The sequence below is a fragment of the Fibrobacter sp. UWH6 genome (assembly GCF_900142465.1).
In the GTDB taxonomy this organism is placed as follows: Bacteria; Fibrobacterota; Fibrobacteria; order Fibrobacterales; family Fibrobacteraceae; genus Fibrobacter.
Window position 1 is genome coordinate 57,268 of sequence record NZ_FRAX01000014.1, and the last position, 53,981, is coordinate 111,248.

The 53,981-nt window shown below is 50.7% G+C and carries 54 protein-coding genes and 1 pseudogene (1 of these 55 running past the window's edge); 27 read left to right on the plus strand and 28 right to left on the minus strand.

Going from position 1 to position 53,981, the window contains the following annotated elements:
• From BUB73_RS11955 to BUB73_RS11990, 9 genes are all read right to left on the minus strand, one after another.
• Positions 1-594 carry the 5' portion of a C40 family peptidase gene (locus BUB73_RS11955; RefSeq protein ID WP_073286148.1) on the minus strand. 57 nt of this gene lie to the left of the window's left edge, so 594 of the gene's 651 nt are visible here — the first part of the coding sequence; the start codon lies at positions 592-594; its stop codon lies off the left edge, out of view.
• A gap of 24 nt (positions 595-618) precedes the next feature.
• Positions 619-1,593 carry a biotin synthase BioB gene (gene bioB / locus BUB73_RS11960; protein WP_073159583.1) on the minus strand — a complete coding sequence of 325 codons (975 nt, stop codon included), beginning with the start codon at positions 1,591-1,593 and terminating at the stop codon, positions 619-621.
• Between the two features lie 185 nt (positions 1,594-1,778).
• Positions 1,779-2,294 (minus strand): PaaI family thioesterase, encoded by a 516-nt coding sequence (locus BUB73_RS11965; protein WP_073286150.1) that lies wholly within the window; start codon positions 2,292-2,294, stop codon positions 1,779-1,781.
• Positions 2,295-2,319: 25 nt separating this feature from the next.
• Positions 2,320-2,997 (minus strand): type 1 glutamine amidotransferase, encoded by a 678-nt coding sequence (locus BUB73_RS11970; RefSeq protein ID WP_073286153.1) that lies wholly within the window; start codon positions 2,995-2,997, stop codon positions 2,320-2,322.
• 393 nt (positions 2,998-3,390) lie between these two features.
• Positions 3,391-3,894, minus strand: a complete 504-nt coding sequence (locus BUB73_RS17710) for a His/Gly/Thr/Pro-type tRNA ligase C-terminal domain-containing protein (RefSeq protein WP_249269416.1) — start codon at positions 3,892-3,894, stop codon at positions 3,391-3,393.
• The gene (locus BUB73_RS17715) at positions 3,891-4,238 is read right to left on the minus strand and encodes a hypothetical protein (protein ID WP_249269415.1); all 348 of its coding nucleotides are present in this window, start codon (positions 4,236-4,238) and stop codon (positions 3,891-3,893) included. The genes BUB73_RS17710 and BUB73_RS17715 overlap by 4 nt, the downstream gene beginning before the upstream one ends.
• A 206-nt stretch (positions 4,239-4,444) precedes the next feature.
• Complete coding sequence (locus BUB73_RS11980; RefSeq protein ID WP_073286156.1) at positions 4,445-5,008, minus strand: hypothetical protein; 564 nt, start codon at positions 5,006-5,008, stop codon at positions 4,445-4,447.
• A 23-nt stretch (positions 5,009-5,031) separates the two neighbouring features.
• A complete protein-coding gene (locus tag BUB73_RS11985; protein ID WP_170932336.1) occupies positions 5,032-6,279 on the minus strand; it encodes a hypothetical protein in 1,248 nt (415 codons plus the stop codon).
• Positions 6,280-6,313: 34 nt separating this feature from the next.
• Positions 6,314-6,775, minus strand: coding sequence for a hypothetical protein (locus tag BUB73_RS11990; RefSeq protein WP_073286162.1), 462 nt, complete (start codon positions 6,773-6,775; stop codon positions 6,314-6,316).
• Positions 6,776-7,190: 415 nt separating this feature from the next.
• Between BUB73_RS11990 and BUB73_RS11995 the strand changes: the two genes are divergently transcribed.
• Complete coding sequence (locus BUB73_RS11995) at positions 7,191-7,445, plus strand: hypothetical protein (RefSeq protein WP_139259205.1); 255 nt, start codon at positions 7,191-7,193, stop codon at positions 7,443-7,445.
• A gap of 42 nt (positions 7,446-7,487) precedes the next feature.
• On the plus strand, positions 7,488-7,895 hold the full coding sequence (locus BUB73_RS12000) for a putative toxin-antitoxin system toxin component, PIN family (RefSeq protein ID WP_073286167.1): 408 nt from the start codon (positions 7,488-7,490) through the stop codon (positions 7,893-7,895).
• 83 nt (positions 7,896-7,978) lie between these two features.
• Here BUB73_RS12000 and thrS read toward each other — a convergent pair whose 3' ends face one another.
• Entirely contained in the window at positions 7,979-9,916 is a 1,938-nt protein-coding gene (thrS, locus tag BUB73_RS12005; RefSeq protein ID WP_073286211.1) for a threonine--tRNA ligase, read from the minus strand.
• Between the two features lie 376 nt (positions 9,917-10,292).
• Here thrS and BUB73_RS12010 point away from each other — a divergent pair, with 376 nt between their 5' ends.
• Positions 10,293-10,493: a type II toxin-antitoxin system RelB/DinJ family antitoxin gene (locus BUB73_RS12010; RefSeq protein ID WP_249269481.1), complete on the plus strand. Its 201-nt coding sequence runs from the start codon at positions 10,293-10,295 to the stop codon at positions 10,491-10,493.
• A gap of 158 nt (positions 10,494-10,651) precedes the next feature.
• Positions 10,652-10,804: a hypothetical protein gene (locus BUB73_RS17365; protein WP_158236685.1), complete on the plus strand. Its 153-nt coding sequence runs from the start codon at positions 10,652-10,654 to the stop codon at positions 10,802-10,804.
• A gap of 50 nt (positions 10,805-10,854) precedes the next feature.
• On the opposite strand, the gene BUB73_RS12015 is transcribed toward BUB73_RS17365, so the two are convergent.
• Positions 10,855-12,174 carry an ATP-binding protein gene (locus tag BUB73_RS12015; protein ID WP_139259206.1) on the minus strand — a complete coding sequence of 440 codons (1,320 nt, stop codon included), beginning with the start codon at positions 12,172-12,174 and terminating at the stop codon, positions 10,855-10,857.
• 72 nt (positions 12,175-12,246) lie between these two features.
• Here BUB73_RS12015 and BUB73_RS12020 point away from each other — a divergent pair, with 72 nt between their 5' ends.
• The 3 genes from BUB73_RS12020 to BUB73_RS17370 are packed head-to-tail and all read left to right on the plus strand — an operon-like array spanning position 12,247 to position 13,135.
• Positions 12,247-12,540, plus strand: a complete 294-nt coding sequence (locus BUB73_RS12020; protein ID WP_073159599.1) for a type II toxin-antitoxin system RelB/DinJ family antitoxin — start codon at positions 12,247-12,249, stop codon at positions 12,538-12,540.
• Between the two features lie 20 nt (positions 12,541-12,560).
• Positions 12,561-12,974, plus strand: coding sequence for a putative toxin-antitoxin system toxin component, PIN family (locus BUB73_RS12025; RefSeq protein ID WP_249269455.1), 414 nt, complete (start codon positions 12,561-12,563; stop codon positions 12,972-12,974).
• Positions 12,971-13,135, plus strand: coding sequence for a hypothetical protein (locus BUB73_RS17370; RefSeq protein WP_158236684.1), 165 nt, complete (start codon positions 12,971-12,973; stop codon positions 13,133-13,135). The genes BUB73_RS12025 and BUB73_RS17370 overlap by 4 nt, the downstream gene beginning before the upstream one ends.
• A gap of 8 nt (positions 13,136-13,143) precedes the next feature.
• On the opposite strand, the gene BUB73_RS12030 is transcribed toward BUB73_RS17370, so the two are convergent.
• The 6 genes from BUB73_RS12030 to BUB73_RS12055 form a co-directional block, all read right to left on the minus strand.
• Complete coding sequence (locus tag BUB73_RS12030) at positions 13,144-14,769, minus strand: pectate lyase family protein (protein WP_088658983.1); 1,626 nt, start codon at positions 14,767-14,769, stop codon at positions 13,144-13,146.
• Positions 14,770-14,910: 141 nt separating this feature from the next.
• Positions 14,911-15,561: an N-formylglutamate amidohydrolase gene (locus BUB73_RS12035; protein WP_073286173.1), complete on the minus strand. Its 651-nt coding sequence runs from the start codon at positions 15,559-15,561 to the stop codon at positions 14,911-14,913.
• 32 nt (positions 15,562-15,593) lie between these two features.
• Positions 15,594-16,844, minus strand: a complete 1,251-nt coding sequence (locus BUB73_RS12040) for a glutamate-cysteine ligase family protein (protein ID WP_073286176.1) — start codon at positions 16,842-16,844, stop codon at positions 15,594-15,596.
• A 116-nt stretch (positions 16,845-16,960) separates the two neighbouring features.
• On the minus strand, positions 16,961-18,463 hold the full coding sequence (locus tag BUB73_RS12045; protein ID WP_073286179.1) for a RimK family protein: 1,503 nt from the start codon (positions 18,461-18,463) through the stop codon (positions 16,961-16,963).
• Between the two features lie 25 nt (positions 18,464-18,488).
• Positions 18,489-19,184: a cysteine peptidase family C39 domain-containing protein gene (locus BUB73_RS12050; RefSeq protein WP_073286182.1), complete on the minus strand. Its 696-nt coding sequence runs from the start codon at positions 19,182-19,184 to the stop codon at positions 18,489-18,491.
• A 137-nt stretch (positions 19,185-19,321) separates the two neighbouring features.
• Complete coding sequence (locus tag BUB73_RS12055; RefSeq protein WP_083539764.1) at positions 19,322-20,428, minus strand: glycoside hydrolase family 16 protein; 1,107 nt, start codon at positions 20,426-20,428, stop codon at positions 19,322-19,324.
• Positions 20,429-20,640: 212 nt separating this feature from the next.
• Here BUB73_RS12055 and BUB73_RS16995 point away from each other — a divergent pair, with 212 nt between their 5' ends.
• The 3 genes from BUB73_RS16995 to BUB73_RS12065 are packed head-to-tail and all read left to right on the plus strand — an operon-like array spanning position 20,641 to position 22,519.
• On the plus strand, positions 20,641-20,874 hold the full coding sequence (locus tag BUB73_RS16995; RefSeq protein WP_139259207.1) for a hypothetical protein: 234 nt from the start codon (positions 20,641-20,643) through the stop codon (positions 20,872-20,874).
• Positions 20,849-21,178, plus strand: a complete 330-nt coding sequence (locus tag BUB73_RS12060) for a hypothetical protein (RefSeq protein ID WP_073159613.1) — start codon at positions 20,849-20,851, stop codon at positions 21,176-21,178. Before BUB73_RS16995 ends, BUB73_RS12060 begins: the two co-directional genes overlap by 26 nt.
• A gap of 9 nt (positions 21,179-21,187) precedes the next feature.
• Positions 21,188-22,519, plus strand: coding sequence for an MATE family efflux transporter (locus BUB73_RS12065; protein ID WP_073238353.1), 1,332 nt, complete (start codon positions 21,188-21,190; stop codon positions 22,517-22,519).
• A 331-nt stretch (positions 22,520-22,850) separates the two neighbouring features.
• Here BUB73_RS12065 and ybaK read toward each other — a convergent pair whose 3' ends face one another.
• Together ybaK and BUB73_RS18025 are read right to left on the minus strand one after the other, a co-directional pair.
• Complete coding sequence (gene ybaK, locus BUB73_RS12070) at positions 22,851-23,357, minus strand: Cys-tRNA(Pro) deacylase (RefSeq protein WP_073286184.1); 507 nt, start codon at positions 23,355-23,357, stop codon at positions 22,851-22,853.
• Between the two features lie 58 nt (positions 23,358-23,415).
• The gene (locus BUB73_RS18025) at positions 23,416-23,784 is read right to left on the minus strand and encodes a DUF3820 family protein (RefSeq protein ID WP_073159619.1); all 369 of its coding nucleotides are present in this window, start codon (positions 23,782-23,784) and stop codon (positions 23,416-23,418) included.
• A 72-nt stretch (positions 23,785-23,856) separates the two neighbouring features.
• Here BUB73_RS18025 and BUB73_RS12080 point away from each other — a divergent pair, with 72 nt between their 5' ends.
• On the plus strand, positions 23,857-24,759 hold the full coding sequence (locus BUB73_RS12080; RefSeq protein ID WP_073159621.1) for a Gfo/Idh/MocA family protein: 903 nt from the start codon (positions 23,857-23,859) through the stop codon (positions 24,757-24,759).
• A gap of 94 nt (positions 24,760-24,853) precedes the next feature.
• On the opposite strand, the gene BUB73_RS12085 is transcribed toward BUB73_RS12080, so the two are convergent.
• Together BUB73_RS12085 and BUB73_RS12090 are read right to left on the minus strand one after the other, a co-directional pair.
• Positions 24,854-25,963, minus strand: a complete 1,110-nt coding sequence (locus BUB73_RS12085) for a GGDEF domain-containing protein (protein WP_073159623.1) — start codon at positions 25,961-25,963, stop codon at positions 24,854-24,856.
• A 277-nt stretch (positions 25,964-26,240) separates the two neighbouring features.
• Complete coding sequence (locus tag BUB73_RS12090; RefSeq protein ID WP_073159625.1) at positions 26,241-28,712, minus strand: glycogen/starch/alpha-glucan phosphorylase; 2,472 nt, start codon at positions 28,710-28,712, stop codon at positions 26,241-26,243.
• Positions 28,713-28,849: 137 nt separating this feature from the next.
• On the opposite strand from BUB73_RS12090, the gene BUB73_RS12095 reads away from it, so the two are divergent.
• The gene (locus tag BUB73_RS12095) at positions 28,850-29,599 is read left to right on the plus strand and encodes a Rossmann-fold NAD(P)-binding domain-containing protein (RefSeq protein ID WP_073238364.1); all 750 of its coding nucleotides are present in this window, start codon (positions 28,850-28,852) and stop codon (positions 29,597-29,599) included.
• 7 nt (positions 29,600-29,606) lie between these two features.
• Here BUB73_RS12095 and BUB73_RS12100 read toward each other — a convergent pair whose 3' ends face one another.
• The 6 genes from BUB73_RS12100 to BUB73_RS12125 form a co-directional block, all read right to left on the minus strand.
• Positions 29,607-30,380: a pilin gene (locus BUB73_RS12100; protein WP_073286187.1), complete on the minus strand. Its 774-nt coding sequence runs from the start codon at positions 30,378-30,380 to the stop codon at positions 29,607-29,609.
• A gap of 97 nt (positions 30,381-30,477) precedes the next feature.
• Complete coding sequence (locus BUB73_RS12105) at positions 30,478-31,692, minus strand: NAD(P)/FAD-dependent oxidoreductase (protein WP_073159630.1); 1,215 nt, start codon at positions 31,690-31,692, stop codon at positions 30,478-30,480.
• The gene (locus BUB73_RS12110; RefSeq protein ID WP_073286190.1) at positions 31,685-31,876 is read right to left on the minus strand and encodes a 4Fe-4S binding protein; all 192 of its coding nucleotides are present in this window, start codon (positions 31,874-31,876) and stop codon (positions 31,685-31,687) included. Before BUB73_RS12110 ends, BUB73_RS12105 begins: the two co-directional genes overlap by 8 nt.
• Positions 31,877-32,004: 128 nt before the next feature.
• Positions 32,005-33,765, minus strand: a complete 1,761-nt coding sequence (locus BUB73_RS12115; protein WP_170932351.1) for a peptidase associated/transthyretin-like domain-containing protein — start codon at positions 33,763-33,765, stop codon at positions 32,005-32,007.
• A complete protein-coding gene (locus BUB73_RS12120) occupies positions 33,765-34,601 on the minus strand; it encodes a TIGR02147 family protein (RefSeq protein WP_073159636.1) in 837 nt (278 codons plus the stop codon). Before BUB73_RS12120 ends, BUB73_RS12115 begins: the two co-directional genes overlap by 1 nt.
• 135 nt (positions 34,602-34,736) lie before the next feature.
• Positions 34,737-36,428: a GGDEF domain-containing phosphodiesterase gene (locus tag BUB73_RS12125; protein WP_073159638.1), complete on the minus strand. Its 1,692-nt coding sequence runs from the start codon at positions 36,426-36,428 to the stop codon at positions 34,737-34,739.
• Between the two features lie 333 nt (positions 36,429-36,761).
• Between BUB73_RS12125 and BUB73_RS12130 the strand changes: the two are divergent.
• From BUB73_RS12130 to BUB73_RS17375, 15 genes and pseudogenes are all read left to right on the plus strand, one after another.
• Positions 36,762-37,262 (plus strand): annotated as a pseudogene (locus tag BUB73_RS12130) (NADH-quinone oxidoreductase subunit B); the annotation flags it as partial.
• A 137-nt stretch (positions 37,263-37,399) separates the two neighbouring features.
• Positions 37,400-38,002, plus strand: coding sequence for an NADH-quinone oxidoreductase subunit C (locus BUB73_RS12135; protein WP_073238377.1), 603 nt, complete (start codon positions 37,400-37,402; stop codon positions 38,000-38,002).
• Complete coding sequence (locus BUB73_RS12140; RefSeq protein WP_073238380.1) at positions 37,999-39,192, plus strand: NADH-quinone oxidoreductase subunit D; 1,194 nt, start codon at positions 37,999-38,001, stop codon at positions 39,190-39,192. Before BUB73_RS12135 ends, BUB73_RS12140 begins: the two co-directional genes overlap by 4 nt.
• Positions 39,189-40,253, plus strand: coding sequence for a complex I 24 kDa subunit family protein (locus BUB73_RS12145; RefSeq protein ID WP_073238383.1), 1,065 nt, complete (start codon positions 39,189-39,191; stop codon positions 40,251-40,253). The genes BUB73_RS12140 and BUB73_RS12145 overlap by 4 nt, the downstream gene beginning before the upstream one ends.
• A gap of 2 nt (positions 40,254-40,255) precedes the next feature.
• Complete coding sequence (gene nuoF / locus BUB73_RS12150) at positions 40,256-41,563, plus strand: NADH-quinone oxidoreductase subunit NuoF (protein WP_073159648.1); 1,308 nt, start codon at positions 40,256-40,258, stop codon at positions 41,561-41,563.
• A 4-nt stretch (positions 41,564-41,567) separates the two neighbouring features.
• Positions 41,568-43,181 (plus strand): NADH-quinone oxidoreductase subunit G, encoded by a 1,614-nt coding sequence (locus BUB73_RS12155; RefSeq protein WP_073286196.1) that lies wholly within the window; start codon positions 41,568-41,570, stop codon positions 43,179-43,181.
• Positions 43,181-44,533: a complex I subunit 1/NuoH family protein gene (locus BUB73_RS12160; protein ID WP_073159652.1), complete on the plus strand. Its 1,353-nt coding sequence runs from the start codon at positions 43,181-43,183 to the stop codon at positions 44,531-44,533. The genes BUB73_RS12155 and BUB73_RS12160 overlap by 1 nt, the downstream gene beginning before the upstream one ends.
• A complete protein-coding gene (locus BUB73_RS12165; protein ID WP_249269454.1) occupies positions 44,533-45,102 on the plus strand; it encodes a NuoI/complex I 23 kDa subunit family protein in 570 nt (189 codons plus the stop codon). The genes BUB73_RS12160 and BUB73_RS12165 overlap by 1 nt, the downstream gene beginning before the upstream one ends.
• Entirely contained in the window at positions 45,102-45,632 is a 531-nt protein-coding gene (locus BUB73_RS12170) for an NADH-quinone oxidoreductase subunit J family protein (RefSeq protein ID WP_073159654.1), read from the plus strand. Before BUB73_RS12165 ends, BUB73_RS12170 begins: the two co-directional genes overlap by 1 nt.
• Positions 45,632-45,946: an NADH-quinone oxidoreductase subunit NuoK gene (nuoK, locus tag BUB73_RS12175; protein WP_073159656.1), complete on the plus strand. Its 315-nt coding sequence runs from the start codon at positions 45,632-45,634 to the stop codon at positions 45,944-45,946. The genes BUB73_RS12170 and nuoK overlap by 1 nt, the downstream gene beginning before the upstream one ends.
• Positions 45,947-45,952: 6 nt before the next feature.
• Positions 45,953-47,896: an NADH-quinone oxidoreductase subunit L gene (nuoL, locus tag BUB73_RS12180; RefSeq protein WP_073286199.1), complete on the plus strand. Its 1,944-nt coding sequence runs from the start codon at positions 45,953-45,955 to the stop codon at positions 47,894-47,896.
• The gene (locus BUB73_RS12185; RefSeq protein WP_073286202.1) at positions 47,896-49,602 is read left to right on the plus strand and encodes a complex I subunit 4 family protein; all 1,707 of its coding nucleotides are present in this window, start codon (positions 47,896-47,898) and stop codon (positions 49,600-49,602) included. Before nuoL ends, BUB73_RS12185 begins: the two co-directional genes overlap by 1 nt.
• Positions 49,602-51,071, plus strand: coding sequence for an NADH-quinone oxidoreductase subunit N (locus BUB73_RS12190; RefSeq protein ID WP_073238391.1), 1,470 nt, complete (start codon positions 49,602-49,604; stop codon positions 51,069-51,071). The genes BUB73_RS12185 and BUB73_RS12190 overlap by 1 nt, the downstream gene beginning before the upstream one ends.
• Positions 51,072-51,363: 292 nt before the next feature.
• Positions 51,364-53,286, plus strand: coding sequence for a hypothetical protein (locus BUB73_RS12195; RefSeq protein WP_088658982.1), 1,923 nt, complete (start codon positions 51,364-51,366; stop codon positions 53,284-53,286).
• A gap of 10 nt (positions 53,287-53,296) precedes the next feature.
• Positions 53,297-53,452, plus strand: a complete 156-nt coding sequence (locus tag BUB73_RS17375) for a hypothetical protein (protein ID WP_170932350.1) — start codon at positions 53,297-53,299, stop codon at positions 53,450-53,452.
• A 325-nt stretch (positions 53,453-53,777) separates the two neighbouring features.
• Here the strand turns inward: BUB73_RS17375 and BUB73_RS12200 are convergent.
• Positions 53,778-53,981: transposase (locus BUB73_RS12200; RefSeq protein ID WP_139259208.1), on the minus strand; the 204-nt coding region annotated here is incomplete at its 5' end.

Consider the following 53,981-nt stretch of genomic DNA (forward strand, 5'->3'; position numbering starts at 1 on the left):
GCTGATCATTACGCCCTTGCTGGTGCTGGCGTGGGTAAACCGGTCGCCGCTCATGTAGATGCCGATGTGGCTGATGCCCCAGAAGTCTCCGAAGAAGACCAGGTCTCCTTCCTTCAGGTCGCCGCGGCTCACCTTCTTGCCGCGTTCATCCTTGTAGATGCCTTCGGCGTTATGTTTGAGGGCGATGCCGTAAAGCTCCTTGTAGATGACCATGACGTAGCCGGAACAGTCGATGCCCGATTTGCTGGTGCCGCCCAGTTTGTAGCGGGTTCCCAACCAGGGCTTGATGACCCCTTCTAGGGTGGTTGCCTTCTTGGGGGTGGCGCGTGCTACTTCTTTCTTGTTGATGGCGGCGTGGGCCTTGGCCGAGGAATTCTGACGAGGCGGTTTTACCGTGTCTTGGGGAGTTGTTGCTGCTGTTGCGACAACTGCAGGTTCAGAGGTGGTCTGTGGGGCTGGCTGCTGAGCCTGCACTGTTCTAGCGGGCTTGTAGCCTCCAATCCGCCGATCGTATCCAGTACGAACAGGAAAGGAGCAAGCCGAAAGGAATGCCAGGGTTAAAGCAAGAAATAGAATATTTCTCAGGAGAGCCATCAAGCGAAATCTAAATATTTTTCGCTAGTCCAGGAATCCGTGAGGTTCGAATCCGAGGCTCTTTACCAATTCGAAATCGGTGGCGCTGTTGACTCCGGCGGTGGTCAGCATGTCGTCGGTGATGGTGGCGTTGGCTCCGCTCTTGAATGCCTTTGTACCGTAATCGCCTAGAACGCCGCGGCCACCTGCCAAACGCAAATATGCCTTGGGATTGATAAAGCGATAGATGGCGACGATTCTGCAGAATTCGTCGTTGGTCATCTTGGGCAGATTTTCGAAAGGAGTTCCCGGAATGGCGTTCAACACGTTGATGGGGGTGGACTTGGCACCCAGTTCGCGGATGTCGATGCACATGTCGATGCGGTCTTCCATGGTTTCGCCAAGGCCCATGATTCCGCCGCTGCAAATTTCAAGGCCTGCGGCTACGGCATTCTGCAACACTCCGATTTTGTCATCGTAAGTGTGGGTGGTGCAAACGTCAGGGAAATGACGGCGGTAAGTTTCCAGATTATTATGGAAACGGGAAAGGCCCGCTGCCTTCAATTGATCAAACTGCTCGCGGTTCAGAAGACCGCTGCTGAGGCAAACGCTAAGCCTGGTTTCTTTCTTGAGGCGACGAATGGTTTCGCAAATCTGTTCTACGTCATTCTTGGTGAGAGTTCTGCCGGAGGTGACGATAGAATAGCGGGGGATGCCTGCGGCTTCCTTCTTCTTTGCGTCGGCTACGATTTCGTCGGCGCTGAGCAACTTGTATTCCGGAGCGCCGGTGTGGTAGTAGCTGGACTGTGCGCAGTACTTGCAGTTTTCGGAACAGCGACCGCTGCGGGCGTTGACGATGGAGCAGAAGTCGAAATCGTTGCCGTGGAGTTTTTCGCGGATTTCGTTGGCGGCAGCGGTCAATTCTTCCAGGTCAGCGTCAAGTAGCTTGATGGCATCTTCACGGGTGGTAACGTAACCATCATTCAAAATCTTGTTTTTCAGTTCCTGGACGAAAGACATAAAAACTCCTTGGTTCGCGGCATGTCCCGACGGCTCAAAATATAGAAAAAGGCGAGTGTCGCGACAGAAAATTTATTTTCTGGCATGACCTAGCCGCACTATATGCACTGGAAGAGTGCCATGTAGAAAAAGGCGAGCTGTGCCCGCCTATACTATTTCTAATGCACGGCGATAACCGCACTCTATTAGAAAGAAATTTCCTTTACACCATCCTCGATGAGGTAAGGCATTTCTTCGTGCATGGTGACGCCTTCTGCAATCTTGCTCATGTCCAGATGGATGTAGTTGATGTCGCCATCGGCAAGGACGGTTCCGCTCATATCCATGATGCTGGCGTGGGTGATAAAGAATAGGGGAGTGATCTTTACGATCTCGCCGCGGCCGATCAACTGTTCGCCATAGGGAACGGGTTTGCGGTACTTGGTTTCAAGGGACATGGTGACGCCCCAGATAGATTCGTCGCCGCCTTCCTTGGCCCACACGGCGCGAAGTCCCATTTCGTCTAGCATGGCGGTAATGAGGCCTCCATGAACGCGACCGGGATAACTCTGATGCTGTTCGCGATACTGGAACAGACTCATGACGCTTCCGTCTTCCATATTGTAGAACGGAGCGCGGACCCCGTATTCGTTGTCCAGTCCGCACATCATGCACATCTTGCTGTTGTGCTGCTTGCTAACCACTTTGATGATGTTACTCATTCTAAAACTCCGTATCCTGTTGCGATTACTTTTTGGCCAACATAAAATCCAGTATCTTTACCAGGGTGTCGTTGTTCTTGCCGATGTTTTCGGCGCATGTTTTTCGGATGTCCTCGACGCTCTGAACGTACTTGCAACCGGATGCCGATTCAATTTCTTCGGCCCCGTTTTTCAACATGCTTTCCATAGATTCCAAGGTGGTTTCCAGATGGAACTGCAATGCCAATGCGCTGCCCAGGCGGAATGCCTGACGGGGGCATGCTTCGCTACGGGCCAAGGCTACGGCCTGTTTGGGAATGTCAAACGTTTCGCCATGCCAATGGAATGCTGTCATAGATTCGGACATTCCGTTTTCCCATTCCACGGGGAACCAACCGATTTCCTTTTCGGGGCTTCTGCGGATGGCGGCACCGAAAGCGCTGGCAATCATCTGTGCGCCCAGACAGATGCCGAGAATGGGCTTGCCCAACTGAACCATGTCGCGACACAGTTCCTTTTCACGAACGAAATAAGGATAGTCGGCTTCGTCCAGGACGCTCATGGGACCGCCCATCATGATGGCGAAATCCACTTCGTCTTCGTGGGGAATCCTGTCACCGGCGTAGAGACGGACTACATGAACTTTATGACCCTTGGCCTGCAAATAGGGGAGAATGGCTCCCGGGCCTTCGTATTCCACGTGCTGAAAAATATAGACGTCCATAAAAATACCTTTGACCGAAATATAATAAACGCCTGTAATGTCAAAAATTAAAAGCAGGATTCCGAATAGTTCAATTGCATTTGTCTGTTGGAGGAGTAGAGCGTGTCTATGGTACAAGAACCATTGGTGGAAACATTGACATTATTTTTTTTCGGAGAGACTTGATTCGTATCTCTCCTGAATATCTTCGCAATAGTCTAAAATTGACTCTCTGATATAGCTCTTGATTTTGTTTAAGCTAAGCCCTGTTTGGAATTTCTGAATGAAAACCTGCTAACATGATTGACGAAGGGTAAAGGTAGTTAATGAAATGCAAAAAGTCCCCGAGGCGTAACCTCGAGGACTTTTTAATGTCAGAGTCGCGACGGATGCCGCGGCTTTCACTTGCGTTGATTAGCGAACAACCTTGCGGTCGTCTTCGGTCATAGCGAGGAATTCTGCGACGGTCATCTGACCCTTGTCACCTTCCTTACGCTTGTTCACAGAAACGACGCCTTCGTTCATTTCCTTCTCGCCAACGATGATCTTGTACGGAACCTTCTGGAGTTCGCACTGACGGAACTTGTAGCCCAGCTTTTCGTTGGATTCGTCGATGTCGCAGCGGACGCCGGCGTTCACCAGTTCGCGTTCCACCTTGTGGGCGTATTCAGCGAACTTTTCGGAAATCGGGAGGACGCGTGCCTGGACCGGAGCGAGCCAAAGCGGGAAGTCACCCATGAATTCTTCGATGAGGATGCCCAGGAAGCGTTCGATGGAACCCACGGCTGCACGGTGCAGCATAACGGGGATGTGCTTCTGGTTGTCCTTACCCACATATTCAGCACCAAGGCGCTGGGGCAGGTTGAAGTCCACCTGGATGGTACCGCACTGCCAATCACGGCTGAGGGAATCCTTCAAGGTGAATTCAAGCTGGACGCCGATGGCGTCCGCTGCTGCCCTCGGTCATGCCGAAATGCAAGCATTTCGTCGCGACGCTCGGTTTGCAAGCTTTTCGGGCCGTAGAAGGCGCCTTCGCCCGGGTTCAGAATGTAGTCGAGGCCAGCAAGCTTGGTGGCTTCTTCGAGAGCGGCTTCTGCCTTGTCCCAAAGTTCGTCAGAACCAACGCGGCGTTCCGGACGGGTAGAGAACTTCACCACGATGGAATCAAAACCGAAGTCGTGGTAGATTTGACGCCTTCGGCGTCCGTGGCTGCGCTCGGTCATGCCAGTCTGCAAGCAGCCTGTCGCGACACTCGCTTGCACACTTTTCCTTCACGAGAGCGCAGAAGTCAGCCACTTCGCTGGCGATTATTTTGAGCGTTCCCCACTTCGTGGGTCGGGCTATATTCTGGGGGTGATCGGCTGCGCTTACGCTTGCCACTCACCTCCCAGAACCAAGCCTCGCTCCGCGAGTCTTGTCCCCAAGGGGTCACTATCCCTAACGCAGATGCCGAAATATTTTTCTGAATTTACAATTCTTCAACATAACAGAGAATATAGTATCGCTCTTTTTCTGTAAGCGGACCGTTTTTCTTCTTTACTTCTTTTATTATTGCGTTTTTGAATTTGTTGTTGAATTGTTTTAATAAGTATTCTTTGGCCTTTTTTGCCTTTTCATTACTATGAGGAATCCATATGTCTGCAATAATGACTGCATGTTTGGAATATCCTTTGGTTTCCTCATCAATATTAATATTCTTCCAGTTGTTTCTTATTCTTTTCAAATCAGATTCAACGGAATCAATTTTGTTTTTGCTGTTTATTCTTTTCGCTTCAACTAGATAAAGTTTTTTCGCTTTTCTACTTATAATTAGAGAATCAAAGTGTTCTTTCTTATTGGACTTACTATTTTCTATCGGAACTTCTTGCCATATAACTAAATCTTTTTCAGCGGCTATATTGTAGAAACAGCTGCAAAAATTAAAAGTTAGATTTCGTTCTGTAAACCCGGTAGAACCAAACGATGGATAGTAGTTATCCAATATTTTTTCATATCGTTCTACAGTCTTATTTATTACTTTGTCTAAATTCATTTTTTACTCCTTGATAATTACCATTAATAGCCTTCTGTGCAGTCAATTTTTTCTGTTCCGACCCGACCATCAGTACACTTGAAATATCCGACAAGCTCTCCCTTGCGGAATTTTCCTGATCCGGCTAACTTTCCATTCTCGAAATAGACCTTGGAAACTCCGTCCATTACGCCATCTTTGTAAGTGTTTGTTCTATACAGTTTTCCTGATGAGTAATAACCTTTTTCTATTCCGCTAACCTTACCGTACTTAAAAGGCGTTTCCCAATTAAGGACTCCGTTTTCATAGTATTGCTTTTCAATGCCCTCCTGCATATCATTTTTATAAGGCGTTTCAAAAAGCAATGAGCCACGTTGATAGAACTGTTTACCAAGACCGTCCCTTTTCCCTTTTATGAGCGGTAATGTATATTTAAGTTCCCCGGAGTCGTAAAATCCCTTTTCCACGCCAACTTTCACAGCATTCGTTCCATATTTATGTGTATATGGCGTAATTGCTTTTAGGTTTCCAGATTCATAGAACCAATTTTCTTGTAAGGAACTGTCACTTGTAGGCGATGGATAAATCATCCGAGAACGAACTGATCCGTCGTCGTAAAATCTCTTGAGAGAATCCAATTCCCATGCAATCCTTCTCTGTACATTTATTTCACGGGTCTCGGTTTTTCCGTCTACTTGTCTGCGAACCTGCACGGTGGCGACAGAACCGATTTCGCCCATCAGCAACCTATAAACCTCACTAAAGGCCCCCTGCGCCTTCTTTCCGTCTATGGACAGGAGTATGTCGTCATAACATAGTTTGTCTGCTTCATGTTTACATTCTTCTGGATGTATAAACCACTTGTCGTTCCATCCGCTTAACGCTCCGTCAGCTTTCTCTAAAGATTTTACTTTCCAAAAGTTTCCGTCTTTTTCGATATCGCTGGCCAAAAGGCCGTAGTTACGCGCAGAACGATATTCGTAGCGAGGAATCACGTAATTGCAATTTTTAAAGATCCGTGAATATTCCACATCGGCTCGATAATAAGAAACTCGTTGAAAAGTGCAGTTGTCTGGACTGGGAGGATATTCTAGTCTTACAATTCCGTTTAGTTCTTCGTTGGAGCATTCTGCCACGATGGCAAGATGTTCTCCCCAATAAACTTTCAAATATTTAGCGTTTTCGGGAATATTCGTCTCCTCATCAGAAACTGTGATTCCGTTACAGACATAGACTCCTTCGCTCTCTTCTTGAACATTTTGGCATATCGTGCCAAATACAGCTCCAGACATTCCAAAAATCAACAAAGTAATTTTCGAAATGGATTTATTTAGAAAGCAACTCACAATCATCTCCTTTTATGGTTGAAAAACTTCCGATATTGAACGTGTTGCATTTTATTTTAACCTTTTCACTCTTTTGTAAAGAACGTAATTTGTCTGTATTATCAAGAGAAAATGCCCCCTCGACATAACAGCTAAACGGTTTTGAATCAGAGCTACGAAGAGTCACCAATAAATGATGACTTTGACTAGTCCAAAAATTAGATTCAACTTCTTCGACAGATTTTAGTTCTCCAAGTACAATCATTTTCTGACCTGATATTTTTTCTTTTAAGGCTAATTCATTGTTGTCAAGTTCATCGCATAAGGTCTCTACCGAATATTTTAAAATTTGTTCAGGTTCTATACTTTGATGAACCCACTGATATAGTTCATCTTGAATGGAATCCGCAGAGGATATTCCAAACAGAAGAAAAAGCGTCATTTTTAATGCTCTAAAGCCCATTTGCGTGTTAGCCTTTTTTTGAAAATTTTTAGTCCTTTAGGGCAACCTCAAGCGGACTTGCGGCGACAATCAGCGCATAAAAAAAGGCGTGGTGTCGTTGGATCCGAAGCAGAGGCCCTAGACAAAGCCTGTTCATGAATCTACAAACGACCCACGCCCCAGTGGGGGCGTGAGCATCTGCATCTTATTCTCATGAACTAAAAGAAATTGTCTAGGTTTCTGCGTCAAGAACAAGAGCGTTGCTCTACTAAAATGTTATTTCGTTTTCTATGTGCTTATAAAAACTCCATTTATTATGTTTTTAAATATATATAAAATCATAAAGTTCAGTTTCTTTCATTGGCTGCAGAACCGTTCTTATTTTGCAATTTCCATTGAAAACTGTCGAAATACTGTAGCTGAATAGCCCTTTTAATTGAAAAAAGATGGTGAAAAAGGGCTTTTTATGGTGTTTCAAATCAATCAGCGGGGGGACATTGTTGGCGTTTTTGAAGAAAAAATGTATTTTAAGGGCGAGGATTTTTATGGAAGATCTTGTTTTGACAATTCCAACCCAGGATTTGGGTATCATGGAGACGCTAGCGAATCGCATGGGCTGGACCGTGCGGTCAAAGCGGAGCATTGTCCAGAAATTCGTCGATTCATGTCCCAAGACTCCGATGATGACTGATGAAGAAATCGCCGCTGAAGTCAACGCGGTCCGTTACGGGAAATGAAGGTCCTGTTCGACACAAATTTGTGGATATCATTCATGATAGGCAAGCGGCTTGCTTCGCTTGCCGATGTTTTATGCCGTAATGATGTTCAGGTTTATATGAGCGAGCTGTTGCTAGATGAAATTCAAACTGTGATAGCTCGTCCGAAATTTAACGTTATTATTTCTCAAGAATCTCGGCAAGCGTTTGTTGATATGGTAGATAATGTTTGTCATTGGACTCCAATCACAATACAAGCTGAATCACCTATTAGGGACATTAAGGATCTCTTTATATTGTCAATGGCAGAAAGCGTTCCTGTTGATTTCATTATAAGTGGCGACAAGGATTTGACGGAACTAGAAAGCCATGCTGGAATACCAATTCTTTCGTATTCGGAGTTTTTGAATAAATTAGGTTTATAAATGAAAAACGCAGGCTCGGGGAGTCTGCGTTTCAAATTTAAAAAGCGATGCCGGAACGGTGTCCGGCATGACATATTGGACGATTAGCGAACAACCTTGCGATCGTCAGCTGTCATTGCGAGGAACTCAGCGACGGTCATCTGACCCTTATCGCCTTCCTTACGCTTGTTGACTGCAACCTTGCCTTCGGCCATTTCCTTTTCACCTACAATAATCTTATAGGGGATTTTCTGGAGTTCGCACTGACGGAACTTGTAGCCAAGCTTTTCGTTGGATTCGTCGATGTCGCAGCGGACGCCGGCGTTCACCAGTTCGCGTTCCACCTTGTGGGCGTATTCAGCGAACTTTTCAGAAATGGGGAGGACGCGTGCCTGGACCGGAGCCAACCACAGCGGGAAATCGCCCATGAATTCTTCGATAAGGATGCCCAGGAAGCGTTCGATGGAACCCACGGCTGCGCGGTGCAGCATAACGGGGATGTGCTTCTGGTTGTCCTTACCCACATATTCAGCACCGAGACGCTGGGGCAGGTTGAAGTCCACCTGGATGGTTCCGCACTGCCAATCACGGCCGAGAGAGTCCTTCAAGGTGAATTCAAGCTTCGGGCCATAGAAGGCGCCTTCGCCCGGGTTCAAGATGTAGTCGAGGCCTGCAAGCTTGGTGGCTTCTTCAAGAGCTGCTTCTGCCTTGTCCCACAGTTCGTCAGAACCCACGCGGCGTTCCGGACGGGTAGAGAACTTCACCACGATGGAATCGAAACCGAAGTCGTGGTAGATTTCCTTCACGAGAGCGCAGAAGTCAGCCACTTCGGATGCGATCTGTTCTTCGGTACAGAAGATATGAGCGTCATCCTGAACAAAGCCGCGAACACGCATCAAACCGTGCATGGTACCGGCCGGTTCGTAACGGTGGCACTTACCGAATTCTGCAAGACGCATCGGAAGGTCACGCCAGCTACGGAGGCCGGTGTTGAAAATCTGGATATGGCAGGGGCAGTTCATGGGCTTCACAGCCATTTCAACGTCGCCAGCCATGGTCTTGAACATGTTTTCGTTGTACTTGTCGGCGTGACCGGACTTGATCCACAAAGTCTTGTTCACGATTTCCGGAGTAATCACTTCCAGGTAGCCACGACGGTCGATCTTACCACGGATGTAGTCCTTGAGGGCGTTCACCATCTTGGTGCCGTTGGGGTGCCAGAACACCATGCCAGGAGAATGGTCTTCGATGTGGTAGAGGTCCATTTCCTTACCGATGCGGCGGTGGTCGCGCTTTTCGGCTTCTTCAAGGAACTTCAAATAAGTTTCCAGGCCTTCCTTGTCGGCAAAGCAGGTGCCATAAACTCGGGTCAGCTGGTCGCTGTTCTGGTCGCCGTGCCAGTATGCACCTGCGAGGGAGAGCAGCTTGAAGGACTTCAGCTTGCCAGTGCTCGGGACATGAGGACCTGCACAGAGGTCTTCCCAGTTCTTGCCCGGTTCGCCGTTAGCATAGAAACTCAGGGTGCCGTCGGCGCCTTCGCGAGTCAGTGCGCGTTCGGCGTTGTCGGTCTTGTACTTGTCGCCAGCGGTGCGCTTCAGGCCTTCTTCACCGGAAACAACCACGCGAGTGAACGGGCGGTCTTCCTTGATGATTTCCTTCATGCGCTTTTCGATCTTTTCGAAATCAGACTGCTGAAGCGGAGTGGGTGTCATCAAATCGTAGTAGAAACCCTTTTCAACTGCGGGACCGTAAGCCAGCTTGGTGCCGGGGAACAGGTCGCAGATGGCTTCTGCCATCACGTGGCTGCAGGAGTGGCGCAAGAGCATCAAGCAATCCGGATCGTCATTGTTTGGAGTGATGATCTTGAAAGCGCCATCTTCGGTCAGGGGGCGGGAAAGGTCCAGGACCTTGTCGCCCAGCTTAACGCCGAGAGCCTTGCGTGCGAGGCCTTCAGAAATGCTCTTTGCGATTTCGAGGCCGGTGGTGCCAGATTCAACGGTACGTACGCTGCCATCGGGCATGGTGAGGTTGATTTGAGACATAATAATTTCCTTTTTTGGGCAGTTCTTGCCCGGTTCCGCAGAAATACGACATCTGACGGTGCGGCCAAACATAGAATTTGGAGAGCGTCGTGGCAAACGGCTTTTGGGCGTTGCCGCGGCATCAGCCCGCGGCCGGGCTGTCGCGTTATCGGCTCGCAAGGCTCGCCGTCCGTTCAGCCTCGCTTTGCGAGTCCGAATGGCTTCGCCACTTCCATCCCTAACGCGCTATGGTAATATAAACCTTGCTCTGTGTAATGGTTTGTATTATATTTTGATAAAATTGCTTCGGCTCGGAAATACCCAAATGTGAACATTTGGGTGCTTCGCTCGCCTTGCATATTTTTGTAATGTATTGAACTTGTAATGCGAGGCGTTTATGGCAACTACTGTGCTACAGATTCGTATGGATGAAGACCTCAAGAACGAGGCCGCGGATCTTTTTGACAAGATGGGGATGGACCTTCCCACTGCAATTCGCGTTTTCTTAAAGCGAGCTGTGGCTGAAAAGGCGATTCCCTTTGAAGTTCGCGAACCCCGCGCTGCCTATTCCGCAAATAGGGGCATTGCTGCCTTGTGAGCCTTGCAGGCTCAAGCCGAAGCTAACGGAGTTGCAGGGATGAGTGAAGAAGAAATCGAAGCAGAAATTACAGCCTATCGTTCTGGCAAGTAAAATTCAGAGAATTCAATCCCTTCTAAAGTCGTTGAATTTCTAGAAATTCTTGCAAAGGAGTACCTGTGAAAAAGAACGCGCAACAGAACTCGGTTCTAGAAGAAGTTGAAAAATGGCGTAATGATAAAGATGTAACTGACGATAGCGTCTCTAAGGTTTTAAATAACAAATCTCAGGAACTGCCTAATATCAAAAAGGTTTCAAAAATTTGGGGATAGCAGAACCTAACTGGGAATTTTTGAAATTGTAGCGATTTCCGTACCAAAAATTAAAACACAGTATCCAACTTCTTGTAGTTGAAAATTCTGCGCTCCATGTAAGAATCCATTTCATCGCCGGAGTAAATCAGGCCGCCTTGTTTTCCTTCAAAATTTGGAACAAAGCTTTCGGCTTTGGTGAAGTTCTTGAAAAATTCCGGCACAATGGAATCGCTGGCTTTGATTTCGTACGGAACGACGGATCCGCCTCTAACATCTAGCAAGTCGATTTCAATGCCAGATTCTGTTCGTAAAAAGTAAAGGTCTGTTTTTTTGCCAGCATTCAGTCGAGCTTTCATGGCTTCGAGTATAACCATGTTTTCAAACAGGTTGCCGAACAAGCCATCTTTTTCAACACGCTCTGCATTTGTCAGGGAGAGCAGCGAGCACGGAATACCCGTATCTACAAAGAATACCTTTGGCGATTTTGTCAAGCGCTTGGTAACATTGCCAAACCACGGCTGCAATGTAAATACAATGTGGCTTGCTACCAAAACGGAAAGCCATTCCTTGAGAGTTGTAGAACTTACGCCGACATCGCCTGCCAAGCTGGAGTAATTGATTATTTGCCCAACTCTGCCTGCCAGTAATGTGAGAAACAGCTCAAACTTGCGAAGATCCTTGACATTAATTAAGGTTCGGACATCTCGTTCAATGTATGTTTGGATGTAGTCGCGATAGTAACTTTCCGCTTCAAGATTTTTCTCGTAGAGGCGAGGCATGCCTCCATTTAAAATGAATTCACCTCGAGAAAAATCTTTGTTGTAATTTGAAATTTCGGAAATGGAATAAGGCAACAATGTGAAGATACTTGTTCGTCCGGCGAGGCTCTGGGATATCGCTTGGCTCAATAAAAGTTGCTGGCTACCAGTGATTACAAATTGAGCATCCAGCCCGGTGCGGTCAACTTCCACCTGTACCTGGCTCAGCAATTCCGGGCAATTCTGGATTTCGTCAAGGATAATGGGCGGCTTATGGGATGCCAGGAATCCCTTGGGGTCTCTGTGGGCAAAATCTCTCAAATCTCGTTGTTCCAAGTTTACATACTTGTAATTAGGAAACAGTTTTTTTGCCAAAGTAGTTTTGCCGGATTGCCTTGGCCCGACAATCGTTATGACAGGGTACTTTATTCCTTCAGAAAGGATTTTTTCTTCAATTTTTCTAGAAACCATGCCTAGAATATAACTAATACATTGTGGAAATTTCAAGTTAAATTTGATATTTCCACAATAATCAATGTCAGAACGGATGATTGAAAATACACAAACCTTGCTTTGTGTAATGGTTTGTATTATATTTTGATAAAATTGCTTCGGCTCGGAAATACCCAAATGTGAACATTTGGGTGCTTCGCTCGCCTTGCATATTTTTGTAATGTATTGAACTTGTAATGCGAGGCGTTTATGGCAACTACTGTGCTACAGATTCGTATGGATGAAGACCTCAAGAACGAGGCTGCCGATCTTTTTGACAAGATGGGGATGGACCTTCCAACGGCCATTCGCGTTTTCTTAAAGCGAGCTGTGGCTGAAAAGGCGATTCCCTTTGAAGTTCGCGAACCTCGCGCTACTTACTCTGCCAATAAAGGTTGGAATGCGTTTATGGAGTTGCGCAATCAGGCCCAGCAAGGCCCTGCCGCAGGAATGAGTGAAGAAGAAATCGAAGCAGAAATTTCAGCCTACCGCGCGGGAAAGTAACAACGGCGGAGGAGCTCGTGGTGTACGCTGTTATTGACACTAATGTCATTGTGTCATCTTTGTTGACGAAGAATCCTTTGTCTCCTGTAATGTTGGTGATGCACGAACTTTTTGCTGGGAAAGTGCAATTGCTTGTTAATGACGCTATTCTTGCGGAATACAAAGAAGTCCTTTCTAGACCTAAGTTTGAGCTTGACGAAAAAGCGGTTTGCGAAACTTTGGAAAATATCAAAAGCCTTTGTATAAACGTTGATGCTCCAGAAAGCGGAGTTGTACTTCCCGATCCCAAGGACATTGTGTTCTATGATGTTGCTCTTGCTTGCCGTGACAAGGATGCGTCGCTTGTAATGGGGAATACCAAACATTTTCCAGGAGTTTCTTTTGTTGTAACTCCTCGAGAGTTTCTAGAAATTCTTGTGAAGGAGGGGGTGTGAAGAACGAACATGAAAAGTCGTTTCTTGAGGAACTTGAAAAATGGCGCAAGGATTACAATGTGACTGACGATAGTGTTGCTAAAGTCCTGAATAGAAAATCCAGGGAACTATCCAATGCGAAAAAGAATCCCAAAATTTGGGATTCTTCTTTCGTGTTCTGAAGTTCAGATTACTTCACCACGTAGATGCTGTTTCGAGGCGTTCCTGGGATTGAAATCTTTTTGCCTTCTTCTATATAGACTTGGCGGATGGCGATTCTTTGTCCCATGGGATTGAAAACGTGGACGGTGGCCATGCCGCTCTTTGGGGCGATTTGCATATCCTTTGCTATTGCAGTGGGGTCCGTACTATCTGCAGGATTCTTTTCTACTTCAGAACTGTCAGCAGGAATTTCCCCTATTTCGGTACTATCCGCGGGCGTTTCAATATCGGGGACCTTGGTGGAGTCATCCTCAACGGGTTTTGTGTATCCGTCCACTAATCCGTTCAGGTAGATTTCCATATTCAGGTAGCCAGATGCGTCCTTTTTCAAGGCGTCGCTGGGATCGTTCTTATTCAAACCCATTTTCTCTTCCCATTCATCGGGAATGCCATCTTTGTCTGTGTCGGTCTTGGTGCCGTCTTTAAAGTTGCCAACCACATTGGCGAGGCTTAAGCTTGCTTCGTCAGAAATGATAGCACCCTTTTTCCCCAGAGAAGTCAATTCGTCAATCATGTATTTGTCAACGTCATCGCGTGCGGGGTAAGAGGCGCCTACTTCTTTTACGATGTAATTGTAGGCTTCCTTGGCGGATGTCTGCTGGGTGATGGCTGCAAAGGCTACGGGCAAGTTTTCGAAACTATCGTGCGATGCTACCGTTTTAGACCCGTAGAAAGATCCGTCGGATTCTGTGGTCGCCAGGGATCCGCCCAGCTGTCCATTTCCATCGGCGTCGATATAGTTGCCCTTCTGGTAAATCTGGAACGTTTGTGTGCCGCGGGTAAAGGCGGATGTGCCGCTGGAATTGGGGCCGCCAATAAAGTAGTTGTCTTCTACTGCGGCCCAGGAGTTCCCTTCGGAATCACCCATAATGTAGCCGCCGCCTCCGCCCCAGTTATAAACCACGTTGTTTACAAACTGGTTCAGACCCTTCACCTTCGGGTTACGAGTCTTGTTATCAATGTACAAATTGCGGAATAAGGTTACACCGCCATCAGTTTGTATCAGGCCTCCGCAGGAATGGTCGTGCAGTCCTTGGCCGATAATGGAATTCTGGATGGTAATGTTTGCGGGTTTGCTACCCTTGTTGTCCCAGCTAATGGAGAAGGTTTCATCGCGGCCCCAGCTAATGGACAGATGGTCAAAAATCATATCGGTGCCGTTAGCCACACCGGCGGCATCCTTCTTGCCGCTAGGCGCACTTTTACCCATGCGGAAACGCATGTGGCGAATAATCAAGTTCTTGGCGCCAGAAAAGGAAACGCGATCGCCGTAAACCACAACGCCATCCCCTGGGGCCGTTTGCCCGGCAATGATGGAGTTGCCCTTGAAAACCAAGGTACTCTTCAGCTTGATAATGCCACTGACGTCGAAGACCACAATACGTCCGTCTTTACTGACGGCGTCTCTCAAGGAGCCTGTGCCGGAGTCGTCTAAGTTGGTGACGTGATAAACTTCAGGAGCGCTGGCGGCGCGAACGCCCAAAGTGAAGCGGCCAAATCCCTCGGCAGAGGGGAATGCCAACAGAGGTTCAGCGGCAGATGCTGCGGAGATCCCGAAGGACAAAATCAGAGCTGAGCTTAGAAAATTTTTCATACAAACAATCCCTTTTTAACACCAGCTGTAAATCTAATGTTTTTCAGGAAAAATACGATGAAAAAGTCTAGGAAGCGTTCAAAAACCGTTGTCTTTGGACAATTCTACTTTTTGGGGGCTGTATTGAGGAGAATTAGCAACTCACCCAAACAGTTTCTGATTGAACTCTATCTCAAAGCCTGCGTAATGGGGTGTCAGCTTGCGAAGGGTGGTGCACAGTCCGTCGGTTTTTCCTTGGTAGGGAAAGTTTTTACGAACTTTCAGTTCCGGGGCCCTAGCGTGAATTTCGCTGATGATTACGTTTGCAATCATGTTTTCTTGGGGACGGCTCGGGTCAAAGAGAATGCCGATGTCGGCGTCCCTTTCCTTGCCGTTCAGTACCGGCGTAAAACTGTGGATCGCCAGATGTAGAACGGGTGTTGTTGCTGCGGTGGTGCTGACGTATTCTTCTACGGCATTGCGGTAACCCAGATAGTAGGCGAAGGCTCTCTTTCTTAGGGCGAAATATTTTGCGTCCCCCTGATTGTCCTTGATGGAATCCCAGAATTCGCTGAACACGCTATGGTTCCATAGGCTTCGATTCAGGTCGATAAAAAGTCTGCTGTATTTTCCAGCGCAGTAGAAATCGGGCTTTTCCTGTTTGACAAGACGTTTATAGATGTCATAAACACCATAGTCGTAACCCCGATGAGATTCCAAAATTTCGCAGGGAATGTTCAGGTTCCTGGCGAAGGCGGGAACAGCGTTATGGGCATGTTCGCAGGAGAGGAGTAGTTTGAAATCGTTGAACATAGATGTCTCGCGCTTTTGCGCATATTGAGGGATTACTCTTCAACTCCGTAGAGGGTGTTTTCTGCAAGGCAACGGGCAAGGCGACCATATTCGCAAACAAAGTCATCGCGGCCGGGATTGGTGCCTACATTTTTTACCAAGGCGCTTGCAAGTGTTCCGCGCTTGAACATCTTGAGGAGCAGTTCCTGTGAGTGTGCGGAAATCTTGGACTGGACCTTTGATGTGATTTTCTTGATCAGTTCGCCGGCAGTGATTTCGCTAGCTTCAATGCCGAAGGTAATCAGGAAGTTTCTGTCGCGGATGATGGTCTTTTCTGCAAAGCGGGTGGTGTCCATCAGGATCTTTGCCAAGGCCTCCGTTTCCAAAGCTTTTACGCGTTTCAGGGCGCTGCTGGAATCGATGCCGTTGAAGGCGCCTTCAGTAAGGCCCTTCAAGACTGCCACTTCCCATTCGGCGATGGCGATGTCTGCATCGGGGCATTCCTGAATATCCACCAGGCGGATTTCCACCGCACCGCGGTCAAAGCGGGCGATGGCTCCGCGACTGTTTAGGAAGAAATGGTTCAGCAGGTGTTCCGGATCGTGGGGGGCGATGTCCTTCTTTACCTTCTCGAAAATCTGCTTGTTATAGTCTTCGTAGGTAAAGACGGCTTCCGGAATCACGAGCCCTGCAATGCTAGGGACTCTATCCTGATTGTGGCGGTAGGTTTCAATACGGCCATCCAGGAAACCGCAGTATTTTCCATCCAGGAAGGGGCTGGAGGCGGCGATGGCGGGAATCAGGGGCAACAGCGCGCGAATAGCGGCGTGCAGTTTTCCAAATTCTTCGTCACCATTGAAGCTCAGGTTGATGTGGGTGCTCTGCAGGTTGGCCCAGCCGTGACCCTTGCAGTTGAAAATGCGGTCATAGGTCTCGTAGATTTCGTTGCAGTCATAGGGCCACAACTGCATTTCTGCCGGATCCATAAAGGGGTGGGCTGCGCTAGGCAGGAGCATGGCGTTTATGGATTTCAGCTTTTCGTTGGCAAGGAGAATTTCCTTGTGGAAGGTGGCTCCCAGATTCTTTAGGTGGTCCACCGGTTCGGCGCATTTCAGTTCCAGAACATGGCTAACCAGTTCGTTGGAAAGGCCAATGGGGCCGTGCTCCACGTCGGAAAGTTGTTCGCCGTTCTTGTCATGACCCAGGGGCACATCAGCACGAGGGAGAACATTGAGATTGTCACGGTCAACGATCATGTATTCCATCTCGATGCCGTATTTTTGCCAAAGTTTGTATGCGTTCATAATTATTCTCCACTCGTCATTCTGAGCGCAATGCCGAAGAATCCATAAAGCATTTCACTGGATCCTTCATTTCGCTGCGCTCCATTCAGGATGACGTATTCAGTGCACCCTTATTCCTACAGGTAAAACTCTCTTTCATGTTGAAGGATCTTTTGTTGTGCTGCATTCAGGCGGTCTTCAATTCGGTGACGCAAAGATCGCATAATGGCTGAATAGATTTTCTTTTTACCCACTTGGTCTTCGATGCCGGCGTCAATGCTGGGGTTGTCATTGACTTCCACCACGATGGGGTGGCCGTTCCATTCCTTAAGATCTACGCCGTACAATCCGTTTCCGATCATGCTGCAAATCTTTAGGGCGGTTTTCACAACGCCATGGGGCACGCTTTCGATGGGGAGGCAATCGAACATGCCGCAGATTTCGTCCTTGTCTTCGCTGGCCCAGTTGTAAATCTGCCAATGGTCCTTGGCCATATAGTACTTGCAAGCGTATAGGGGCTTTCCGTCCAGAACGCCAATGCGCCAGTCAAATTCCGTGGGGGTGAATTCCTGGGCGATAAGCAGGTCGCTATGTTCGAACATCTGGTCCAGAGTCTTTTCCAGTTCTTCCTTGTTGGAGACTTTCTTGACGCCTAAGGAGAAACTGGAATCCGGGGACTTGAGCACCATAGGGAACCCGATTTCCTTGGCCAAAGTATGGCGGTTTTCGGAATGGGCGATGATGGTTCTGGGGGTATGGATTTTGGCGGCCTGCATCAGTTCCTGCAGGTAGACCTTGTTGGAACAGCGGAGGATACTGTCCGGATCGTCGATGACGGCAATGCCCAGAGATTGGGCGCGGCGGGCGAAACTGTAAGTGTAATGATTGACGTTTGTAGTTTCGCGGATGAACAAGGCGTCAAATTCGCCTACTCGGGCGTAGTCCTTCTTGGTAATCAGTTCTACGCGGAAACCTGTTTCTTCGGCAGCCTTGATGAAATTCTGGATGGCCTGTGCATTGCTGGGAGGCTCCTTTTCTTCAGGGTTGGTGAGGATGGCCAGGTCGTAAAGGTAATCCTCTTCCTTGCTTGCCACGTAGCGGTTCTTTTCGAAGTATTCCTGGGCGAACTTGTTCACCATTTCCATATGGGTTTCGGGAATTTCGTCGACGCAAATGGGACGGATACTCTGGATAAACCATTTCTGCTTGAAAATGAACTTTGCACGAAGCAAGGGCGCCTGGAAAAGGCGGTAAAGTTCCTGGGAAAGTTCCAGATATTGGGGGCTGACATTCTGACCGAAATAAATGCTCAGTACGAATTCCGTGCCGGTCAGCTTGTGAAGACTTTTTTGAATCAGGTTGTCGATTTCGTCGGAGATATGCTTGATGACCGCAGTGGTCTTGAAGTCGCGAATGTTCTTGACGCAAGGAATTACCTTGTGTCCGCGGGCTTCTGCCAAAAGGGATACGTAGTAGCCCTTGCTCTGGTAACTGTAATCGCGGCAGAGGTTGAATACGCGGGTATTCTTTTCGCCGGTGTATTTGTGGGAGATCAGGTAATCCTGTGCGGATACGATTTCAATTCCTGGAACGTTCAGTTTCCAGTTCTTCGGGTTATTCACCACGATGATTTTTTTCATGATTGTCTTCTGTTGAAGTTTTTCCCTACTTCTTTTCTACTACAAGAACGTTGCCGTCGTAGGTCATGACGCCAAGTAAAATGCTGTGGATCAATCTGAACTTATCCACCTTGTAGTAAGGTCCTTTGCAAAGGGGATTTGTGCAATCCGGGTCTGCCACCAGAAAGTTTTTCTTTTCGTCTAGGCCGTAGAGTACCACGAAGTGTCCGCAGGGGTCACCCTTGATATCGTCAGAGACGGAACGATCGTTTTCGTCGGTGTATTCCCGCTTGCATCTGTAGAGATAGGTGGCCGAGAGACCGCAAAGGACAGGGGTGCCCTTCTTAAAGAATTTCTCGAACATGCTAGCCCGCAAATCGGCGGTTGCGATGGTTCCTCCAAGGTCAATGAAGCGGATGTAGGCTTCGATGGCCTTCTTCAGCTTGGGGGCGTGTTTGGCCTTGTGCAGCGCGCAAAGTCTTTCGCGCAGTTCCGGCATTTTCAAGTTGCTCCAGCTGGGATCGAAAATCTTGAGATTGTAAGAGTAGATGGTGGCTTTGAATCCTCTTTTTAAAGCGTCTATGCCCAAGAACACCCCGAGGGTGCCGCCTTCTTCAAGAGATTCAATTTCTGAGATGAGTTGGTGGAGGGGAACGTTTAAGCCAAGATGAGCATAAACCGCATGAAGGCTCGTGGGGCCGCAGGTTACATCGTTAGGCTGCGGCAGGATTTTGATGTCCATCTTTGCCTCTGTCGAACGCCCTGGTCAACATGACCTAGGCCCTGAACTTGGCGGAGTCAGGTTGCCATCCTGGACCGTCGATTGGACATGTATAAAACTACCAATAAAAAGGTAGGAAAACAAGGGGGTCAAAAAAATTATTTTTTATACACTCTAATGTAGTCCACCAGCATTTCGTTGGGGAATTGAGAGTCGTCGATTTCGAAGCCCGGCCAGGTACCGCCAACAGCCACGTTTAGGATGAAGAAAAAGTCCTTGTGGAAGGTTCCCATTTCGCCGGCGGCGTCCTCAATCCCGATTTCCTGGTACTTGAAATCGTCCACGTACATGGTGATGGCGCTCTTGTCCCAGGTCATTTTGTAGTTGTGGAACTGGGTGATGTCCATGGGGTAGGAGGTACCGTAGTATTCCTTGGTGTTGTTGCCGTATTCGGCGTGTTGACCTTCGTGGGCCCAGTGGTGGGTGCCATAGACTACGCTTTCGTCGTTGACGGCTTCAATAATGTCGATTTCGCCGCAGGTGGGCCAGCTGACCTGATCAATGTTCTTGCCTAGCATCCAGAAGGCGGGCCAGATTCCCTTGCCGGAGGGCAGGGCGATGCGGGCCTCGATGGTGCCGTAGGTAAATTCGAACTTGCCCTTGGTAATGATTCGGGCGGAAGTGTACTTGGCGGTTTCGAAGTCTTCCTTCTTGGCGGCAATGTGGAGGATGCCGTCCTTCACGTAGGTGTTTTCGGTACGGTCGGTGTAGTATTGGAGTTCGTTATTGCCCCAGCCGGAATTTCCTGTTTCGTAGGTCCATTTGGTAAGGTCCAGGGCGGTGCCGTTAAATTCGTCGGACCAGAAGGCTGTGGGGTCGGCGGGGGTGTCTGTGGGGAGTCCTGCGGATTCGCTGCTGGCAGGGTCGTCTGCGGAACTTGACTGCGCAACGTCTGCAACAGAGCTACTAGAAATAGACTCGTTGCTGCTACTAGATTCCTCGACTACGCTCGGAATGACATTCTGGGAACTGCTAGAAGGTACCGCGGCGGAACTTAACGGATTCTCCACGGCAGAACTTGCCGGCGTTGCGTCACCGGAGCTTACCTGCGCTACATCTGCGGAACTTTCCAGAACGCCACTCACGGAACTTGATTCGGGAGCATTGTTGTCAGTACCTGCTGGACTGTCTGATGAACACGCGAAAAAGTTAGCGCTTGCCAACAGGAGTGCAAAAAAGTAGCGTTGAACGTTTGCCAGTTGCATAATTCAAAATTTAATCTCTTTTGTGTCGAGTTCTCATTGAACTTTTGTATATTCTCGCTTGCATTAGCGAATGCAACATAGTTTATTAGATCACTTTCCTGCCTTGTGGCGGAGGTGGTCTTTTTTTATGCGGACAAAAAATGACCTGTGAAAATGAGTGTATTTACAAAGTGTAATACGTTTTGTATATTAAATTCTGATCGGGGGCGTGTGTGAATATTACGGACCATGCGGCCGATCAGATGAAAAAAAGAGGCTTCACAGTAGAAATGCTGGGGCAGCTTTTGAAAGGACGATACTGGTTGAAACCATCGCCTCAACGACAGAATCGTTATTTGATGACGGGCTTTGTTGATGGAAAATGGTGGACTGTGGTTACCGAAAGTGATTTGTATACTATGGTAACAGTAAGGAGAGCTCATGCGTCGGAAATTGAAAGTGATTAGAAGGATAAATGACGATTTTACCTTGGTAGAGGATTGGCATACTAAGGAAGAATTGGAAGAGATAGAAAACGAAGTGGGGGTGGGCGAAGGTATTGTAATCCCTGCTGGCGAACCTGGCGAGTCCGTTGACCAAGCTTTGGAACGTGCACGCAAGGCTATAAGAGAATATGAAAAACAGCAAAAGAAAGTTTATTCCTTCCGTTTGAAAATCAAGACCGTAGAAGGTTTGAAGAAAAAGGCCGCCGCCCTTGGCATTCCTTACCAGACCTATGTGGGAACTATTCTTGATCAGTTTGCTGTTTAATAGGTAGTCATGCCCATCCAACTTTCTGACCATTTCAATTATTCTAGGCTTCTGCGGTTTACCCTGCCCTCTATCGCAGCCATGGTGTTCACGTCCATCTATAGCGTTGTGGACGGCTACTTCGTTTCCAACTATGCGGGGGCACAGTCCCTGGCGGCGGTGAACATGGCCTGGCCCGTGATTATGATCCTAGGAACCCTGGGCCTGATGTTCGGTATTGGCGGTAGTGCCTTGATTGCGGCTGCCCAAGGTCGCGGTCGCTTGAAACGTGCCAATGAATATTTCTCACTGATTGTGTATGCGGCCATGGGGCTGGGCGTACTTCTGACGGTTATCACTTGGTTCTTGATGGAACCTTTGATGAAGATGTTGGGAGCCGAAGGCGGCCTGTTGTCAGACTGTATTTTGTACGGTCATATAGTTCTACTGGGACTTGTGCCTTTCATTATGCAGATGATGTTCCAGACCTTGTTCATTACGGCGGAAAAACCGCAGTTGTGTTTTTATGTGACTCTTGGTGCCGGCGTTGCCAACATGTTCCTGGACTGGCTTTTGGTGGGCATCCTGGGCTGGGGCTTGTTTGGCGCTTCTGTGGCTACGGATGTGGGTTTCCTCATAGGTGGCATTATTCCTCTGGTCTATTTCGCCCGCAAGAATTCCAGCACTTTGCGCCTGGGTAAAACTCGTTGGATGCCTCACGCTTTGATCAAGGCGACTTTCAATGGAAGTTCCGAATTGCTGTCCGGGATTTCCTCTTCCATCGTGACTTTGCTTTATGATTATCAGCTGTTGCGTTTCGCAGGCGAAAACGGTGTGGCTGCTTTTAGTGTCATCATGTACATCACCTTCGTATTCTTTGCGCTGTTCATCGGCTTCAGTAATGGAATCGCTCCCGTCATTTCGTACCATTTCGGTGCCCGCAACAAGGACGAATTGAAAAACCTGTTCAAACGCTGCTTTGTGATTATTGGTGTCTCTGGTCTTGCCATGTTTGGCTTGGCGGAGGCTTCCGCGTCCCTGCTTTCGAAAGTTTTTGTAGGCTACGACGTAGATCTCTATAATATGACGGTCTATGCCTTCCGCATTATCAGTTTCTGTTTCCTTCTTTCTGGCTTTAACATCTTTGCGTCATCTTTATTTACCGCTCTGAACAATGGCCTAATTTCTGCCACCATTTCCACTAGCCGTTCCATTGTTTTTGAATTGGTGTCGGTGCTGTTGCTGCCGCTCCTTTTCGGAATTGACGGTATTTGGTTTGCTATTTGGGGTGCAGAAATAGCCACCATTATTATGGCGGCTATCTTCATTATTCGTAAGCGAAAAACTTACGGCTATTTGTAATGTACGGCGTTAAACCTTTTTTAGATGTCAAAGTCGCTGCAAGAGTAAGAAGTTATTGAATCCAGCGACTCTGCTCTGAATCCGGAATCCAGCGCTTCCGATATCGAATCTATTCATCAGGTTCGCCTGATGGCTGCCGGTCTCAAGGCTGCACACAAGGCTCGTTTCCATGCAGGCGTCTACCTGGTAAAGCAGGGCGCTGTGGTCAAGGGTGTTACGGTTAAGTAATCTGAAACGTCTAACGGAAAAGAATTAAGCCACTCACTTCGGGAGTGGCTTTTTCGCTGTATAAAAACGTTTTGTTTTGGGGGCCTCGGAAAGGGCTGTCTAACTAGTCCTGGGGGGCTTCGGGCGGAACGCGGGCGATGCTGCCCACGGTGGCGCGGCAGGCCTTGATCAGGTCGGCGGGGGCGATCTTCAGCTGCTGTCCACGTTCACCGGCGCTCACGTAAATGTAGGGGAAGTTGTTGCAGGTCTCGTGCATAAAAATAGGGAAGTTCTTCTTCAGGCCAAGGGGGCTGCAACCGCCACGGATATAGCCTGTCAGCGGAGTCAAATCTTTCAGGGGAACGGTTTCGATTTTCTTGTTGCCGCTAACCTTGGCGGCACCCTTCAGGTCAACTTCGAGATTGCCCGGCACCACACACATGAGGTAACCGATCTTGTCGCCATGAACAAGGATGGTCTTGAAAACCTGGTTGATGTCTTCGCCCAGGGAGTCGGCTACATGCTGTGCGCCCAGGTCATTTTCGTCCACCACATAGGGAATCAGTTCGTAGGAAATTTTCTGCTTGTCCAGGATGCGTGCGACATTTGTCTTCTTGATTTCTGCGGCCATTTGAAACTCTCTTGATTTTTCCCAAATATAAAAACTGCGGAGATTCCCTGCAATAAGGCTAGCGTATGGATTCCTTGAGGGCGGCCAATGCCTTTGCCAACTGCGGGTCCATGGAGTCGGGAGAATTTTCCTGGCGGAGTTGTCTTGCCTTTTCCAGGGCGGCAGACGTGGGGTTGTTCATGATGACTCGGGCGACTTTTGTGGCCTTTGGTACAAGAGGCTGCTTTAGAGGTTCCAATAGCGGTTCTAGACCGTTGACCTTGATTTCGTACAGCAGTCCCAGTAATTCTCCCAGGTGACCGTTTGGGAAACCTTTGGAATGGTACCACACTACATAGGGTTCGGGTAAGTCGATAAGCCTTACGCCTTGATAGCGGCCAAACGGCATGGTGGTGTTGGCAAGTTCTAGGAGTACTTCGGGATTCACGCCGAAAAAATACTATAAGATGACTTAATTGAAAGTCGCCAAAACGACAAAGTTGTTAAATATGGTTTGATTATGAATGAGCGCACCGCCATATTGATTGGTTGCGGCACGATGGGCAAGCGTCATCGTTCCCGCTTCGAAGAAAACGGAGTCCGTTTTACGGAAACTCTGGATATGGATGCTGCTGAAATCTTGAAGCAGGAAAAGTGGACCCGCCCGGATTTTGCGGTGGTGGCGTCCCCTGCGTCGACCCATTACGAATATGCCAGGTTCTTTCTGGAACGTCGGATCCCCGTGCTGGTAGAAAAACCGTTGGCTGTTTCTGCTGACCAGGCCCGAGAACTCGTGAAGTTGGCCCAAGAGAACGAGACTCTTCTTTTTGTGGCCCAGTCCGAGTGCTATAACCCTATTTTCCTGAACTTCCGTAAGCACCTGCTGGTGGACCTGAAAAAGGCCGCTTCTGGACCTGCTCCTCTGAAGGTCAAGCTGGAATTCCGTCGCGAACATGGTTACAGCCCCCGGTGTCGTGATGTGGATGTGGCGTTGGACCTGCTGGTTCATGACGTCAGCCTGTTCCTGAATCTGTTTGACGCTAGAGACGTGGTGATGGTCGATGACGGCCGTGGATGCGCCTGTGGTGACCGCATCCGTATGAGCCTCAAGGTGGTGTCTGGTGAGTTTGCCGGCGTTGAGGCGGAGTTTATGGCCGACCGCGATAGTGAACATGATGCCCGGACCATTTCTGCTGAATTTGGTCGTAATGGGGACGATCCCGGTTTTGACTATTCTGTGAGCCTTGTTCATTATACGTCTTCTGGAGATGTGGCCCACATTCCCGATTCGCTGGATAACGAACATCGGTTCTTTTTGAAATTGTTGGCGGGGGCTTGCGGTGAGTGGGGAAATCGCGCCTTGTTGAATGCCGCCAATGCCGTAATTCTTGCCACTGGAGAGGCTTCGGCGATTAAGGGATGAATTATTGGCGTCTTAGATGAATTTCGTCTAACTATAAAAAAGGCCCCGCCTTGGCGGGGTTTAAAAGTTTGCATTCCCTATCAGACGTCCACCATTAAATGGCTTGCATCTTGGTAGTGCTCTTGTGGTTGTACATCATGTGGCTGGCGTCCTTGATCAGATATTCCAGGTCGTCGCCCTTGCCCTGGGAGTAGCCCACCGCTGCAGAAATCTTGATTGAAGAACCGCTGTTCAGCTGATCCACCTTGACGTTCCACTTTAGAAGGGCCCTGTTGATGTCGCCCTTGGTGGAATTTTCAATAATAAGGATAAAGCGGTCGCCGCCGTAACGGAATAGGCGCTGTGTGGGAGTCTGCAGAATCTTGATGGAATCAGCGGTCATGGCTACCAGCGTGTCGCCAACGCTTTGCCCGTGGAGATCGTTGATCCGCTTGAGATCGTTGATGTCCCAGACGATTACGGAAATGCTCTTGAGGGTGGGGTAGAATTCCTTGGTGAGGCGGTCGAAGCAGATTCGGTTGAAGACGCCTGTCATGAAGTCGATGTCGGTTTTCTGGCCTAAGGCCATTTCGCGCTGGGTGCGGGATTCAATCTGCTTGGAGATGTGGAACAGGACCGGCAGGAACGAAATCAATATGAACCACTGGGGCACGATGAAGAATACGAACAGGGCGAGGTTGATGGGCATGCCCGGATCATTGGGTCCGAAGGTTCCCGCTACAATCTGCTGAATATAATATTCGGTGGTGTTGGCGGTGAACAGCAGCATGTTGCCGTTGCACAGGCCGAAATAGTAGCCGCCATATACGTTGACAATGTGGCCGATTAAAGTCAGGATGTAGGCGAACCGGATCACCTTCTTGCTGCGGTACTGCACCGATAGGAGAATCGGGAATATGGTAATCAGCAACGCGTGGTAAGTCAGCATGACAGCGATGAACTGGAAACTGACCGTGGCAAAGAATAGGGCTACGTACTTGGTGCGGCTATCGCCCAAGCCGAGAACGCGGGCCACGCTAAATGTGATGGCATTGATAAGGATGCTTCCGAAGAAGCCGATATTCATAATGGACTGCTCCACGATGAATATGCTCAGGAGATTTAGAACCCAGACCACGCCGAACAGCGCAGCCGTAAAACCAATGGCCTTCAACGTAAAGGCATTGGCGGTGAGCTCAAACTCCTTAAGGTATTCCTTAGTCATATTTTGAAAATAACAAAACTTTTATTGATGTGAATAGAATCACAGCGAAAAATGTAAAAAATGTTAAACCGTTTTGAAATTATGTAATAAGAATAACGTTTTTGGACTATTCCAGTGTGATATATGTCAAAATGACGATGAGGCAATATGTCCGAAAAGTCCGCGGAGCAAATACGAAAAAAGCCCGCGGCAAAACCGCGGACTTTTTTAGCTTAAAGCGGAAAGTTTAAAGTGTAAAGAAATATCTTTAACCTTTAAACTTTATCCTCTACGCTAATTACAGCTTGATGCTGCAAGCCTTGGCGTTCCAGATTTCCTTAGCGTACTGGTCGATGGTACGGTCAGAGCTGAACTTGCCCATGCGAGCCACGTTCAGGATAGCCATTTCTGCCCAGTGCTTCTTGTCCTGGTAAGCTTCTGCGACCTTCTTCTGCATGTCGACGTAGCTACGGAAGTCTGCGCAGAGCATGTACGGGTCGTGGGTCAGGAGCTTGTCTGCAATGTGCTTGAACAGGTCCGGACGATCCGGGCTGAAGAAGCCAGAGCCGATCAGGTCGATCACGCGACGGAGATCGTCGTCGGATTCGTAGAAGTCGCGAGGACGGTAGCCCTTAGCGAGAAGGTCGGTCACTTCTTCAACGGTGAGACCGAAGATGAAGATGTTTTCGTCGCCGACTTCTTCCTTCATTTCGACGTTAGCGCCATCGAGAGTACCGATGGTGAGAGCGCCGTTGAGGGCGAACTTCATGTTACCGGTACCAGAAGCTTCGGTACCTGCAGTGGAGATCTGTTCGGACAGGTCTGCTGCCGGGATGATCTTTTCTGCGAAGGAAACGCGGTAGTTTTCCAGGAAGACCATCTTCAGCTTGCCCTTACATGCCGGATCAGCATCGATGATTGCTGCGACAGCGTTTGCAAGACGGATGATCTGCTTAGCCATCCAGTAACCCGGAGCGGACTTACCACCGATCATGATGGTACGCGGCATGATTTCCTTGCCGTCCTTGATCTGGATGTACAGGTGGATAGCGTGGAGGATGTTCAACAGCTGGCGCTTGTATTCGTGAATACGCTTGACCTGGACGTCGAAGAACATGTTGGTATCCAGCTCGACACCCTGTGCTTCCTTCAGGTACTTGGCCAGGCGTTCCTTGTTCTGCTTCTTCACGTCCATGAAGGCCTTCTGGAACTTGGCGTCCTTGGCCAGCTTTTCCAGCTTGCGCAGATCGTCCAGGTCCTTAACCCAGGAGTCACCGATCTTGGAGGTGATGAGGTCAGACATAGCCGGGTTAGCCTTGCGGACCCAGCGGCGAGGAGTAACGCCGTTAGTCTTGTTGTTGAACTTTTCAGGCCACAGTTCGTAGAAGTCCTTGAACAGGGTGGTCTTGAGAAGGTCGGAGTGCAGAGCGGCCACACCGTTCACAGCGTAGGAACCTACGATGGAGAGGTATGCCATGCGGATCATCTTGCAGCCACCTTCTTCGATGAGGCTCATGCGGCCGAGACGTGCGTTGTCGCCGGGCCACTTGAGGGAAACCATGCGCAGGAAGCGGGCGTTGATTTCGAAGATAATCTGGAGATGACGGGGGAGCAGCTTTTCGAAGAGGCTGACGGGCCACTTTTCCAGAGCTTCCGGCATCAAGGTGTGGTTGGTGTATGCGAAAGTCTTGGTGACGATTTCCCATGCTTCATCCCATTCCAGGTTTTCTTCGTCCAGGAGGATGCGCATCATTTCGGCGATGGAGATTGCCGGATGGGTGTCGTTCAGCTGGATAGCCACCTTTTCGGGGAACATCTTCCAGTCGTTGTTGTGGAGCTTCTTGAAGCGCTTGATGATGTCCTGCAGAGAAGCGGAGCAGAGGAAGTACTGCTGCTTGAGGCGCAGTTCCTTACCGTTCATGGAGGAGTCATTCGGGTAGAGAACCTTGGAAATGGTTTCGGAAAGTTCCATGTCCTGCACAGCGGCGATGTAGTCACCGTTGTTGAAGTAGGAGAGGCCGAAGTCGTCGGTGGACTTGGCGCTCCAGAGGCGCAGGTTGTTCACGGTGTTGTTCTTGTAACCCGGAATCGGAGTATCGTAGGGGAGGGCCAGGACGTAGTCCTTGGTTTCCCAACGGTTGCGGAGCTTGCCCTTTTCGTCCATCCAGCTAACGACGTAGCCGTAGAAAGGAACCTTGATTGCGTTAGCCGGGCGAGCGATTTCCCACGGGTTGGGGAGACGCAGCCAGTTATCCGGCTGTTCTTCCTGTTCGCCGTTCACGATCTTCTGGCTGAACATGCCGTATTCATAACGGATGCCCATACCGGTGGCGGGGAGTTCGAGAGTTGCCATGGAATCCAGGAAGCAAGCGGCGAGACGGCCGAGACCGCCGTTACCGAGACCTGCGTCCACTTCCTGTTCGCGGAGGTCTTCCAGGCTCATGCCCAGTTCATCGAGAGCTTCGGTCACAGCACCTTCGACGTCCAGGTTCAGAACGGAGTTGCCGAGGGTACGGCCGATCAAAAATTCCAGAGACAGATAGTAGACGCGCTTCACGTCCTTTTCGTAGTAGGTTTCCTGGGTCTTGATCCAGCGGTCTACCAGACGGTCACGGACGGCGTATGCCACTGCCAGGAACTTTTCGTGGTCGGTAACAGTAACGCTGTTACGGGCCAAGGTGTGATGAATGTGGTCGGTAAAGGCCTTACGGAAGGATTCCGCATCGGTGCCGAGCACGGGGGCTTCTACTTTCTTAGTTGCTTTTGCCATAAGACATCCCTATGGGTTTGTGGTTAAAATTTTCTTACATGAAGTTTAGAAAAAAATGGGGATTATATAAAGGCATAGGGGATTATAAAAGGGTTTTTTGTTGGATAAATCACAACTAGCTTTTTTATTTTATAGCCATGAAAGTTGCAGTTCTTGGATCTACAGGCCTTATTGGTAAAAATGTGGTCAAACTTCTGTCCCGCCTAGACCAGGTTGTACGGGTTTATTGCCCTGTACGTACGATACCTGGAACAGATGGCGCGCCTGACCTTACGTCCATGGGTATTTTACAGGGTGCGTCAAAATTGGATTTTGAGGTGGTGGACTTCGGGAAACTTGCCGCAGACGGTGAAGGAAATAAGAAATTACTCGCCGGATTTTTAGGCTGTGAAGCCGTAATCTGCTGTCTGGGGACGACCATCAAACAGGCGGGATCCAAGGCGGAACAGGAACGTATCGATACCCGTTTGCCCTTGACCTGTGCGGCCATCGCCAAAAGGGCGGGGGTCAAGAACTTCCTTTGCGTTAGTGCCATGGGGGCAGATTCCCATTCCCCCTTCTTCTATAATCGACTGAAGGGTATGCTGGAAGACGGTCTGACCATGATGAACTTCGAAACACTGACCCTGGTCCGTCCGTCCTTGCTGTTGGGTAAACACAAGGACCGTCGAATCGGTGAAGAACTGATGCAGAAACTCTTTGGCAAGAATCCTATGCTGGTGCCCAGCTTCTTTAGACCGGTACACGCCGAGACGGTGGCGGCTCACCTTGTGACTTCGCTGCTGAAACCGCCCAAGGACCACGTCTGCGTTTCTGACAACGTAAAAGGCAAGCGTATCATCTATAATAGAACGCTTGCCAAGACGAAAGTGGATCAGTTGTTTTAAAATTCTTTTAGCTGCAGGATGCGTTGCCGTAGGAGGCTTGGCATTTCTCCTTGGCGTTGTCCCAGGCTTCCTTCAGACGTTCTTTCTCTTCATTAGAACAGTGGGTGCAAGAAGTGTAGGCTTTACGGGCTGCATCCAATGCTTGTTTGTCGGATGATTGACTGCCTGTATTGGTATTAGTGTTTGTATTTGTGTTGTTGTCGGTTTTATTGTCGGTTTTGCCGTCTGCACCGTCATCTGTCTTATCGGTGAAGTTGTTATCATCGCTACCGCTAGCAGAAATTTGCGTGGCGTTCGCGCAGTCTCCGATTAGAGTGTTGCCGATTTGCCAGTTAGAGGTAAATGCGAGACAGGGCTCATAGCTGAGATTGTAGTTGAAACTGACAGAATTTTGGCTGGAAGGGGTCATCTCGATAGACCACCAGCTTCGCATACCGCATTCGTTAAGCGCAACCAGGTTGGTGGCTCCCCATCCGATAAGACTTGCGCTCAGTCCTTCCCGAGAAATCTTTTCATCGGTAATGGCTCCCTGGCTGTAGCAGAAATTTTCTGTGGAACCGTTCCCGGGGGCGATGTAGCCGATAGTTTTCCAGTTGCCTAGGGCTGAGTTTTCTGCCAGGTAGATGTCCTGGAGCTTGACGTAACCAGAGGCGGCTACGGGAACTTCACTTGCCTTGGCCTTGGCTATGGAGTTGAACAGTTTGGGGGTACCTACGGCTGCAAGAACGCCGAGGATTACGATTACCACCATAACTTCAATAAGAGTGAAACCTTTTTTCATAAAAATCCTTCTTAGTATAATAGATATAACTTAATCCATCAAAAAAAAGGTTCCCGCTATTGCGGAAACCTTAGTCTTTTTGACAATATTCAGGGGTTTAGGCCTTGAATTTGGTAAACTTGTAGAGATATTTGGCTGTCTGGATGGGAGTTTTCAGGAAGGCGGACTTCTTGTAGCCGCTCAAGGCGAAGCCCTGCAGCACCTTGTAGAGCCCAACCTGGTCTTCGCGGTTCAGTTCCAGCAGGAATCTGCGGAACTTGTATTCGAAGTCGTGCATCTTGCCAAAGTAGTCGTAGCAGCGCTTTTCGTAAGTCTTCAGGAACTGCTTGGAAAGATTGTCTTCCTTGAATGCTTCAACCACGGTCTGGGCGCAGAATCGGCCCGCGCGCATTGCTGCCGCAATGCCGCCGCCCGTAAGCGGATTGGTATGATGGGCGGCGTCGCCCACCAGGGCGAAGCGGTCCAGGGTATAGTCCTTCAAGACGCTGGAAACGGGAATCACGCCGCCGACCACATGGTCAATTTCTGCGCCGGGGAACAGCTTGTGCAGCCATTCCAGGGTTACGTCGTAAATGGTTTCGTTCTTGTGGGGAATCAGGAAGCCTGCGCCAAACTTGGTCATGTTGGACTTCTGCTTGGGGAAACTCCAGATGTAACCGTCATTGATAAAATCATGGCCCTGCCAGAAGGTCAGGTAGTCGGGGCGGGTCAGCATACCCTTCACATGGAAGTCGATACCGTTGCAAGTCATGCCCGGCTTCTGGATGCAGTCCAGTCCGACCATGCGGCCGATACGGCTTTCGACACCGTCGGCGGCGATGACCATCTTGGCCAAAATTTCCTGAGTGGATTCGGCGGTGACAGATCCGTCGCCGTTGCCCTTGCCCAACACGACACGGACCCTGCGGTAGCCGTCATTGCCTGCGGATTCAACGTCGCTTACAAATTCAGCGCGGGCGCAGGTAACAACTTCGGCACCGTCGTCGGCTGCAAGTTTGGCCAGCCACGGGTCAAACTTTTCGCGGTTCAGCATGATGCCAGTAGCCGGCTTGGGCACTTCGATGTTCACGCCGTTGGGGCCGTAGATATAAAGGCCGTTGATAATGGTTTCGATGCAGTCTTCGTCGATGGGGCCGTAAGTCTGCAGGTCCTTCATGCTGGTGCTGGCTTCACCGCAGCGTACAGGGTAGCCGATGCGTTCACGCTTTTCAAGGAGCAAGGTCTTGAGGCCTGCCTTGGCTACATTGCGGGCGGCTACAGAACCACCGGGGCCTGCGCCAATCACCACTACGTCATACTTGTTATCAAGCATTGTCCACCTCCATGATCTTGAGGGCTCCTACGGGGCAGGTGTTGGTGCAAAGTCCGCAGCGGACGCACTTTTCGTAATCGATCTGCAAATCCAGACCGTACATGTCTAGGGCCATCTTGGAGCATACGCCGACGCAGCCGGCGCACTTCAAACATTTGGACTTGTCGTGGACGAGTTTCTTCATGAGCTGTAATATAAAAACTTTAAAGCCGATTTTGTGGGCGAAGTGTTTTTGGCGGTGGCTATCAAATAAAAAGATCGCTTGCCACCGCCTTTTTTGCAAAGCATTTCTTTCAATGCCGTCCCCGAAACCTACTTTTGCAGTTCCTGGAAGGCGATGAGCCAGGCTTTGAGACGGTTCCAATTGTTGTCGCGTTCTTGTTTGATGCCTTCATCTATCTTGAACACGACAAAGTCTCTCAATTTTGCATCTCCAATGACGATTGGGGAACTATTGATCCACGATCCAAAATGGTCGTTGACTTTTAGATCTGTGTCACGGATTATTTTGCCGTCAACAGCGATGGTCAAGTGTACTCCCACAAAAGCGATGGAGTAGATGTGCTCGCCTCCGTCTAGGATTGCTGCCTTTCCGTAAATTGTCGTGTCCGTAACGGAGCCGTCAAGGCCGCTATAGATTCGTGAGCAGATGCTCTTGGGGTCTGTTTCGCATTGCCCGATTTCATAGCCGATAGTCAACTTTTTTTCGTCACTGATACTATCAAGAACGCTGATGAACGCAGATTCGTAATTTTCGTTGCTTCCGTCAACCTTTATCTTGAAGCTATATCCGATATTCTTGCGCTCATAGTGGCCTTTGTCAATGACGGTGTCCTGTGCAGAACTTTGGGCGACAAATATATTGGAGGAAATCCCTAAATCGGATGCATCAACAATATTGTAGGTCGCTGTATCTTGTGCATTCAAGTTGATTTCTGCCCAATAGCGGTTTTCTCTCCCGTTGCTTTCGATGAACGTTGATTTTGAAATACTGTTCCCGTTGACCAAAATGGGGACGCTTATATCCTTGTCGAAGGAATATTGCACCAGAACTTTATCTAGAGTCTTGTTGCTGAAGGAATCAAGCAATGCCAGTGCGGTTTCAGGAATAACGAATGACAAGGAATTTGAGGACTCCTTGGTGATGACAGGTGTGCTCAAGGACTTGCAAATGGCGTTGGTGTATTCCGATGATGTTCCTGCCGCATTCGTGACGTATGTGCAGAGGTTCTGGTAAATGCCTTCGGGGATGTTTTCCATGAGGAAACTTCCCGCAGTCAACTCATCTTCGGTAAGAACATGGCAAGCATTGGAAAAGTCCAGACAGACTTTATCGCTTGCCGAGAAATCGTTCTCGTTGAATTGAATTTCCAGGTTTGTAGTCTTGCGGATTTCTTGCGGTTTGATTTCTAGGTATTTGCCATCGTCGTCAGAAATTCGCTCAGCATTCTTCAGGTCCAGCTTGCTGTAGCTTGCGAGGGAATCATTTTCTGATCCGATCATGAGGGCGTAGCGAATATAAACGACGGCCTGGCCCTTTTCGTTCCTCTCAAAACTTTCGTCGATGGGATCAATGTTAAGGTAGGTCGCTTTGTAAACGACATCGTCAAAAACGAAATTTCCGTTATTGTCTGTAGAAGTTTCTCTTACGGATGTTTCGTGGCTTAGGCCATTTCCGACATCATAGTCTCCTTCAATTCTCTTTAAGAGGACGCGGGTGTTTTTCAGCGGATTGCCGTCAGTGTCTACAGCAGAGCCCTTTACCCTTGCCTGGGCGTAATCTCGGTTGAAGGAAATGCATGCAAGCTCTGTTCCGTACTCGGCATCTTGCAATGAGGCGTTTTTCCTTAAGGAGTTTGGAATGCTGGTGCTGCAACCATCTACGTTTACAATCTTGTCGCCGTTTTCGTCAATGGTTGCCGTCTGTCCGGATTCAGTCTCGGTCAAAACGCCTGCGGTGGTGCTGCTTTCGGAACAGCCCATGACACTTGCTGAGCACAATGCAGCGATGCTCATGCTTGCAACGAAACCACGAATCTTTCGTAATTCGTAATTCATAATTCGTAATTTCATTACTTGCCCTCCGGATCCAGGTTAGAAAACAGGTGTAAGTTCAGTTGATAGACGCTGTCGGCCTTGGCCTTGTCTTCGCCGATGATGCGTCGTGCCTTGGCCTTGAATTCCTGCACGGCGGCTTCCAGGTCCTTGTAGGCTTCGCTTGAAATGCTGAAGGTCATGGTACTCATGACAGTGGGGGACTTGGGCGGCGTAATCAGGGCCTGCTTGGAAAGTTCAAAGCATTGCAACTGATACTGCTTGATCAGTTCCGCGTTGTTGTAAGGTCCGCTGGAAATGGACTCCCGGGTGGGTTTCCAGAAACCTTCCTCGTTCTTGCGGGCGAGACCCAGACGCTGCAAAAGTTCCAGGCTGTCGCTCAACTTGCCCAGGGGAACCTTTGGGAAAATTCGCTTCTGCACCGGGGCCATATCGTCGCCCACATCCATGGCGTCCAGAATGGCGAACAGGGCGCTATGATACCAGTGGTTGTAATATTCGTAGGCGTCTGTGTTGATGATGTGCTGCGGGTTGGGGTGTTGACGCAGCAGTTCTTCCATGGCGGCCTTGCGGATGGTGTCGTTCTTGGCCTGATCCACCTGGACCATGGTCTCGAAGTATCTTGCTTCTTTCTTTTCGAGGCCCAGGACTTCGATGAACTTGGTCACCATGCGGGGGCTAACTTTCTTGCCTCTGAGAACATCGGCGAAGTAGCTGCGGCTCTTTTCCATGCCCAGCAGGTTGCAAATTTCGGTGCGGGTAAAACCGGGCTCCTGCTGTGCGCGGGCGGCCTGGTATTCTTCTAGATACTTGCGAAAGTGCGTAAACTGATAGATGTCAACAAATTTTTCCACAACTATAATATAGCATAAAATATTTAAAATATGAGAGAATTTTTGAGAACATGTGCCGAGGCGCACAAATAAAAAAGCCCCCGATAATCGGGGGCCCTTATAAAAGTTAGACGGATTTGTCTTCGTTAACCCTTATTAGTACATCTTTTCGCCGGTAAGGCGCTTCTCGAAGTCGTCACGGCTCAGAGGCTTGTCGAAGAGGAATCCCTGTACGTGGCGGCAGTTCACGTCGTGGAGGAACTTGGCCTGTTCTTCGTTTTCCACGCCTTCGGCAATGACTTCCTTGTCCATTTCCTTGGCCATGTTGACCACGTTCTTCAGCACGATTTCGTCCTGGGAACCGGCCTTTCCGATGTTGTCCAACAGGGATTTGTCCAGCTTGACCACGTTGAAGTCGAAGTTCTTGATGACATTCAGGGTGGAATATCCGGTGCCGAAATCGTCGATGGAAACGGAAATTCCGTGGCTGCGCATGGCGCCAATGAACTTCTGCATGGCTACGAAATCATCATAGTCGGACACTTCGGTCAGTTCCACTTCCAAGTACTTGCTTTCGACTTCGTACTTGTTCATGATGGCGAAGAAATCTTCCGAGAAATTGGGGTTCTTCAGGTGCAACTTGGAGAAGTTCACCGAAGTACGGACCGGTTCGATGCCGGAGTTTACCCACTTACGGATGTCGCTGCAGACGCATTCAAATACGTAGAAATCCAGCTGACAGACGGTTCCTTCACGTTCCAGGATGGGCAGGAAATCTGCAGGGGGGACTACAGTCCTGTGGCGGAGCCAGCGGACCAGCGCTTCGGAACCGCACAACTGCTTGGTAATCAGGTCGACCTTGGGCTGATAATAGACCATGAATTCCTTGCTCTTGAGGGCGTTCTGGAATTCGCTGGAAATTTCTCTCTGGTGCAGGGCGTCGACCAGCATTTCGTTGTTGAAACGGATAATGTCGGTGGTCTTGACGTTCTTGGCGGTATTCAGGGCGATGGAACTGCAGTTCATCAGTTCGGAAACGGTGTCCTGTTCGCGAACCACGTAGACGCCCATACGGGCAGAAATCTTGAAATTGAGGGGCTTGGGACCCTGGCTCAGGGTGACATCCAGGCAAGAGAATTTCTTGATAATCTCTTCGGTATGTTCGTTTCGGACCAGGAAGAAGAAATTGTCGCCACCGAGACGGGATATGATTTCATCGGGGCCGAGAACGGCCTTGGCGGCGTTCACGTAGGCCTTCATGGCGATATCGCCGACCTGGGGACTCATAGACTTGTTAATGTACTTAAAATTCTTCAGGTTGGTGAAGATGCCCGTGTGTCCGACGAAATTCTTCTGGCTGATCAGTCTGCCCACGAAATTCATGAGGCCGGGCTGGTTGTCGGCACCGGTCATGTAGTCGATTGTCCTGGCGCGTTCTGCCATGCCCATGAGGCGGGCGCGTCCGCCCAAGATGAAACAGTCGTAGCAGATGAGCTGCAAAGCATCCCTTTCCTGATCTGTAAAGTTATGTCCGTCAACGGGATGGGCGTTAAAAGTAAAAGTGCCGCTTTCGGCTGTAGACATCACTTCGGCGATGTCTGAGCAGGTCGGGAGGGTGGGGAGCTTTTCCTTGTCATGGTAAATGAGCATTTTACCGTCGACGCCGGACTGGGCGAAGGTGGAAACCGGGGCTATAAGGCCACACTCCATGAAACCGACGTTCAGAGCCCTTGCGATGGGCTCGATCATGCGGGATATCTGCGATAAAAGGACCTCAGGGGCAGTAATGGGGCTGAGAAGTCCTTCCCTAAACCTCTTGTATTCGTCGCTGCAAAGCCTAAAGTCCATAATTTTCCTCAAAAAGAGCTAATCGGTTGTATGTCTTAAAGACAAAACCGAGCCAAATTTATAAATCCGCGGTGCTTAGTGCAAGCAAAAATTGAGCAAAACCATCGGGACCGTGTTAAATGTTGTTTTTTATCACACATACTAATATATACCTAAAAAGAAGGATAAAAGTCAAATTTTACGTTTGTTTGTAAAAAATATTGGGCTGGTGGTGGAATTTTGACGGTTTAAGTGCCGTGTAGGGGTGTTTTGGAGGGCTCCGGGGGCATGGGGGCTTTGGGGTGTCCCCAAAAATTTCTACCTTTGCGCCGGCATTTAATGAGGTAAGCTCCTATGAAAAATGAGGCAGATAAGCCGAATTTCATTACGTCCTCCCTTGACTTCCTGGTCAACTGGGGCCGTACTAATTCTCTGTGGCCGTTCCCCTATGGTACGGCTTGCTGTGCAATCGAATTCATGAGTACGGAAGTGGGTCGTTATGACCTTTCCCGTATCGGTTCTGAATACGTGCGTTTTACGCCGCGTCAGTCCGATGTGCTGCTTGTGTCAGGTACTATTACATACAAGCAGGCTCCGATCCTGCAGCGCATGTACGAACAGATGGCAGAACCCAAGTGGGTGATCGCCATGGGCGCCTGCGCAAGCTCCGGCGGTTTCTATGACTGCTACTGCACCGTTCCGGGTATCGACCATATCATCCCCGTCGACGTCTATATCGGTGGCTGCCCCAGCCGTCCCGAAGCATTCTTCGACGCCATGTTCGACCTGCAGAATAAGATCAAGGACGAATCCTTCATGAAGCAGCGTGCGGAACGCGTCAAGGATCAGCTTGAAATGATCAAGGTGAAGACCGCCGAATGCAAGGCCGAGGCTAAGGCCATGGCTGCCGAAAAGGTCGCCGCCGCCAAGGATTTCCTGGTCGAAAAAGAACAGAAACTTATTAAGAAAGCACAGTTCTGGAAGGAGTAAAAATGGATTTTGCTGAAAAGACCGTTTCCCTCCTGGAAGAGAAGTTCGGCGGCAAGCGCGAACCTCTGGCCAAGTGGGACGCCTGTGTGGTGATTCCTAAGGAATACCTCCACAATGCAGTGGAGTTCCTGAAGAACGATAGTTCTACCCAGTTGGATATGCTGCTGGACGAAGCCGGCATCGACTATCTGACTTACCCCAATCACGAAGGTCCTCGCTTTGCAGTGAGCTACAGCTTCAAGAGCACCAAGGTTGCCGGTCGTCGCATCCGTCTTAAGGTGCTGGTCAGCGAAGCCGACCTGAAGGTCCCCACCATCACCGACCTGTACAAGAGCGCTGATTGGCTGGAACGCGAAGTCTTCGACCAGTTCGGAATTGTGTTCGAAGGTCACCCGGACCTCCGCCGCCTGTTGAACCATGTTGAATTTGTGGGCAATCCTCTCCGTAAGGATTACCCGGCCCAGAAGCGCCAGTGGCTTTCCACTAGCGACTACCTGATGCCCGAACTTGAAAAGCGCCTTGAATCCAAGGGTTACAAGGTGATCGAACGCTCCGAGGAAATCAATCCTGTGGACGAAGAATATCTTGAAGGGAGCAGACAATGATCGTATTAGATCCGAATGGCGAAAAGCTGAGCCTCATGTCCCTGAACGTGGGTCCCACTCATCCGGCTACCCACCACTGCGTACGCTTGCTTACCGCTCTCGACGGCGAAACTATCGTTGCCGGCGTTAGCGAAATTGGCTTTATGCACCGCGGTTTCGAAAAGATGGTTGAACGCGGCACCTGGCAGCAGGTGATTCCCTACACTGACCGTCTGAACTACTGTTCTGCAATGATGAACAACATTGCGTTCTGCCGTGCCGTCGAAAATATGTTCGGCATCGAAATCACTGAACGCAACAAGGTTCTCCGCGTTATTGTGAACGAATTAAGCCGAATCAACGACCACTTCATTTGCGTGGCCGCTGCATTCCAGGACTTGGGTGGTACCACTCCGTTCATGTACGCATTTAACCCCCGCGAAGAAATCATGCTGATTTGGGAAAAGCTCACTGGCGCTCGTCTGACCAATAGCTTTGCCCGTATCGGTGGTCTGTATCGCGACACCTATAGCGGTTTCGAAGGTGATGTCCTGGCAGCCTGCAACTCTGTTGAAAAGGCTCTCAAGGATCTTCACGCCTGCTTGGACCGTAACCGTATCTTCCTGGATCGTACCGTTGGCGTTGCCAAGATTTCCAAGGAAGACGCTATCAGCTACGGCTGGACCGGCCCCGTGCTCCGTGCTACCGGCGTAGAAAGCGACCTGCGTAAGGATGAACCTTACTACGATTACGAAACCTATGACTGGGACGTTGTGGTTGGCACCAATGGTGACGCAAACGACCGTCTCCAGGTTCGTCTCTACGAAATCGAAGAATCCGTTAAGATTGTACGTCAGGCTCTGAAGCGTCTCGCTCCGGGTCCTGTTGACATTGTCGATCCTCGTATTCGCGTGCCGTCTCACAAGATGGCTTACCAGGATATGGAAGGCCTCATCGGCCGTTTCAAGAGCGTTTACGAAGGCATCCGCGTGCCCGAGGGCGAATACTACTGCGGTAGTGAATGCGCTAACGGCGAACTTGGCTTCACCATCATTGCCGATGGTTCCGGCCACCCGTATCGCATCAAGGTTCGTTCCCCCAGTCTCGCTCACGTTTCCGCTTTCAACTTCCTGGTTGAAGGTCTTACCTTGGCCGACTCTATGGCTACCTTGCCTGGCCTCAACATGATTGCAGGAGAACTTGACCGATGAGTGAACATATTAAAGGTGCAGTTCATTTTGTTGCAAACAACAATCTGAAGTTCGATCGTCCGGAACAGCCTATTGGTGCTATGCCGGATCCGGCACAGACCTTTGGCCACGTGAACAAGATTCAGGAACAGCCCAATCCCAAGGAAGTGCTGGAAAAGCTCTCCACTCCCGAAATCAAGGAACGTTGCGCTGACTTGCTGAGCCGTTACCCTGAAGGACAGGGCGCACTTCTCGAAGTGCTGTGGCTTGTGCAGGGCGTGTTCGGCTGGGTTCCCACCGAAGGTATCCGCTGGGCTGCTAACGTTTGCGGTTGCGCTCCGGCTCATGCTCTTGGCGTCGCCACTTTCTATACCATGTATAACCATGCTCCCAAGGGCAAGTTCATGTTGCAGTTCTGCCGCAACATCAGCTGCGCTATCAAGGGTGCACAGCCCCTCATCAAGTACATTGAGAATAAGCTTGGCATCAAGTCCGGCGAAACCACTCCCGATGGCCTCTTCACCATTCTCCAGGTGGAATGCCTGGGCTCTTGCGGCAACGGCCCCATGATGCTGGTGAACGATGACTTCGCTACCGACGTTGTTGACGGTCAGCTGAAGATGAAGCGCGGCACTACCCTCACTGAAGAAAGCATTGACCGTATCGTCGAATGGTGCAAGGCTCATGCAGACAACGTTCCCAAGCACGACGTGCTGGGCGGTGTTGTTAAGGGTCATTGCGGTCATCCGGGCGCTCCTGGCGCAACTGCCAAGCCCCAGGTCAATGACTATGCTCCTCCCAGCCCCGTTCTCTGCGTCAAGGCTGAAGCCGATGCAGCTGGCGCTACCCTCACTTGGAAGGGTGCTCCGGAATTCACCAAGATCGTGGTTGAAAAGAAGTCTGGCAATGATTGGGTCGTCGTTGGCGAACCCGGCGTTAAGGACAAGGCTTTCGTGGATGCCGCTGGTAAGGTTGGCGATGAATATCGCATGATCGCTACCTCTGGCGAACGCGTGGCTAAGCCTTCCGCTGTTGCTGTTACCACTCAAAAGCCGGAACCGGTTGAAGAGAAGAAGGTATAATTATGGCAGAATGCGTAAAAGTTTGTACTGAAAACTTCGGCAAGGGCGCCCAGGACATTGAAGTCTACAAGAAGCTGGGCGGCTACGAAAATATTTCCGAACGCTTGTTCAATATGAGCCAGTTCGAGCTCATCGACTACGTGCAGCGCACCAATCTGCGTGGCCGTGGCGGTGCAGGCTTCCCCACCGGTATGAAGTGGAGCTTCGTGCCCCGCGGAACCGGCAAGCCCGTGTACATCGTGGTGAACGCTGACGAAGGCGAAGGCGGTACCTTCAAGGATCACTTCCTCATGTTGGAAGATCCCCACCGTCTTATCGAAGGCCTTATCATCGCCGCCTGGGCTCTGGGTTCCCGTGCAGCATACATCTACTGCCGTGGCGAATTCCTGCCCTGCATCGAAAGCCTCAACAAGGCTCTGAACCAGGCTTATGCCGCTGGCTACCTTGGCGAAAATATCTGCGGAACCAAGTTCAGCTTCGATATCTTCGTACATCGCGGTGCTGGCGCCTACATTTGCGGTGAAGAAACCGCACTCATTAACTCTCTCGAAGGCCAGAAGGGTCAGCCCCGCCTGAAGCCGCCTTTCCCGGCTGTTAGCGGTGCATGGAAGAGCCCCACCTGCGTGAACAACGTAGAAACCATTATGGCTCTCCCCTGGATCCTGAAGCACGACCCCAGCGAATACGCCAAGATGGGTACTCCCCGTGCAGGTGGTACCAAGGTGTTCTGCATTTCCGGCGACGTGAAGAATCCGGGCGTGTACGAAGCTCCTCTGGGCACTCCCATGATGACCATGATCAACGAATATGCCGGTGGCGTGGTCGGTGGCAAGCTGAAGGCTGTGCTGCCCGGTGGTTCTTCTTGCGCTCCTCTGACTGCAGAAGAAGCTGCGGTTGCAACCATGGATTACGAATGCCTGGCTTCCATGAAGACCATGTTCGGTTCCGGTGCTATGATCGTCATTAACGACACTCATAACATGGTTGACCTGTTGAATGTATTGGGTAATTTCTACAGCCACGAATCCTGTGGCCAGTGCACCCCGTGCCGCGAAGGTACCGGTCTTCTGCACCGCATGCTGAACCAGATTGTTGCTGGCAACGGTCACGACGGCGATGTGGAACTGATGCAGAGCCTTACCGGTGGTTTCGGTGGCGTGACCATTTGTCCGCTGTCCATCTCTCTGGGCGGCCCTGTAGCTTCCTACAGCACAAAGTTCCGCGCCGACTTCGACGAATACATTGCAAAGAACCCGGACCACGCAAAGCCGCGTGTCCAAGAAACCGCACGTCCTGGAATTTTCTGGTAATAATATGAGTAACTACTATAACATGCCGAAACTCCCGACCGAAAACAGCCCGAAGGTTGAAATCTTCGTGGATGACAAGGCCGTGATGGTTCCTGGCGATACTAACCTCCTCGAAGCCCTGAAGGCTGTCGGGATTGAAACTCCGCACGTCTGTTACCATCCGTATCTGCCGGTTTCCGGTAACTGCCGTCAGTGCCTGGTTGAACAGGAAGGCCCCCGTGGTCGTATGCTGGTCATCTCCTGCTATACTCCTGTCGCTCCGGGTATGAAGATTTATACTCCTGCTTCCTCTGCTCGCGTCAAGAACGCCCGCAAGGCAACTCAGGAATTCATGCTGGTGAACCATCCGCTGGATTGCCCTATCTGCGATAAGGCTGGCGAATGCACCCTGCAGGAAAACTACATGGAATGCGGTCAGAACGAAGGCCGTCTCCGTCCGGAATATGGTAAGAACTACCACGGCAATCCGGTTCACCAGTTCGTTGACGCCAAGGGCCAGGTCCGTGGCGGTAAGCACGTGGATATCGGTCCCCGAATCCTTCTCGACGAAGAACGCTGCGTACAGTGCGACCGTTGCGTCCGCTTCATGCGTTCTGTGGCCAAGGATGAACAGCTGCAGCTTGCAGGCCGTGCCGACCACACTTACATCACCACGTTCCCCGGCGAAAAGCTGGACCACGAATATGACCTCTGCGTCACTGACGTGTGCCCCACCGGTGCAATGACTGCCAAGTACTTCCGTTTCCAGAAGCGCGTATGGCTCCTGAGCCACACCCCGACCATCTCCATGGATGACTCCCTGGGCGCAAACATCTGGATCGACCATGCCGACGGTAAGATCTACCGCGTCATGCCCCGTTGCAATCCGGAAGTGAACCGCAGCTGGCTCTCTAACACCAGCCGTATGGCATTCCAGAACTTTAACAAGAACCGTCTCCCCGCAATCGGTGGCGTCAAGGTCATCAAGGAAGCTCTCGCTTCTGCAACTGGCAAGATCGCTCTCGTTGCCGGTGGCGAATGCACCATCGAAGACTTGGCTGCTCTCCGCATGCTGAAGGAATCCCTGGGTGACCGTGCCGATATCTTCGGCGGTTCTCTCAAGATCAAGTCCGAACCCGATGGCATCGCCAAGAGCGGTGACCCCATGGCAAACCGCGCCGGCTTCAAGCTCCTTGGCCTTGCCGACGACAATCTGTGGGATCTGGCTCAGAACGTTTCCAACTACTCCGTGCTGGTCTGCGTGAACAACAACATTGTTGGCGATGGCAACAAGTCCATGGACGTAATCGAAAAGATTCCGACCCGCATCGTTCTTTCCGCTTTCAATGACGAAACTGCAAACATGGCTACCCTTGCTTACGGTATCAGGCACTGGAGCGAAGTCCAGGGCACCATGGTGAACTCTCTCAACATTCTCCAGAAGTTGAACGCAGCTCCCACTTGCCCCGATGCAGAACTGAGACCCGCTTACGAAGTTCTCTCTGAACTGGCTGGCAACACCTTCACCTGTGCATACGACGCTTTCAAGAAGGCTGCCGAATACGCCCCGGCTCTCGCCGGCCTCGCTTACGACAGCATCAAGAGCACTGGCCTTCATCTTGAAGGAGGTAACGCATAATGGATATTATTGAATCCAAATCCTGGGTTGAATGGCTGATCACGATTGCGAAGTTCGCCTTCTGCTTCGTGCCGGTCCTTTACATCCTCCTGTTGATTCCTATGGAACGCCGTGGCGCCGGCTTTATGCAGGACCGTCAGGGCCCCAACCGTTCCTACATCAAGATCCCGTACTTCGGCAAGATCCGCTTGCTGGGTTACGTGCAGAACATGTGCGACGGTACCAAGCTGTTCTTCAAGGAAATGTTCGCTCCCAAGGGCGCAAGCAAGTTCCTGTACTACGTGGCTCCGGCAATCCCGTTTGCCATCGTGTTCCTGTCTCCCTGCGTCATTCCCTGGTTCGGACCTCTGGTTTTCGAATGGGGTGGCAAGGTCGTGACGATCAGCGGTTCCATCCTTGATACCGAAGTGGGCATCTTGCTCCTGTTCGGTTTCTCTTCTCTGTCTGCATTCGGTGCTGTCCTGGCTGGTTGGGCTTCCAAGTCCAAGTACAGCTACCTGGGCTCCCTCCGTACTTCTGCAATGACCATTAGCTACGAAGTCTGCCAGGGCCTTTCCATGATGGGCCTCCTGGTGCTCGCAGGCTCCTTCAGCCTCACCGACATCGTTAGCTGGCAGGAACACCACGTCTGGGGTATCGTTGCCCAGCCGGTGGCTTTCTTCTGCTTCCTCATTGCAACTATCGCCGAAACTGGCCGTGCTCCCTTCGACGTTGCCGAAGGTGAACCGGAATTGGTTGCTGGTTACCACACTGAATACGGTGCAATGCAGTTCGGTATGTTCTACATGGGCGAATACGCTCATATCTGCATCGCTTCCTTCCTGGTGGCAACCCTCTTCCTGGGTGGCTACTCTGTACCGTTCGTTACTACCGAAACCATGCAGGCTCACATGGGCGGCTCCCTGGCCATCCTCTGCTGGGTGCTTGCATTCCTCGGCCTCGCATTCCTCCACATGATGCACCGCTACTCCAAGAAGCTCCGCGCTTCTTCCCAGAGCAATAAGATGGTGATCCTGCAGGAATACAAGCTGTACAAGCTGGTTGCCGGTATTGCTACCGTCGTGTTCATCGCTGCCGGTGTCGCTTCCTGGATGTTCTACACTCCGGAAATCGCACATACCGCCGCTGGCGTCAACACCATCGGTACTGCTCTCGGTACTGCTGTTATCCACCTGCTGGTTCTCGTCGTCAAGAGCGTGTTCTTCTGCTGGGTCTGGATTTGGGTCCGTTGGACTCTGCCCCGCTTCCGCTATGACCATGTGATGAACCTCGGTTGGAAGATTATCCTTAACATCGCTATCCTGAACCTCGTTGTGACCGCAGTTGTCGCAAAGCTCGTTGGAGGTAACTAATGGCTCGCGTTATTAAACAGAAACCCATGACCGTCATCGAACGCCTCTACATTTTCGAGGCTATGCGCGGTCTGTGGACCACCCTTAAGCATGCTGCCCGTGGTTTGTTCCGCTACGAAGAACTTCCCACTATTTCCTACCCGGAAGGCCAGCCCGAAGTTCGCAACACCTATCGCGCCAAGCATCGCTTGATGCTCCGCCCCGATGGCACTCCCCGTTGCGTTGCTTGCGGCATGTGCGCTGCAGCTTGCCCTGCTCACTGTATCTTTATCGAAGCAACCCAGTCTGACGATCCCCGTATCGAAAAGCGCGTCATGCGTTTTGACATTGACCACCTGGTTTGCGTGTTCTGCGGCCTTTGCGCCGAAGCCTGCCCGGTAGATGCTCTCCGCATGGATACCAAGCAGATCGTTTTTGAACATCGCAACCGCGAAGATTTCGTGGCACACCTGGCCGATCTCATCGAATGGGATCCGAAGGATTACCCCGAAGACGCACAGAGCCAGATGGCTCCGGGCGGTACCAAGAACGCCGAGGCCCGCAAGGTCTGGGGAATGGAGGTTAAGTAATGCTCGCCCTGATTTACTTCATTGTCCTTGGAATTATCGCAATTGGCTCTGCCGTTTGCGTGCTCCTTTCCAAGCATCCGCTCTACGGAGCTCTTTCCCTGGTTCTTACCATGCTCTCCCTGGCCGGTATCTACGGCCTGCTGGGTAGCCCCTTCATGGGCGTTGTCCAGATCATGGTTTACGCAGGCGCAATCATCATGTTGCTCACCTTCGTGATCATGGTGCTGAACGCCGGTAAGGACAGCAAGACTCCCATGTTCGACAAGGTTTCCCTGTTCGTGATTCCGGCCGTGATCGTTCTCGCCGGTCTCGTGGGCTTTGCCCTGGTTCGTGCTCCCATCGTCTTCGATGCTACCACCCTCCGCGGCTCTGTAAAGCTCACCTCCGAAACACTGTTTAACGTAGCTCAGGAAGGCCCCGGCTACTTCGTCCTGTTCGAAGTCCTCGGTCTGTTGCTCCTTTCTTCCATGGGTGCCGCTGTGCTCATGGCCAAGAAGCGCCTTGGCTCTGAAATCGAGGAGGAAAAGTAATGGAACTCCAAGCTATGTATGTTCAGATTTTGGCCCTGGTGATTTTCGCCATCGGCCTTATCGTGGCCATTTCCCGCAGAAACATCTTCTTCGTGCTCATGGGTGTTGAACTCGCCCTGAACGCCGTGAACCTGTCTTTCGTGGGCTTTGCCAAGACCCTGCCTGCCGAAATGAGCGTTGCAGGCCAGATCGTGCCGCTGTTCGCAATTGCTGTTGCAGCTGCCGAAGCTTGCGTGGGCCTTGCCATGGTCATCATGATCTTCCGTAACCGCGAGAGCGTTGATTCCAACGACTTCTCTAACTTGAAGGGGTAATAATCAATGACTAATTTACCGCTTTGGTTTATTCCGCTCTTCCCGCTCATCGGTACCATCCTTTTGGGTACCATCGCCGTGATTTCTTCCGGCAGCAAGAAGGGCCCTTCCGAAGGTTTCGTTGGCGCGCTGGCCGTGTTGTTCCCGGCTCTCGCTTTCGCTAGCGTTGTCCTGCTGGCTTTCGGCATGCCCGAAACCGGCATCCGTCAGACCCTCTGCAACTGGATCGACGTCCCCATGCTCAAGGTGGACATCGGATTCCTGTTTGACGGTCTGTCCCGCATCATGCTGCTGTTCGTCACTGGCATCGGCTCCCTGATTGCGCTGTACTCCATCGGTTACATGCACGGCGACCGTGGCTTTGCCCGCTTCTTCGCCTACATCAACCTGTTCCTGTTCAGCATGATCGTGCTGGTCCTTTCCGACAGCCTGCTCCTGACCTTCCTGGGTTGGGAAGGTGTGGGTCTCTGCTCTTACCTGCTGATCGGTTTCTGGAACTACGACGTGAACAACTGCAAGGCTGCAAACAAGGCCTTCATCGTGAACCGCGTGGGTGACATCGGCTTCCTCCTGGGTATGCTGGTGCTCTGCACTATCGGCGGCTCCGCCATCCTCAACTACGATCAGCTGGCTGCTTTCATCCAGATGGTCGTTTCCGGTGGCCACGTTGAAATCGTCATTCCGTTCCTGTCTCTCGCCGGTATCTGCTTCTTCGTAGGCTGCACCGGTAAGTCCGCCCAGATTCCTCTTCTCACTTGGTTGCCCGATGCAATGGCTGGTCCGACCCCGGTTTCCGCCCTCATCCATGCTGCAACCATGGTGACCTCTGGCGTGTATCTGCTTGCCCGTCTCGGTTCTATGTTTGCCATGCTCCCCACCGTGCTTGATATCATTACCGTTGTCGGTATGCTCACTGCATTCTGGGCCGCTGTGGCTGGCCTCTTCCAGAACGACATCAAGAAGGTGCTGGCATACTCCACTATCTCTCAGCTGGGCTACATGTTCATGGCTGCAGGTGTGGCTGCATTCGATGCTTCCATCTTCCACGTCTTTACCCACGCCTTCTTCAAGGCAGCCCTGTTCCTCGGTGCCGGTGCCGTGATTCACGCCCTGGCTGGCGAACAGGATATGCGCAAGATGGGTGGCCTGGTCAAGAAGGTTCCCGTTACCGCATGCGTCATGATCTTTGCATTCCTGGCCATTATCGGTATCCCGGGCTTCGCCGGTTTCTGGTCTAAGGACCTGATCCTGGAACGTCTCTATATGAGCGGTCCCATGGGCCCCTACTACTATGCAGTTGGCCTCCTCACTGCTGTTATTACCGCAGTCTACATGGGCCGTCTGATCATCCTGACCTTCTTCGGTTCCTATCGCGGTTCCAAGGAAAGCGAACATCACATTCACGAAGCTCCGGCTTGCATGCTGATCCCCATGGTGATTCTCGCCGTTGGCGCAGTGTTCTCCGGCTATATGTGGGCAGATTCCATCGGCCTTACCTTCTTCCGTGATATGCTTGCTCCTGTTGTTGGTGCTGCACAGCTCTCCGTGGCTCACTCCGAAGCCCACGTGAACCCCATGGTGTTCGCCGGTCTCGGCACTGCCGCTGCTGTTCTCGGTCTCGTGATTGCCTGGGCCAAGTTCGGCAAGGCTCGCATTCCTGAAGCCAAGGGCTCTTCTGCTCCTACCGGCAAGATGGCTACCTGGACCTTCCTCTTCGATATCATTCACGGTTGGTTCATCTGCCTTACCAATGTTGTTGCCTGGATTATCGAAAACTGCGTGGATAAGCTGGTTCTGTTTGTCCAGTGGCTGGTAGCCGGCATTGTTGAAATCCTGGGTGATGGCGTTGCCTCCTTCCAGGTTCGCAAGGTTCGCCTGCAGCTCGCTCTTAGCGTTGCCGGTGTTGTAGCCCTTGTGCTCGTTGTTCTTCTGACCGGAGGTATGATCTAATGCTTCTGCATCTCCTCGTCTTGGCTCCGTTCGTTGTCGCTATCCTCATGGTGGCAACCTCCAAGGAAGATCCCAAGTCTTCTTCCCGCCTGGCTTTCCTCTTCGGCCTTGCCTTTGTGGGCATGTCCGTCGCTCTGATCGCCGGTGGCAACCAGGCTACCGAAGCTGTGGAATGGTTCCGCATTCCTGGCGCAAAGGGCCCGGTTTACTACTACCTGTACAGCCATGGTCTGGGCGCCTGGATGACGCTCCTTTCCACTGGTCTTTCCCTGGTGGCTCTCATCACTGCTCGTAACACTACCTGCAAGAACTACCGCAACTTCGCAATCGGCATCTTCGCCTTGATGGGCGCCATGAACGGCACCTTCCTGGCCGCCGACGCAGTGCTGTTCTTCTTCTTCTTCGAAGCAATGGTGATCCCCGCCGCAATCCTTATCGCCGGTTTCGGTGGCAAGGATCGCGTCAAGGCTGCTATGACCTTCGCCATCTACACCCTGGTGGGCTCCGCTCCCATGATGGTGGCTCTGTGGTACGTGCTGACCAAGGCTGACAACTCCCTGCTCCTTTCTCTGGCCCTGGCTATCCAGAACATGGATCCCGCCGTCCAGACCTCTATCCTCGTTTGCTTCCTCCTGGCCTTCATGGTGAAGACTCCGATCTTCCCGTTCCACGGCTGGCAGGCAATTTCCTACTCCGAAGCTCCCGCTCCGCTCTCTGCAATCCTTACCGGTGCAATGAGTAAGGCTGGCGTCTTTGGTTTCATTGCCTGGATCCTCCCGATTTTCCCGCTTTCTATGACTGCTGTCAGCACCATGATGTGGCTGGGCCTCGTGACTGCCGTTTACGGCGCTCTCATGGCTCTCCGCGCCAAGGATGCCAAGAAACTTCTGGCCTTCAGCTCCATGGGTCACCTCGGCCTGGCTGTTGCCGGTGTCTTTAGCCTTTCCGAAGCTATGCTCCCCGCAGTGCTGGTGCTCCTGGTGGCACACGGCCTCTCCGCAGGCGCACAGTTCCTTCTGATGGGCATTGGCGAACGTATGACTGGAACTCGCGAACTGGATAAGCTTGGCGGTCTTGCCCGCAAGACTCCGGTGTTCGGCACCCTGTTCGGCTTTGTGGCTGTGATGGCCCTGGCTGTTCCTGGTACTGCAGGCTTCGTCGGCGAATTCACCGTGCTCCTGTCCCTCTGGGATATGGGCCCGCTCCCCGCACTGGTTGCTGGTCTCACCATCATCCTCTCTGCCGCTTACATGCTCCGCTTCGTCCAGAAGGTTATCTTCGGTGAACAGAAGTGCGAAGTGACCGGCACCCAGATGACCGCCCTGGAAGGTTCTTCCATCGGTATCATGGCCGCCCTGCTCCTGGTGTTCGGTATGCATCCCGCATTCATCACCAACGCTCTGCACCTCTTCGACGAACAGGCTGTGGAACAGATGGCTAAGCTCTCCGGCAACGCCCAGCAGATCGAAGAAACTGCCGAAAACGAAGCAGTTCCCGCCGCTGAAGCTGCCGCCTCCGCCGAAGACGAAAATATCGCAAGCGTTGCCCAGCCCATGACCGAAGAAGACTTCCGTCAGCTGGATTCTAACCTGGCCGCCAACGGTTTCAGCGAAGAAGAACGCGCATCTCTCATCAAGCAGCTCCGCGAAATGGATGTCGACACCGCCGCCGCTTCCGAAGCCGCTGTTGAAGGAGGTAACAACTAATGAGTAACATGATCATTCTCTTGCCGGTTATCCTGGTTGCCGTTGGCGCCCTGATTTCCTTGGCTGCAGAACCCTTCATCAAGGACGAGAACAAGCATAAGATCCTTCCCTGGGTCGCTTCCGCATTCGCCCTGTTCGCAGCCGGTGCCTACGCCCTGGTCACTACCGATACCTTTTACGGCCTCTATGCCATGGATCCGGCCCGCCGCCTCCTGGGCGTTGCCATTGTGCTCTGCGCCTTCCTGGGTATCGCTGGCCTCCAGTGGACCCTGGGCCACGAAAAGTTCAAGGGTGGCGAAGCTTACGCCCTCCTGATGCTTGCTACTACAGGCGCCCTGCTCATGACTCAGGCCATCGACTATGTGGCCCTGTTCCTGGGCATGGAACTGGCTAGCTTCCCGATCTACGCCCTGGTGGGTATTCGCCGCAAGGATGCAAACGCTAACGAAGGTGCCTTCAAGTACTTCGTTTCCGGTTCCATCTTCAGCGCCATCTTCCTCTACGGTGTGGCTATGGTTTACGGTGCTACCGGTACTACCAGCTTCAATTCCGCCATTCTCCCGGGTCGCGAAAGCATCTACGGCATTGGCGTGTTCATGACCGTGATTGGCCTCCTGTTCAAGGCTGGTGCCGCTCCTGTCCACTTCTGGGTGGCTGACGTCTACACCGGTGCTTCCGTTGCAGTGACCGGCTTCATGGCTGCAGTTGTTAAGGTTGGCGCTCTCGCCGCCCTGGCTTCTGTATGGCTCGGCATCCTGGTGACCAAGGCTGGCTCCGCAGCCGCCTGGAACCTTGCTGAACAGGTGACCATCGGTTCCCAGTCCAAGGGCCTCTATTATGTGGTTGTTATCGTGGCTCTGCTTTCCATGGTGTTCGGTGCCTTCGGCGGTCTCGCCCAGAAGTCCATCCGTCGCATCTTGGCTTACTCCGCCGTGATGAACGCCGGCTTTATCGTAATCGGCCTGCTGCTGCCCAACTACGCTGCAAACGGTACCGTTCAGATGGGCCCCATGTTCTACTTCCTGGTGACCTACGCCGTTGCATCTGCTGGCGCCCTCACCGGTATTGCCTACCTGTCTGGCCGTGACGACCGCAACGAAACTCTGGAAGCAATCCAGGGCCGCGGCCGCAAGCGTCCCTTCGTTGCACTGGGCGTGACTGTCTGCTTGGCAAGCCTGGCTGGCCTTCCGCCGGTTGCTGGTTTCCTGGCCAAGTTCACCCTGTTCACCGACGCATTCGCCGCTGGTATGGGCTGGCTCGCTGCCGTGGCCTTCGGCCTCTCCCTGGTGGCTGCCGTGTTCTACCTGCGTATCGCCTTCGTCCTCTTCATGCCCCTCAAGCCTGAATGCGAATGCAAGTGCGTATGCGCCAAGAGCGCACCCTTCAGCTACCTGCTGAAGTTTGCAGTGACCGTTGCCGCTATCGCCCTCCTGGTGGTCGGCGTGATCCCCGGCATCGCCCTGATCTAATCAGTTACAGGACGTCATTCCTGAACTGACCCAAAGTCATCCTGAACTTGTTTCAGGATCCTAAACTTCGAAAACGCCTCGTAGGAATCCCCTACGGGGTGTTTTTGTTTATAAGCGGATTTTATAAAGTACTTGAATGAATTCGCCTTCTGAACATTTTGGGGGTTCGTGTGTGACAAGGAACAAAAAATAGGGGGGGAAGCGGAAAAGGAACGCCTGATTTTGTAAGAAAATTAGTGACAATAATGCAATGAAAATTTATCTTTCGTCACTGAGAAAGATCAAGGTTTGTATGAAAAAGATAATCTATGCTATGACTTTTGCCGGCATCTGCGCTGTAGGCGCTAATGCTGCTATTACCCCGAAGAAACCTTCCGTAGACGTAAAGGATGGTTGTTACCAGATTAGTACGGCTGCAGAACTTTATGGTTTTGCCGCGGTAGTTAACGGCACGAGTGGTCAGACCGCAAATAAGACTGCTTGCGGTAAGCTGACCGCTAATATTACCGTGAACAGTAGTGTTCATGAATCCACTGGTGACGGTTGGCTGGTTAAGACTCAAGGTAACCTCATTTACTACAAGTATGAAGGTGGTGTTATTAATACAACTGTTGATCGCGAATCCTGGACTCCGATTCAGGGTTTTGCAGGCAAGTTTGATGGCGGTACGTACTCCATTAGCGGCTTGTATCTTTGGATAACCTCCAATGCAGGTTTCTTTGAATCCATTTCTGGTGGTGCGGTCATTAAGAACCTGAACATTCGCGACTCCTATTTTAGAGTGGAACCTGAGAATGCAGGCGGCTTGGCGGTTCGTGTAGAAAAAGGTAATGGCAAGCTGATTCGTATTGATAATAGTTCCTTTGGCGGTACCGTCGCTGGCGGATATTACAAAAACAGAACGACTAAAAACGGTGCCAACATTGGTGGCCTTATTGGCACGGTGAAGGATGGTGCCAGGTTGGTCATTTCCAATAGCATTAACCATGGTCGTGTATTCTCTTCCTATACCGATAGAGCCGGGTTAAGTAAGGTTATGGATGAGGAAACCTTGACCGGAACCAATATCGCAGGTCTCATTGCCAATGTGGAGTCTGGTGCTGTGGCAAGTGTTGCAAACTGCTATAACATCGGTACCGTTGATGCCAATTCTGGTAGCTCTGGCCTTAACGCTACAGTTGGCTCCGCTGCAGGTACTCTCGAAACAGATAACGTAAACTGCGAATCTGGTACTACAGGTTGCACAAAAGGAAAGGATTCCACAAATCTTACCTCTAGTTTTAACAGCTATGACCAGTCCAACGTTTTCGCTTATTACGATCCCGAAACTGTTGAATCTATCATTGGAGCAGACTCTCATCCCGGCGTAACCATCTCTGAAGACGGCTTGACCCTTACTGCAACCATTCACGACGATGCAACGACATTCTCTATTCCTCAGGATATCAAGGTCGACACGGTTGTTTTCACCCGTCAATTTACTGCAGGAGGTTACTCCACTATAACATTGCCCTTTAGCATTGAATCGTCTAAAATCAATGAAGGTGCAAATACTTTCGCAAAACTTAAGGAAGTTACGGAAGAAGATGGCGTGTTTACTGATGCTGTTGGTGAATCGACCACTTCCCTAGAAGCCTACACTCCGTACTTGCTTACCATAAACAGTGCCGAACTTCTCGTCTCTGGCGCCGTCACTCTCAAGAAAAATCCTGAGAGCGCAACAACTACTGTTGATGACTGGTCCTTTATCGGAACCATGGCAAAGAAGCGCTGGCAGGATGATGATAAAAAGCAGGAAAATGCTGATGAACTGGGCAGTGTTTATGGATTTGCTGGCTCCGCAAATAAGAATAATCTTGTTATCGGTTCCTTTGTCAAGGCTGGCAATAAGGTGGCAATTCTCCCCCTACGCGCTTACCTGATTTATAATGGCAGTGAGCCCGAGAAAAAGCCTGCCGCTCCCGGCGCCGAATATGCTCCTGCTGCAGTGGCGTCCATCGACAAACTTCCTGAATCCATGAGGGTGATTATCGTTGACCCGGCTCCGGCTGATACTGATGAAGATGACAATCAGATAACTGCTATCAAGAATCTCAAGGCCCCTGCAAACATTGTCAAGTCAGATCGCTGGCACGATGTTACTGGCCGCAGCATGAACAAGCCCAAGGCTCAGGGCGCATACGTTAACTACCGCACTCCGGTTATCGTCAAGTAAGGAGCGAACAATGAACATCGAAAAGAATCTCGAAAAGAAAGAATACGTTGCTCCGCAGATGACCGTTATGGACATGAGCATGACATCGTTATTGTGTGCCAGTGGTGAAGAAATAAAGCTCTTCTCTGCCGAAGATGATAGTGATGATGATGTCTATTTCCAATAGGGCTGCGATTCGAAGCTGACAAAAACATCTGCTATTTAATCCCTCCGCGGTGCGATTGCGCCTGCGGGGGATTTTTTAATGCTGTAAATAAAACTTCCCTCAAAAAAGTGGATCTTTTCTCTCCGTGAATTCTGGCAAAAGTCTCCTGTAAAATGCATAATAAGCAGCCGACAATTGACAAAGCCCTGTAAAGCACGCTCGACAGAGCAACTTCAATTGACAAAGCCCTGTAAACCGCGCCCCTCCGGTGTCCACGACTTGTTCGGGGATCTCCTTTGTTCGTGCTAAAAAATTTTAGAGGCATCATCAACATGTGTGGTAGCATTTAGGCTGCCTTGCTAGATGATCCTCTCGATTCCGATTCCCATTCGTAGGCTATCTTTACATCTACATAGGAACAGCTCAACATTATCAGCGACAGCATGTTGTTCATGTTCCTGAAGCCATAGGCAGTCCGTATCAGTAGCTTTATCTTGTTGTTCGTCGCCTCGATCCTTGCGTTTGACACGCCCAGCCTGATTGTGTTGAG

What these genes read in the sequence shown, in the direction of transcription:
- BUB73_RS12110 (WP_073286190.1), bottom strand. Translation starts at nt 31,876, where the DNA reads ATGAAGAAACTCGTCCACGACAAGTCCAAATGTTTGAAGTGCGCCGGC.
- BUB73_RS12190 (WP_073238391.1), top strand. Translation starts at nt 49,602, where the DNA reads ATGAGTAACATGATCATTCTCTTGCCGGTTATCCTGGTTGCCGTTGGC.
- BUB73_RS12080 (WP_073159621.1), top strand. Translation starts at nt 23,857, where the DNA reads ATGAATGAGCGCACCGCCATATTGATTGGTTGCGGCACGATGGGCAAG.
- BUB73_RS12185 (WP_073286202.1), top strand. Translation starts at nt 47,896, where the DNA reads ATGCTTCTGCATCTCCTCGTCTTGGCTCCGTTCGTTGTCGCTATCCTC.
- BUB73_RS11970 (WP_073286153.1), bottom strand. Translation starts at nt 2,997, where the DNA reads ATGGACGTCTATATTTTTCAGCACGTGGAATACGAAGGCCCGGGAGCC.
- BUB73_RS12115 (WP_170932351.1), bottom strand. Translation starts at nt 33,765, where the DNA reads ATGAAATTACGAATTATGAATTACGAATTACGAAAGATTCGTGGTTTC.
- BUB73_RS12145 (WP_073238383.1), top strand. Translation starts at nt 39,189, where the DNA reads ATGAGTGAACATATTAAAGGTGCAGTTCATTTTGTTGCAAACAACAAT.
- BUB73_RS11965 (WP_073286150.1), bottom strand. Translation starts at nt 2,294, where the DNA reads ATGAGTAACATCATCAAAGTGGTTAGCAAGCAGCACAACAGCAAGATG.
- BUB73_RS17375 (WP_170932350.1), top strand. Translation starts at nt 53,297, where the DNA reads ATGAACATCGAAAAGAATCTCGAAAAGAAAGAATACGTTGCTCCGCAG.
- BUB73_RS11985 (WP_170932336.1), bottom strand. Translation starts at nt 6,279, where the DNA reads ATGTCTGGAGCTGTATTTGGCACGATATGCCAAAATGTTCAAGAAGAG.
- thrS (WP_073286211.1), bottom strand. Translation starts at nt 9,916, where the DNA reads ATGTCTCAAATCAACCTCACCATGCCCGATGGCAGCGTACGTACCGTT.
- BUB73_RS12060 (WP_073159613.1), top strand. Translation starts at nt 20,849, where the DNA reads ATGCGTCGGAAATTGAAAGTGATTAGAAGGATAAATGACGATTTTACC.
- BUB73_RS12140 (WP_073238380.1), top strand. Translation starts at nt 37,999, where the DNA reads ATGATCGTATTAGATCCGAATGGCGAAAAGCTGAGCCTCATGTCCCTG.
- BUB73_RS12040 (WP_073286176.1), bottom strand. Translation starts at nt 16,844, where the DNA reads ATGAACGCATACAAACTTTGGCAAAAATACGGCATCGAGATGGAATAC.
- BUB73_RS12105 (WP_073159630.1), bottom strand. Translation starts at nt 31,692, where the DNA reads ATGCTTGATAACAAGTATGACGTAGTGGTGATTGGCGCAGGCCCCGGT.
- bioB (WP_073159583.1), bottom strand. Translation starts at nt 1,593, where the DNA reads ATGTCTTTCGTCCAGGAACTGAAAAACAAGATTTTGAATGATGGTTAC.
- nuoL (WP_073286199.1), top strand. Translation starts at nt 45,953, where the DNA reads ATGACTAATTTACCGCTTTGGTTTATTCCGCTCTTCCCGCTCATCGGT.
- nuoK (WP_073159656.1), top strand. Translation starts at nt 45,632, where the DNA reads ATGGAACTCCAAGCTATGTATGTTCAGATTTTGGCCCTGGTGATTTTC.
- BUB73_RS12045 (WP_073286179.1), bottom strand. Translation starts at nt 18,463, where the DNA reads ATGAAAAAAATCATCGTGGTGAATAACCCGAAGAACTGGAAACTGAAC.
- BUB73_RS12095 (WP_073238364.1), top strand. Translation starts at nt 28,850, where the DNA reads ATGAAAGTTGCAGTTCTTGGATCTACAGGCCTTATTGGTAAAAATGTG.
- BUB73_RS11990 (WP_073286162.1), bottom strand. Translation starts at nt 6,775, where the DNA reads ATGGGCTTTAGAGCATTAAAAATGACGCTTTTTCTTCTGTTTGGAATA.
- BUB73_RS12055 (WP_083539764.1), bottom strand. Translation starts at nt 20,428, where the DNA reads ATGCAACTGGCAAACGTTCAACGCTACTTTTTTGCACTCCTGTTGGCA.
- BUB73_RS12065 (WP_073238353.1), top strand. Translation starts at nt 21,188, where the DNA reads ATGCCCATCCAACTTTCTGACCATTTCAATTATTCTAGGCTTCTGCGG.
- BUB73_RS12030 (WP_088658983.1), bottom strand. Translation starts at nt 14,769, where the DNA reads ATGAAAAATTTTCTAAGCTCAGCTCTGATTTTGTCCTTCGGGATCTCC.
- BUB73_RS12135 (WP_073238377.1), top strand. Translation starts at nt 37,400, where the DNA reads ATGGATTTTGCTGAAAAGACCGTTTCCCTCCTGGAAGAGAAGTTCGGC.
- BUB73_RS12155 (WP_073286196.1), top strand. Translation starts at nt 41,568, where the DNA reads ATGAGTAACTACTATAACATGCCGAAACTCCCGACCGAAAACAGCCCG.
- ybaK (WP_073286184.1), bottom strand. Translation starts at nt 23,357, where the DNA reads ATGGCCGCAGAAATCAAGAAGACAAATGTCGCACGCATCCTGGACAAG.
- BUB73_RS12010 (WP_249269481.1), top strand. Translation starts at nt 10,293, where the DNA reads ATGGCAACTACTGTGCTACAGATTCGTATGGATGAAGACCTCAAGAAC.
- nuoF (WP_073159648.1), top strand. Translation starts at nt 40,256, where the DNA reads ATGGCAGAATGCGTAAAAGTTTGTACTGAAAACTTCGGCAAGGGCGCC.
- BUB73_RS11980 (WP_073286156.1), bottom strand. Translation starts at nt 5,008, where the DNA reads ATGAATTTAGACAAAGTAATAAATAAGACTGTAGAACGATATGAAAAA.
- BUB73_RS12020 (WP_073159599.1), top strand. Translation starts at nt 12,247, where the DNA reads ATGGCAACTACTGTGCTACAGATTCGTATGGATGAAGACCTCAAGAAC.
- BUB73_RS12000 (WP_073286167.1), top strand. Translation starts at nt 7,488, where the DNA reads ATGAAGGTCCTGTTCGACACAAATTTGTGGATATCATTCATGATAGGC.
- BUB73_RS12165 (WP_249269454.1), top strand. Translation starts at nt 44,533, where the DNA reads ATGGCTCGCGTTATTAAACAGAAACCCATGACCGTCATCGAACGCCTC.
- BUB73_RS12050 (WP_073286182.1), bottom strand. Translation starts at nt 19,184, where the DNA reads ATGGACATCAAAATCCTGCCGCAGCCTAACGATGTAACCTGCGGCCCC.
- BUB73_RS12035 (WP_073286173.1), bottom strand. Translation starts at nt 15,561, where the DNA reads ATGTTCAACGATTTCAAACTACTCCTCTCCTGCGAACATGCCCATAAC.
- BUB73_RS12195 (WP_088658982.1), top strand. Translation starts at nt 51,364, where the DNA reads ATGAAAAAGATAATCTATGCTATGACTTTTGCCGGCATCTGCGCTGTA.
- BUB73_RS12090 (WP_073159625.1), bottom strand. Translation starts at nt 28,712, where the DNA reads ATGGCAAAAGCAACTAAGAAAGTAGAAGCCCCCGTGCTCGGCACCGAT.
- BUB73_RS12160 (WP_073159652.1), top strand. Translation starts at nt 43,181, where the DNA reads ATGGATATTATTGAATCCAAATCCTGGGTTGAATGGCTGATCACGATT.
- BUB73_RS12125 (WP_073159638.1), bottom strand. Translation starts at nt 36,428, where the DNA reads ATGGACTTTAGGCTTTGCAGCGACGAATACAAGAGGTTTAGGGAAGGA.
- BUB73_RS12100 (WP_073286187.1), bottom strand. Translation starts at nt 30,380, where the DNA reads ATGAAAAAAGGTTTCACTCTTATTGAAGTTATGGTGGTAATCGTAATC.
- BUB73_RS12170 (WP_073159654.1), top strand. Translation starts at nt 45,102, where the DNA reads ATGCTCGCCCTGATTTACTTCATTGTCCTTGGAATTATCGCAATTGGC.
- BUB73_RS12085 (WP_073159623.1), bottom strand. Translation starts at nt 25,963, where the DNA reads ATGACTAAGGAATACCTTAAGGAGTTTGAGCTCACCGCCAATGCCTTT.